A 57,130-nucleotide genomic window follows, 5' to 3' on the forward strand; every position below is an offset into this window, starting at 1 on the left:
CGCTGAAGTCCGTGGTCGGCGTCCACAACAGTTGTCCGCGCAGGCCCTGGCTGTCGGCGTCACCCAGGCGAGAGCCGTCTTCCAGGTTTTCCACTTGCCCGTCCTCCGAGCGGTCGAAGACATTCAGCCGCCCCGCCAGGACATCGTCGCGCAGCGCCCCGGAAATCGTCCCGCGATACTCCCTCAGGCCGTGGTCCCCGTAGCTGGCCTCAAGGTTGGTCTCGGGCTGGAACGTTGGTGCGCGGGTGATGATGTTCAGCGCGCCCGCCGTGGTGTTCTTGCCGAACAAGGTGCCCTGGGGCCCGCGCAGCACTTCGATGCGCTCGATGTCCATCAACTCGGTGAAGGCCATGCCCTGGCGCGCCTGGTACACGCCATCGACGTAGGTGCCGACACTGCCTTCCAGGCCATCGTTGTAGGCGGTCGCGCCGAACCCGCGCAGGCCAAAACCGGCATAGCGGGCGTCATGCCCGGACACCACCAGTCCGGGCACACGCTGCTGGATGTCTTGCAGCGTGTGCAGGTTGGCCTCGTCCAGTTGCTCACCGTAGAGAACGTTGATCGGGATCGGTACGTGTTGCGGGTCTTCCTCGCGACGTCGGGCGGTCACGGTGGTTTCGTCAAGGACGACGGTGTCGAGCGACGACGCAGGCGCTTGCACGGCATTGACTGACGTCCAAGGCAGTATCAATAAACCGCCGAGCAAGAGCAGCCGGTAACCTCGATCGAGCACCCTAGCGCTCCCGGGCCATCGTGCGCTGCACCGTATCCAGGCCCACCAGGGTCTTGACCCACGCCAATAATTCGCGGCTGTCGGCGGGCTTGAGCAGGACCGCATCGAAGACCAGGTCTTGCGGATAGGCCTGCGGCCGGCGTGCCGGCATTGCCGAATAGAGCATCACCGGCAGAGGGCGCCAGCGCTCGCGGACCTGGCGCAGCAGTTCCCAGCCGTCCATGCCGGGCATCATCTGATCGCTGATCAACAGGTCGACCGGCTGCTCAGCCAGGCAGGTCAAGGCTTGCTCACCGTCCGCCGCGATGCTCACGTCGAAGCCATAGCCGGCCAGCAGGTCATAGAGCCATTCGCTGTTCTGCTCGACATCGTCCACCAGCAAAACATGCTTACCCTGGCCGTCAAACGGTGCGGCGTGATTATCGACGATACCGATTTCGAGGTCGTGCTCGTGGGCGCACTTGAGTTGCAAGCGAAAGCTGAAGCAACTGCCGCCCTGCTCGGTGGCCTGTGGTTCCAGGCGGCTGCCCATGCGCTCCAGCAGTTGCGTGACGATCGACAAGCCGAGCCCGCTGCCTTCGTAGCGTTGCGCATTGCGCCCGCGCTGGAACGGTCGCAGCAGTTGCTCGAACTCTTGGGGATCGATGCCAATGCCGGTGTCGATCACGCTGAAACACAGCTCGACGGTGTCAGGGCCGGCGCCCGGGCGACCGCTCACTTCAAAACGAATCTGGCCGTTACGGGTGAATTTCGCTGCGTTCGCCAAGAGGTTCATGAGGATCTGTCGAAGGCGTTTGAAATCGGCCTCGACCAGCGCCGGCAAGTCGTCGGCCACATCGGATTCAAAGGCATTGCCCTGCCTCGCGGCGAGGAAGCCCGCCTCTTCTGCAATCTCCTTGAGAAACCCGTACAGGTAGCCCGGTGCCAGGCTCAGCTGCATTTGCTCCAGCTCGCCGCGGGAGAACTCAAGCATCTCGTCGATCAACTCCAGTTGCTGGCGGGCATTGCGTTCGATGGTGGCCGGGTACTCGCGGTTTGGCCCGCCGTGCAGCAGGCGCGCATAGTCGATGATGCGCACCAGCGGCGAGCGCAGGTCGTGGCTGATGCGGGCCATCAAGGCACTGCGGGCCGCCAGGGATTCGCGCAACTGCGCCGTGCGCAGGGCCACGGTGCTTTCCAGGCGTTCGTGCTCGGCCTGGCGTTGTTGGTCGAGGCTGGACAGCGCGTGCTTTTCCCGCTGGCGGCTGCGGTTGACTTCCATGATCAGCGTACACACCAACAAGGCCACGCCCGGCAGGGTCGACGACAAGCTGTGCTTGCTTTGCGGCGACTGCCAGGGCAACTGCTCCTGCGGAAAGAAATAGCGCATCAGCAACTGCCCCAGCAGCAACCCCGGCACCAGCCACGCCATCCAGTCGTAGCGCAGCCGTTTGCGCCAGGCCATGCACAACGTGGCGAGCAGCACCGCATAAAAACTCAAGAGCGACAGCTGGATGAACTGCGCGCCCTGGACCGGATCGACCTTCAACCACCAGGCTCGACCAAAGGCGCACCCCAACAGCGGCACCCAATAGCTGCAGCCAATGACTTTTGGCAGCCGGGAAACCTGCAACAGCACGCGCATGTAGGCGAGAAACAGGATGAACGAGATCACGCTGGCGCAGGCCAGCAGCTCGCGGGTCCAGCCGAGTGCCGTGGGCCAGTAGATCAAGTAGCCGTTCACCAGGCAGGTCAGCAGGATATAACTGAGGACCGCGCCAGCATTCACTGTCAGCAATCGGGAGCGCAGGATCGCGCCGACAATCAGCCCGAACGGGACGACCAGCAGGACAATGCCGAGGGTCAGTCCATCGCTCAGGTACGTCTGCTGCTGACTGCGCAGCAATGCCGGCTCGGACCACAGCTGCGGCTCCAGCAACATCTGGAAGTTGCTGCTGACGCGGACGAACAACGTTGCGCCCTGTCCGGCCGCCAGCGAAACCGGAAACGCCGGCTGCCGCGCCGCCGGCTGGGGCCATTCGGCCAACGGATGGGCGGCACCGGCGTGGGCCTCCCGCCAGCGTCCGTCGGCGTATTGAAAGACACGAATGTTTTCCAGGCGCGGCGCGCCGATCACCAGCAGGCGCGAACAGGCCGCATCGCTGGAGTTGGTGAGTTGCAGTTTCAACCAGAAGGCCGAGCGGCTGTAGCTTTGCGCTGGCCACTGCGGGGTCGCGGCATCAAATTGCGCTTCGGGCAGTCGAGCGACGTCTTCCACACTCAACCTCGCCTGGGTGTCCTCGACGATTTGCATCGCCGGCCTCAGGTCCAGGTGATCAGCCTGACAAAGGTCCACGGGCGCCGCGCGCAACAGGCCGGCGGCCAGCAGCGTCGTCGCCAGCAACAGAACCTGCAGAAGCCGCATCAGGCGGGCCCGGCCGACTCGGTATCAGCGATGCCCAGGGTCTGCTGGCGAAACTGGCTGGGCGTCATGCCGATTCGCTGCCGGAAGGCCGTGGTGAAATTGCAGGCATTGCGAAAACCGATCAACTCGGCGACGTCCTGCACGCTCATGGCGCTTTCGGACAGCAACTCCTGGCCGCGACGCAGCCGTGCATCCCGGATGTAGGCGAACACGGTCAGGCCCAGATGCTCGCGAAATATCCGGGACAGGCGTTTCTCATGGGTGCCGACTTTTTGCGCCAGCGCGACAAGAGAAGGCATGTCGTCGAGGTGGTGTTCGATCAATCGCATCGCCGCACGCAGCACGATCCCGTCGCCTTCCGGCTCCGGTGTCGCCGGGCTGTCCTGGCTGGGCGGCGGCGCGCGCCAGGTCAATTGCAGGTGGATCCTGATACGCGCCAGCACTTCCTCGGGGGCGCAGGACTTGGGGATGTAATCGACCCCGCCCACGGTCAACCCTTCCAGACGCTCGAAAGTGCTGTTGGCCGAAGACAAAAAAAGAATCGGTGTCTGCCGGGTCGACGGCGCCTCGCGCAGCAGCCGGCAGAGGCTGAAACCGTCCATGTGCGGCATGTGCACATCCAGCACGATCAGGTCCGGACGCACTGCCAGCGCCCGTTGATAACCCTGTTGGGCATCACTGGCCAGAGAAATGCGCCAGGGTTGCGCTTTGAGCAGAACGACCGTTGCCCGGATGTCCTCGGGCTCATCGTCGATAAGCAGGATATGCGGCAGCGACACGGATGACACAGCCGCGTCCCCAGCCGCCCGCCTTTCGTATCGCCCGTCGTCCATACGCTACGTTCTCTTATCGTGCTTTTGCCATGCCCTGCCGAAGAAGCAAAGGTATCGCAAAGGCAATCGATGGATCGGTAAAAATCGTTATACCGATAGCGGCAGGTCAGGTGAAGACTTGAAGGCGTCGCGCAGACATGGCGGGACGCGTCGAAGATTTCTTGTCGGAACACAGGCCCGCAGGATAGCATCGAGCCATCACTCGACAGGACGCCTGAACCGTGCACGGATCGCCACAAGACTCCATAACCCCAACCGCTCCGGCGGTCAAATCGTGAGCGCCCTGGACTCCAGCACCATTGGGCAGTTGAGCACGTTTCTGATCATCTCGCTGTCCTTGCTTGCCGTCCTTGGGATCGCAAAAGCGTTGAGCAAAGCCAATCGGAAAACAAATCCCGACTCTCAGGTTTTCCTCTACGGCACCCTTGCGGTTTCATTGCTGATCATCGTCTCGGCAACGCTGATCTGGGATAAGAGTAATCTTCCCGCATGGCTTCAAGGTATTGGCAGTATCTACGCCATCATCGTGGCAATACTCGTCTCCCGGCATGAAAGTAGAAATTCCGAAGCGCGAAGCCGCCAGGAAAGAGCCGACGACCATAAACGCGAAGCCCAGCGGCTGAGCGAAGAGAAAGTAGAGGCCACCCGAGCCATCTACCAGATGGTGCTTAGGGCGTTCATGTGTTTTAGCTACGTGCGTGAAAACGCTTATGACAAAAGCCTGACGGGCAAGGATATCGGCCCCCGCAATGGGAAGCCGGAGCTCAAGATCATTGCCGGAAAAAAATGGACTTCGCTAGGGTTCAAGGCATCTGACATCCGGGTCCAACTCCGACAGCTTGAAGCGTTTACGCAGCAATTGGAAAAGATATCGCCCTTCGATCACAGGGACGCTGTCCTGGCCTTGCTGACGTCCGAATTCTGCGCCTCGGTCAAGGTATTCTTTGCCGATTTGGCGACAGGCTGGAATATCAAAAGCACGCTTGCGCCCCCCGATGCTGACGCCGATAGAACGATCAAGTATCCACCTTGCGAAAGAAACGCCACCTACACCGAAACCGAGAAACTCATCGGTCTCAGCGAATTCCTCGCCCATGGCATATTCCATCTGTATTTGGACGAGCCGGAATGCAATCGTATCGAGGAGGTTTTTCTCCAGTGGGCGAAACGGGCAGACGAGATCTTTGCCAGCGGTGAATCCACGGCAGTCTGATGCAGGGCCAATGGGCTAGAGGCTCAACATCCCGCGAAACCCTCTCGCCGCGTAATACGACTGAACCCCGTTGTGATAGATGAACACCCGCCCATAACGGCAGTCCCCGAATATCGCCCCACCCAGCGCACGTACCTCGGGGGGCGTCGCCAGCCAACTGGACGTTTTCAAATCAAACGCCTCCAGCGCCTGGAGTTCGCGGTACTGCTCTTCGGTCAATAGCGCCACACCCATCTCTGCGGCCATGTCCAATGCGCTGCCCTGCGGCTTGTTTTCCTTGCGAGCATCCAGAGCAGCACGGTCATAGCAAAGGCTTCGGCGGCCGGCGGGGGTTTCCCTGGCGCAATCGCAGAACGTGACGCGCCCGGTTTTCCTGTCGTGGCCGATCACGTCGGGTTCGCCTCCAGTGGCCTCCATGGCCTGGAGGGTTTTCAGGGCGGTGGGGTTGCCTTCGAGCCGGGGCTGGACGTCGGACCACTGGAGGTCCGGGTGGCGATGGGGGTTCTGTTCAAAGCGGGACTTCAGGGATTCGATGAGGGTTTGCTGTTCTTGTTTTTTCATGGTGGATAAGCCCTGGAACAAGGTGCCGGTGAACACCTGAGCATTGTGAAATCTTGAGTGACCTGCCACGGCATTGGTGTATTGCTTGGTGTAACTGCTGAGCTGATTCATTGGAATCCCTCCCGATGCATCCGGCGCGAGTATTTCAATCTAGTCAGGGGAATTCGAGACGTCCAGCGAAGGGGGATTCGCCGTTGGGCGGAGGTGAATGCCGTGTCGGCGTCTTTTCCTCGTGATAATGCGGCCTCCCTGCTGGCGAACTCATCAACGTTGGATTCGCCAGTATCGTCTCAGTCAGCAGACAGTCTTCCCCCTCTGCGGACCAGCAAGCCAACGCCGAGTTCCGGTTGCCATGCAGGTCCATGACCAGCGGCCAGTTCTCGAAGCCGTCGGCATCGCTGGGTGGAATATCGGGATAGTGTTTGGGTGGCAGGACCAGGGCATCTCCGGGGCGGATCCACAGGTCGGCAAGGTAGATTTCCCTCGCTGCCGGGCGCCAGCGGGCGACGCTGATGACCAGTGGCAGGCGTCCGTAGCGGGAGAAAAAGGCGTGGGGGAAGTTGTGGTATTCGAGATCGGTGGGGTTGTAGGTCAGCAGTTCACGCATGCGCGCCGGCCCCAGGTAAGGCGATTGGTGTCCTGCCCATTTGCCGTAGGTGTATTGTCCGAGGATCAGCTGGTCGTACTCGAAGCGCAGGCACTCGCCATTGGCAAGCAAGGTCATACCGAAGGCCTGGGCCGTTTCCTTGGTTGCCCAAAAGGGCTCGTAGCGCACCTCCCTGGCGTGGAAGTCGAATTGTCTGATTCGGTAGGAACCGTTGCCCGTCGGTACTTCACGATCCCACCACGTAATGCCGGAATATTGCGCACCCAGCAGCAGTTCGGGATTTTCGGGCGTCAGCGAGATCAGCTTACCGCGCACATGGGCACTTGGCTGGGCCAGCCCATGGTCGTTGAACAAGTAGGGAAATGTTCTCGGGTCGAGCGCGGTTTGCGCGCCTTCGCCAAGGAAGGGAACGCTGTTGAAGACTTGCATCGTCAGGGACCACTCACGCAGGAAAACACGGGAGACCCGGCCGGATCGGCCGGGTCCGTTGGGCTCAACTATACGGACGATGCTCCTCGCGCAACCAGTCCATGCCGTGAGGTTGGCGCCAGGGGCGGACGGCGGCGCGTTTTTCAACCTGGGTCAGGCACATGTTGTTGTCCTTGTAGTGGACCAACAGCAGATGGAATACGTCATCGCCGCGCCGGTCCCAGATCACGTCGTCTTCCTGGCGACCCGGCTTGATGGGGTGGAGCCGGCAATCGGTCTGGTCATGCATGCCTTGCAGACAGGTTCCGGTTTCGTAGTTGATCAGCAACACCGGGTGGTTGATGTCCGAGTAGGGCTTTTCCAGCTCGGGCATGTACCAGTATTGGCCGAGGTTGTGTTTATCCGGAATTTGCATGGCGATGCGGGTCTTGTCCTGCGGGTCGGTCGCCAGCGCCGGTTTGTCGCCGGTGTTGTTGCGCACTAGGTAGAGCACCGTGCACGGGTCTTCCTCGGTCTTTCCCGTTTGTACCACTTTGGCCCGGCCGAACGAGTCGTGGCACAGGCGCGCCTTGACCGTCACCGTCGGGTTCAGGTTTTTGCCCGCCTGACCGAAGCCGGCGATGAGCCCGTCGACGCCCGGCGTTTCCAGGTTGTTTCCCGCCAGCACGTAAGTAAGACCGGCCAACGGATTCGGCTCCATGTGCTTGCTCAGCGCCTCCCAACGCTTGAGTGCCTGGTCGCTGGCACCGTTGAGCAGCAAGGCCTCACGCATGAGGCGGGTGGGGTAGTAGCGCTTATCGCGTGGCCAGCGCTCGGTGACCATCAGCAACTTGTGCCCACTTTTCTGTTTCAGCATCAGGCCCAGTGCATCCCAGAATTTCGCGAAATCCTCGGTGGACGCATCGGCCGCCGGTGGCGTGTGGTACGTTTCGCTGGTCGCTTTGCTCTTGTTGTCGACGAACACCATTCGCAAGGCGGGAACGGTGGTCGCGGCGAGGGATGTCGTGAGCCGCTCGGAGCGGCCGAGAACGACCACCGACTCCTGCCAGTTCGCATCGATCTGCACCTTGTAGCTGGTGTACCACTGATAGGCGTGCTCAAGCGCCGTGCGGATATCGCCTTCCTTGACGAAGCGATAGACCGGCGACAATTTCAACTCCACGATCTTGGGATCGTCGGCCAGCGATTCACGCCATTTGGTGAAATCGGCATTGCAGTTGCTGGGATCGACCGCGTTGAACCGGATGGAACAGGTCCCCCCCTGGGTGGTCAGGTTGGCGTTGCGATGGGCCAGGTTCTTCTTGACCGTTTCCGATACTGAGGTCGAAGCGCTACCGCTGACGAAGGCGCCGTATTCGGCCTTGAGCATCGCATCGAGGGTATTGGTCTGGCTCAGATAAGACTTGAGCGCGGTCATCGCATAGTTCAACGAGCCACCCACCGTGACTTCACTGACGATATCGACGCCGAAATCGACGAAGAAATCGAAGAATGGCTGCGGATGGTTCTCGTCGAAGGATTTGGGAAGTTGCGTGATGCGTTCCTTGAAAGCGTCGGTCGCGTTGGCCGGGTTGACCTCTAACGTCAGCTTCCATAACCGTGCCGTATGGCTGTAGAGAGCAGCCTCACGCTCCTCGAAGGTCTTGATGTCACTGCCGAAAGTGGCTTTGAAGCCGGCGGAAAAAGCACCGTACTTACCGGCGACCTCGACACTCGACTGGGTATGTTTTTCGTAGTCTTCGCGAGAAGAAAACGTTTCGATGGCGAAGTCATCCTGACTGACCACCGTACTCATGGTGACGTTCTTGCCCACGTTGTAGGACGTGTTCCTGTACGGCACGGCCCGCTTACCCGACTCGGTATCACCGACTTTCTGACACTCCTTGCTGTCGCCGGCCCAATCGAGCCGGTTCAGCCCGCGCCCCAGCAACTGCGAACCGCCGATATCCCGTACATCGCCAGCGCCCATGAGTCCTTCGTTCATCACCGTTCTCCCATCGTTCAGGTTGTATCAATTGGTGCCAATTGATGGACCCAGTATCGGGAGACGGCCAATGCGCAGACAGTCCAGAGCGGTGTCAGTCCGGTATCAGTTTGGTATCAGGCACATTGCCATCTTTGCGTTAACGTCACGGCAACAGTGGAGTACACTCGGCCGGCTGCCGCTGGCCTTTTCCGGTCGATCACCATGGACTCCAGACACCGCGTGCCCCCTGCCCTGCCCAAGCACGATGCTTCGGTGTCCGACGGCCGTGTCCTGCTCGATGCAACACTGCTCAAAGGGCTACGCAAACAGCATGGCCTGAGTCAGGAAACCCTGGCCGAAGCCTGCCTGAACCGACACCTGTGCGTATCGATTGCTTCCATCAAGCGCGCGGAAACCGGAAAACCCGTGCTTTATCGCACAGCCCGTCATCTGGCCACGGCATTCGATGTCGATGTCAGCGCGCTGCTGGGCACCGCCGTCTCGACGGCCTTGGTGGAAATCGAACAGTCGGTGGCCGAACTGCACGAAAAAGCCCGGGTACAACAAGCGCTGAAACAGGCCGATGAAGCGATCATCCGCTTTGTGCTGGAATTGTCCTTTGCCGTCGATGAGCTGTCAGACGCCTGGGCGGATGATATCGGGCGCCTGGTGCGGCAGTTCGGTGGCGTTCTGCTCGACACGCCACAGGATGTCGTCGTTGCCCGGTTCGGCTCGCCCCAGGCGTATCGCAGTGACAGCGAACGTGGCTTGTTATGCGCGCTGACGCTGAGCCGGGAACAGTTCGTCAAACCGGGGCACGCGTTGTTGTTGCGACTCGTGCGCCTGAGCGCCGAAACGACCACGCCGGATGACGCCGTCGTGCTCGCGCAACAGCCGTTGTCGGATCGCCATGGCCGTGCGCCGGTGTATGTCGCCCAGAACTTGCTGGCGCAACTGACGTATCGCTTTGAGTTTTCCTCCGCCGACGAGGAGTTTCCCGCGTATCGAAAATGCCGGCGGCTGCGCAGCCTCGATGAAAATGCGCCTCGGCCGTTAGTGGGCCGGGCCATTGAACTGTTGCAGTTCAAGGGAGTGATCGAGGCTACCCAGGAATGCCAGGACGGCCATGTCGTTTACCTGCGTGGCATGGCGGGCATCGGCAAGACACGGCTGGTCGGCGAGTTCTTCGAAATGGCGCGGCAGAGTGGCTTTGCCTGTCATCGCGCCGATGTGCTGGATTTCGGCATGGACAACAGCCTCTGGCCGTTGGGTCAGTTGTTGGGCAGCCTGCTGGGGCTGGACGGCTCGACGCCGTTCAATGCCTCGCTGTTGGAGACGGCGCTGTCCCGCCTGAAAGTGGCGCCCGAACATTGGCTGTTTCTTCAGGTGCTGACGCGCCCATCGTCTGCCGAGCCGCCCGCCTTGTATGCTGCAATGAGCAACCCGGCTCGCATCCAGGGGCTGCTCCAGGCGTTGGCGCAAGTGTTACAGCGAATCGCGGTGCAACAACCGCTGTTGATTTGCCTCGAAGACCTGCATTGGGGCGACGTTGCACTGTTTGCGATGCTGGGCAAACTCCTCGACGCCACGGACGAAGCACCTATCGTCTGGCTGCTGACGTCCCGCCCCGAAGACGACTCGCTGCAAAGTGCGATCCGTGCGCACGCGAGCACGCCCATGAGCCTGCTGGACATCGCGCCGATCCGCGCCCGGGAGGCCACAGCCCTGGCAGATCAGTTCACTGATGTCGACCCACCTTACCGGGCCGATTGCGTGATACGCGCCCAAGGCAATCCGCTGTACCTGATACAACTGCTGTCGAGCCCGACAGGTGTCTTTCCCGACAGCCTGCGACATCTGGTCCAGGCCCGCTTCGACAAACTGGCCCCTCACCAGCGTCGCGCCCTGCACTATGCGGCGGTCCTGGGTAATCGCTTCGAACTGGCACTTTGGCGCGAGGCTCTTGGAGAGCCTGATTACCTGCCGACCGCAGATATGCGCCACGGGCTGCTGCGTGAGGTCGAGCCAGGGAGCTACGTGTTTGTCCACGACCTGGTGATGCATTGTCTCTACGATGCCATCCCCGTCGTGCTGCGCGAGCAACTGCATCGTGCGGTGGCGCGGCTCTACCGCGAGCGCGACCGGGTGGTTCACGCCCAGCATCTGCTACGGGCCAGCGATCCGGCGGCGTTCGATGCGCTGCTGGCGGCCATGAGCGACAAACGCCTCGCCTGCCAGTACGACAGCGTCCTCGCACTGGCGCAGCAATGCGCGGTGTTCGTCGAACGCGCGCGTAGCAGCTTCCCCTTGGCGTTGCTCTGCGGCCAGGCGTATTCGGGCCTGGGGCAGACCGTGGAAGCGCGGGAACATTTCCAACGGGCGCTGGCGTTGGCGGAACAGCCGCAGGATCGGATCGAGTCCGCGCTGGGGCTTGCGGCGGCACTCAATACGCTCGATTGCCTGGAAGAGGAGGAGCGCCTGATCGAAGCGATGCTGCCCATCGCCGAGGCCATGCAGGCGCACACGGCGCTCGCCCGCCTGCATCAACTGCGCGGCAACATCTATTTCCCACGGGGCGACTACGCCGAGTGTCGTCGGCTGCATGAACAAGCGTTGTCCTTCGCACGGATCGGTCGCCATCTGGAAACCGAAGCCAGAGCCCTGAGCGGGATTGGTGATTCGTACTACGCCCAGGGACGCATGCAGACCGCCTACGAAGTTTTCGATCAGTGCGTGCGTCTCAGTGAGCGGCATGGCCTGGCGGACGTGGAAGCCGGCAATCGCAGCGCACGGGGATCGGCGTACATCTACCTCGGCCAGCCGGAACACGCCTTGCGCGATGCCATGGACGCCATCGAATGCAGCCGCAGGATTGGCCACCATCGGGCGGAAGTGTTCTCACGCCTGACCGCCGCCTGGGTATTGGTGGCGAGCGCACAGCCGACGGCGGCGGAGCAGGAACTGTCCTGTGCCCTGGAGCTGGCTCGCAACCTGGGCGCCAGCCGTTTCGAAGCGCTCTTATTGGAGGGACTGGCGCGAGTCGCGTTACACCAGGGTGAGCGCGAACGTGCACAGGCCTCGATCCTGGAGGCGGCGAACCTGGTGGAACGTTTCGACTTGCAGCGCTATATCGGACCATGGATCTACGGCAGCGTGGCGATGATGGTGGACGATACACGGCTCAGGGAACAGGCCCTGTCGAAGGGAGAAGCCCAACTTACCCTGGCCTGCCTCGCCCACAATAGCCTGCGCTTTCGCGTGGCGGCTGCTGAAACCTGCCTGTTGCAGGGAGATATCGAACGGGCAAATTGGCATGGACAGCAGATGGCGATGCGGCACGAAGCCGAGACGTGTGCCTGGGTCAGTCATCACGTGCGATTGATCAATGAGACCGGCCGGTGGCTGCTGGGCGATCAGACGAACGTGTCGTCGCTGGAAGGGATTCAGCGCGAAGCACACCAGCAGGGTTTTGCCTCGACGATGCCGAGGTTGTGGCAGCATCTGGGCTTTCGATAATCCCCATGGCCTATGCTGGCTTATCTTTCCTCGACAAGCACGCCATCATGATCCACTGCAAACGAGCCTACGACGCACCCGCCCAGGATGACGGCAAACGCATCCTGGTCGACCGCCTGTGGCCGCGCAATTGCCGCAGGGACGAGCTGTCCATCGACGAGTGGCTACCTGATGTCGCGCCTTCCCATGCGCTGCGCAAAGCCTTCAAGACAGGCGACCTTTCTTTCGCGCAATTCAGGACGGCTTATCGCCAGGAACTGACCGCGCAACCGCAACATTGGTGGAAGCTGGTGGACTTCGCCCGCAACGGCAACCTGACGCTGGTGTACGCCGCCAGGTCCACGGTTGAAAACAACGCCGTGGTGCTGGCCGAATGGCTGGAGGATGAGCTGGAAAAACGGGGCGACATGAGTTCGCCCGCTTGTTACTTATCCGACTTCCCGGAGCGCTAGCCTCTGGAACTGAACTAGCCTGCTCCCACGGGAACCGCGGTGGACGGAGTAATAGCCTTTCAGTAGCATTCGGCGACTTTCCATTCATCAAGGATGACCCATGTCCGCCCCGCTTCGTTGCCCCCCCGCACTGTTCGCCTTGACCGCATTGTTTGTATTACTGGGTGGTTGCAGCGTCAACGGTTCTTATCCCGACGCCATCGAGCCGGACGCCGCCAAGTTGCGCTTCGTCGCCAACACCAGTAACGCCACATTGGACTACTTCGATGGGGCCCATTGCGACGGGCAGACCACGGGCATTCTCAATAACATGCTGCTCAGTGACACCGCGCGGCGGGTGGGGATGAGCGTACCAGCGCCCAAGAATGCCAAGGGGTACCTGGAAGTCAAGCTCAAGCCCGGCGAGCAGGTTTACCTGCGCACCAACATGAACTCCGGCTATGCCGTGTGCGGCAAGGGGTTCAACTTCCAGCCCGAAGCCAACGCCGAATACGAGGTGACGTTCAGATCCGACAACAAGTACTGCATCACCCGATTGCAGCGCTTGCAGCGGATCGACGGCAAGGATGTGCGCACCCCGATGCCCATCCTGAAAAACGACTTTCCCGCCTGCGCAGGCCGCAGCCCGCTCTTTCCCAAGACCTATGCCGATACGCCACATCGCCTGGAGTTGATGAATAGGGTCATCGAAAAAAGCCTGGTCGTAACGGTAAAAACCGACCCGTCCAAGGACAAGATCGAACGCTATACGCCAGAAAAGCTGGACTCCCTGATCGCAGAACGCAAGGCCAAGCTCGGCTTCGAGATGCCGCCGGACTACTGGACGCTCTACCGGGAAAACCTGAAGGCGTTCGGTGATGAAATGGCGCAGAAAAAGCCGCAGACCATGGAGCGCTACAAAGCTGAATACCAGACGCGCCTGCGGCAGTTGAAGGACGAGCAACTGGAACAATGGTCGCAGCCCAAAACGGCCGATTCCAAGCCGGAGAAAGCCGAGACTGACCTGGACGTGGCGATGATGCTGGAGTACTTCCAGATCGGGAACGGGGTGACATTCGAAACGGTCAGCCACCATCTGGAGAGGATGGCGCAGATGGATGAGCGTTACGGGGTGTGCGCACGATTTGCCGATTGCTGGAAGCGCAACTGATCGGACCGCGCGCCCTGTCCGGGGGGCTGGGCCGGTTGGTTCAGATCCCCAGTACGGGGACTATATCCTGCGTCCCCGCTTCCAGATAATGCCCGCGACCACCGCTATGATCGTCACCCCGACATTCCCGAACAGCCATATCGCAAAGTTTCTGCTCTGGTCCGCCTCGCTCTCGTAAAACGGCCCAAAGTAGTGACCGGCAGCCATGAAAATCAAGTTGAAAGTACCGACAGCCAAGACGATGAGGAGGAGGACGAACAGTACTCCCTTCATAATGCTCATATGACTTTCCAGAACCAGATGTCCCTGGACTCGTGGTAGTCCGAGAACGTGCCCTCAATCGAAAATCCCAGTTGTATACGCGGATAGCTCAGCCAATCTGTAAGGCGACGACCATTCCAGAGATCGATATGATCACCGCTGCGGTTATCAGTGGTTTCGTTGGCCCGACGCCAGAAATCCTTGAAGAAAATAATGCCTTGCTGCCCGCTCAGCGTGTCTTCGAAGTCCTCACTTTTGATTTTCTTTACCGCCTGCAAGCCCGGAATCTTGGCACGGCTCAAAGCGTTGGCGAGCTCTTCGGCTGCCAATATGTGTCCGTCACTTTTAGGGTGTTGCCAGCAATGGCGAACGCCGCTCAATTGGCTCATGTCCGCACCCGCGCGGCGTAAAGCCACGCCTAGATTGATCGCACACTGGTCGCTGAAGTTCTTCGCGCCGTTGGTTTTGCAAGGGGCGTTATCACCGAAAATCTGCGGATGACTTTTCCATAATCTATCGAATGTGAACATTCTGTCCCTTCCTTAGGCTTCGATCTTGAACGCCCAGCTTAGCAGAAGCTCAAGGCCCCCCGCCCAGCCTCCCATCGCGGCAGTCATCCGTTTTTCTCCTAGACTTGATGTTGTCTCGTTTTTGGACGAGCTCGTAGATCAATAAAAATGCAAAGGGAACCTCGCAATGTTCAAACCTCTCTGGAAAGCAGTCTTCTGCGTCCTGGCTTTAACCGCTTGGGGCACGGCCCTGGCGGCCGAGCCGATCGTGATCAAGTTTTCCCACGTCGTGGCCGAGCAGACGCCGAAGGGCCAGGGCGCGTTGATGTTCAAGAAGCTGGTGGAGGAGCGCCTGGCGGGCAAGGTGAAGGTCGAGGTGTACCCCAACTCCACGTTGTATAACGACGACAAGGAGATGGAAGCCCTGCTGTTGGGGGAAGTGCAAATGATTGCGCGCTCGCTCGCCAAATTCGAGCAGTACACCAAGACCGTGCAATTGTTCGATCTTCCTTTCCTGTTCGAAGACATTGCCGCGCTGGACCGGTTTCAACTGAGCCCCGAGGGCCAGAAGCTGCTCAAGTCCATGGAGAGCAAGAACATCACCGGCCTGGCTTATTGGCACAACGGCATGAAGCAACTGTCGGCCAACAAGCCCCTGCGCAAGCCTGAAGATGCCCGTGGCCTGGTGTTTCGGATACAAACGTCCGAAGTGCTCGCCGAACAATTCAAGGCCGTGGACGCAAAGGCCCAACCGATGATCTTTTCGGTGGTGTATCAGGCCCTGCGCGCGGGCGTGGTCAACGGTACGGAAAACCCCTATTCGAACTTCTACAACCAGAAACTGCATGAAGTACAGAAGTACGTCACCGAAACCAACCACGGCGCACTCGATTACATGTGGATCACCACCTCCGACTTCTGGAACGGCCTGCCGCCGGATATCCGCACCGAACTGGACAAGATCGTGGCAGAAGTCACCACCTACACGAACGGTGAAGCCGAACGCCTGAACCAACAGGACAAACAGTACGTGCTCAACGCCAAGACCACCGAGATCATTACCCTCACCCCTGAAGAGCGCAACGCCTGGCGCGAGAAGATGAAACCGGTATGGGCCAGGTTCGAAAAGGAGATCGGACCGGATCTACTTAAAGCGGCACAAGCGGCCAACCAGGCCCAGTGACATTTATGGAGACATACCCTGTGGGCTAAGCCTGTGGGAGCAAGGCTTGCCCGCGATGAAGCCGACTCGGTCTTGGCGGCCACCCAAACAATCGCGAGCGAGCATTGCTCTCACAGTAAAACTCGCCCCCTTCCCTGCACCAAACCCCATTGCGTTATGATCCCCGCCTCCACCTGAGCCCGAGCTTTACCCACGCATGCCGTCCTCCACTGATACCACCCTTGCCCTTCCTCCCGTTCTGGTCGGCCCACTGCTGCGGCGGCTGGAGCCCAGGCGGTTGGTGATGTGGCTGGTGGGAACACGCTCGCTGGCGTTGACGCTACGGCTGGATGGCATGAGCGATCTAACGTTGGATGCCTCGCGTTGCACGGTGGTACCGGTGGGTCAGCAGGCCTTCGTGCATCTGATCGATGTACGCCTCGACGGCCCGCTGCCCGAGGACGTGGTGATCGACTATGACCTGCTGGTGGAAGGCGCGCCCATCGCCGAATGGGCACCGCACCTGTTGTACGGCGAAGCACAACGCCCGAACTTCGTGTTGCATTCGCGCATCGGGCAGTTGGTCCACGGCTCATGCCGCAAGCCTCACCATCGGGCCAACGACGGCTTGCTCTGTGTCGACCGACTGCTGGCCGAGGCCCCGGCGCAACGACCGGCCTTGTTGATGATGAGCGGCGACCAGGTCTATGCCGATGACGTCGCCGGACCGATGTTGCGGGCGATTCATGCGCTGATCGAACGGTTGGGGCTGTTCGAGGAACGCCTGGACGGTGCCGTGGTGGAGGACAGTGCACGGCTCTACCGCCACCCCGCCAGCTACTACCACCGCGCCGATTTGCTGCCGGCGCTGGAAAGCAACGAAACCCTGCGCGAACGGTTTTTCGGAGGAGCCCGCAAACCGATCTTCACCAGCAGCAGCGCCGACAATCATCTGGTGACCTTCGCCGAAGTCATGGCGATGTACCTGTTGGTCTGGTCCCCGGTGCCATGGACACTGATCGACCCACAACCGCCCGAACTGACCGCCGAACGCCGCCAGCGCTACGAGCAGGAACGCCAGCGCATCGACGATTTCAAGGCTGGGCTGGGGGGCGTGGCCCGGGTGTTCGCACATTTGTCGTGCCTGATGATTTTCGACGACCACGACATCACCGATGACTGGAACCTGTCCGCGCAGTGGGAGGAAACGGCCTACGGTCATCCATTCTCCAAGCGCATCATCGGCAATGCCTTGATCGCCTACATGCTCTGCCAGGGCTGGGGCAATAACCCGGACGCGTTCGAGGCGGTGATCCAGCAAACCGTGGCCTTGAGCGACACGGCGCGGGACCGCTATCTCGACAGCGAGCCCCAGGACAAACTGATCGACGGACTGCTGGGCTTCCAACAATGGCATTACGTGCTGCCCAGTACCCCCGCCCTGGTGGTGCTCGACACCCGCACCCGCCGCTGGCGCAGCGAGCGTAACCTCAGGCATCCCTCTGGCCTGCTGGACTGGGAAGCCCTGAGCGAGCTGCAACAGGACTTGCTGGATCATCCATCGGCGATCATCGTTTCGCCGGCGCCGATTTTCGGGGTGAAGCTGATCGAAACCGTGCAGCGGGTCTTCAGTTGGTGCGGCTACCCATTGTTGGTGGATGCTGAAAACTGGATGGCGCATCGCGGCGCGGCCCAGGTGATCCTGAACATTTTCCGACACTCCCGTACACCGGGGAGTTACGTGGTGCTGTCAGGGGATGTGCATTATTCCTTCGTCTATGAGGTGTTCATCCGACACCGCAAGGGCGGCCCGCGCATCTGGCAGATCACCAGCAGCGGCATCAAGAATGAATTCCCGCCGACCCTGCTGGAGTGGTTCGACCGCCTGAACCGCTGGCTCTACGCGCCCCGCTCACCCTTGAACTGGTTCACCCAGCGCCGACGCATGCGCATCATTCCCCACACCCCGGAACATGCCGAGGCCGGGGAGCGATTGTGGAACTCGGCGGGCATCGGCCAGGTGTTCTTCAATGAACAGGGGCAGCCGGCTCAGATCTACCAGCACAATGCCGACGGCAAACCGCCTACGCGCATGTTGCCGCCGAAATCGCCGTCAGCCTGAGCTGTTGATGCCTTGAAAAAGAATGGCTAAATAAATCATCCAAGACAGTTGCTCCCACAGAGCATTGAGCTCTGGCAGCCACCCTATACGGGATCACGGGGGCTATTGCTCCGCCAGCTCGACCACGCCGCGGATCCGCCGCAGCATGTTAATCAGGTGCAGGCGCATCGATGCCCGGGCTGCCTCGGCATCGCACCGGGTCAGCGCCGCGTGGATCTGCTCGCGCTCGCGAATCACCAGCGCGCGGTTTTCATTCGTCACGGCAGGCGCGGCCTGTTGCACGACGGCGATCAGCGTGTTGCCCACATGGGTCATGGCATCGATAAAGAAGCTGTTGCCCGTGCACTGGGCGATCAGCAGATGAAATTCGAAATCCTTCCGAGCGCTTTCGCTATCCGCGGCATCAAGTTCATTCGCCGCATCGAGCGCTTCGCGCATCATCAGCAGTTGTTGCGGCGTTGCCCGTTGCGCAGCGATGCCCGCCGCTTCCACCTCCAGGCTCAGGCGCAGTTCAATCACCGCCAATGCGTCATGGGTCCCACCCTTGACGTGCTTGCCACCCTGGAAATCACCCGGCCGGGCGGTGTCCACCACGAAGGTGCCGATACCATGGCGAGTCTCCACCAAACCTTCGGCCTGGAGTCGCGACATGGCTTCGCGAACCACCGTCCGACTGACCCCGCGCTCCTTGATGATGACCTGCTCGGTGGGTAACTTGCTGCCCGCGGGCAGTTCGCCAGCCAGTATCTGTTGCGTCAGGTCGACCACCAGTTGCTGGGTCATGCTCAAGCGGCGATCGGTTGTGACACGGTCCATTGCACCTATCCATTAAAGCCAGACGATCGCGGCATTATAGCCGCGACCTAGCGGCAAAACGCACTATAATGCCCGCTGATCACCTTAGAGCAAGCCGATGACGGACCAAGCGCTATCTCCACTGAACAAGCCGCGCCGCCTCGCCGAAACCCTGGTCGACCGCTTCGCCCAGCGCATGCGCGACGGCATTCTCAAGTGCGGTGAAAAACTCCCCACCGAAGTGCACATCATGGAAGCCGAAGGCGTCAGTCGCTCGGTGGTGCGCGAGGCGCTGTCGCGCTTGCAGGCGGCGGGGCTGGTGGAGACGCGCCATGGCGTCGGCACCTTTGTCCTCGACATGCCGGCGCCGGAGGGTTTTACTCTCGGACCGGCGACGATTGCCACGTTGTCGGATGTACTCAACCTGCTGGAATTTCGCCTGAGCCTGGAAGTCCAGGCCGCCGGCATGGCCGCCGAGCGCGCAACGCCTGAAGCCCTGGCCGAGCTGTCTCAGGCATTGGAGGCGTTGCTGCAAGGGCCGGAGAAGTCCGGCACCACCATCAACGCCGATTTCCAGTTCCATCTGAAAATCGCCAAGGCCGCCGGCAACTATTACCTGATCGACATCATGAAGCATTTGGGTACCAAGCTGATCCCGCGTACCCGCATGAACTCCGCCTACTCCGGACAAAGTGATCGCAGCGCTTACCTGCAAGGCATCAATGCCGAACACCAACAGATCTTCGATGCAATCGCCAGCGGTAATGTCGACGCAGCTCGTGCCGCGATGTTCCTGCACCTGAGCAACAGCCGCATGCGCTTGCGCGAAACCCAACAACGCCAGGCGTTCTATAACGAATAAGTTGCCTTTTCACCTGCCCCTGTGGGAGCGAGCCTGCTCGCGATGACGGCGTCACATTCAACATCATCGCCCCAGACAGACCGCCATCGCGAGCAGGCTCGCTCCCACACAGTTTCAGAAGAAGTTGTATTGGATGCCGACGCGCAAACGCAGTTGCCGATCATTGTCCACGGAGTTGACTTTGATATCGCCCACTTCAAAAAACGGCGCCCAGCGTTTGTCCCACTTGTACTTGACCACGACATTCTGCTCATAGTCATCGGTGCCGCCGTCATAGCGAATGTAGTCGGCATCAAAGTAGGTCAGTTGATACTCATAAGCCCACGGCCCTTGATCGGCATAGTTGACGTAGACGTCGTAGCGATTGATTTTCTGATCGTCCTTGCCGTTCCGGGGCACGTCATGGTCGACCTGGTCGCGGTCCAGCTTGGAGGAGTCGTAACGATAGCGACCGGCGATGCTCAGTTCCTTGGTAATGCGATAACCCAGGCGCATGCCCAACTTGTAAGTGGTGGATTCCTCGTCGCTTTCCATGGCAAACGAAGGCGTCAACGTCCAGCGATCATTGAGTTTGTGCTGATAGTTGACGGTGAACTCATGACCGGCGCCAACGGTATTATCGAAAGCGACATCTTCACGATCACCGGCGGTCTTGTATTTGAGTTCGCCCTCCAGACCTACGCCATTGTCCAATCGCATGCCGAACTTGGCACGGTCGGCGTGCATGCGGGTTTGCTCCGCATATTGGTGGCGGACGTTGATATAGCCGGTGTCGGCCTGGGCAACGAACGAAGCGAACAACGAAGCGAGGGAAACGGATAGAAGTGTCTTTTTCATGTTTTTTATTCTTGTTAGTTGCAGGGGTTAGTTGGGTGAAACGTCAAATCGCAGGCGAGCGCGGGCGCGGCATTGAAACCAGGGGCTCAACGTCTTCTGCGGGTTAAAACAAATACAACCGGGTTAACGCGTGACTCAGACCGCTATGGGAACGCGCTGTATGTCGCGGCTGGCCTGCACCAGCAAACGGGTATACGCGTGCGTTGCGCCGTCGCTCGCCAGCAAGTGGCTGTCGAGCGTCTCCACTACCTTGCCCTGCTGCATCACCGCCAGCCGGTCACACAAGTGCGCGACCACTGCCAGGTCGTGGGTGACCATCAAGTAAGTCAGCCCTTCCTGACGACGCAGATCGGCCAGCAGGTTAAGGATTTCCGCCTGCACCGAGACGTCCAGCGCCGAGGTCGGCTCATCCAGCAACAGCACCCGCGGCCGCAAGATCAGCGCACGGGCGATAGCCACACGCTGGCGCTGGCCACCGGACAACTGGTGCGGATAACGGAAGCGGAAGCTATCGTTCAGACCAACCTTGCGCAGGATCTCGCTGACCTTCTGCGAACGCCCGCTGATCCCATGAATGCGCAGCGGTTCTTGCAGCGCGGCATCGACGGTGTAGCGTGGATGCAACGAGGCGTACGGGTCCTGGAACACCATCTGCACCGTGCGGTAGTGGTTCAGCGGCAGGTTGCGAGTCACGGCCTGGCCGGCGATCCGCAACTTGCCGGTCCAATGCTGGTACTGCCCGGCGAGGCAGCGCAGCACCGTGGTCTTGCCCGAACCGGACTCTCCCACCAGACCGAAAGCCTCGCCCTCGGCCACGCTCAAGTCGACATCGTGCAATATCGTGTTCAGTGCCGCGCCGGTGCCAAAACCGAGGTTAAGGCCGGTGATTTCAATCATGCTCATGACAGGCTCTCCTCAGGCATTCAACCAAAGCGGGTCACGTTGCAGCACCGGCAGGGTGGCACGTGGATGGTCCAGGCTGGGCAGTGCGGCCAACAGGCCACGGGTATAGGGATGAGAGGCTTGGTCCAGGTCAGCGGCGGCAATCGACTCGACCACGCGACCGGCATACATCACCAGCACACGGTCGCAGAAGTGCCGCACCAGGTTCAGGTCGTGGCTGATGAAGATCAGCCCCAGGTCTCGCTCGCTGACCAACTCTTCCAACACGTTGAGCACCTGCCGGCGCACCGATACGTCCAGCGCCGAAGTGGGTTCGTCGGCGATGATCACCTGGGGATCGGTGATCACCATCATCGCGATCATGATCCGTTGGCCCATGCCGCCGGAGACCTCGTGCGGGTACAAGTCATAGACCCGCTGCGGGTCACGGATGTGGACCCTGCCGAGCATGTCCAGGGCCCGTTCGCGGGCTTCTCGATGCGGCACCTTGTGATGAGCAAGGTACGCCTCGGCAATCTGTTCGCCGACCCGCACCACCGGGTTCAGCGAGTATTTGGGGTCCTGCATGATCATCGACATGCGTGCGCCACGGATCGCCTGGATCTGCTTCTCACTGGCCGCCAGCAAGTCGATGTCGGCAAAGCGCAGGGTCCTGGCGGTGATGCGCGCCGTGGGTGGATGCAGGCGTAACAGGCTGCGACCGACGGTGGATTTTCCAGAGCCGGACTCGCCGACGATGGCGAGTTTTTCCCGGCCCAGGGTGAACGATACGTCACGGACCGCCAGGGTCGTTCTGCCAGCGTTGCGGAACTCGACGCAAAGGTCTTGTACTGCCAGTTTTATTTCGGTCATGGGCTGTTCCTCAGGATTGGCTGCGCGGATCGAGGACGTCACGCAAGCCGTCGCCCAGCAGGTTGAAGGCCAGACTGACCAGCATGATCGCCATACCTGGCGCAGCTACCAGCCACCAGCTTTCGAGCATGTAGCGCCGCCCGGTGGAAATCATCGCGCCCCACTCCGGCAACGGTGCCTGGGCGCCGAGGCCGAGAAAGCCCAGGGCGGCAGCGGTGAGGATGATGCTCGCCATGTTCATGGTCAGGCGGATGATCACCGACGAGAGGCACATCGGAATGATGTGGCGCAGGATGATGCGGGTACTCGACGCGCCCTGGAGCTGAACCGCTACGACGAAGTCGGCGTTGCGCAGCGGCAATGTCTCGGCGCGTGCCAGACGGGCAATCGGCGGCCAGGCCGTCAGTGCGATGGCGATCACCGCATGCTCCAGGCCTGGACCGAGGGCCGCGATGAACGCCAGCGCCAGGACCAGACTGGGGAACGAGATGAAGATGTCGGTGATGCGCATGAACAAGTTGTCGACCCAGCCGCCGAAGTAGCCGGATACCGTCCCGACCAGCAGGCCGATGGGGCCGACGATCACCGTCACCAACAACACGATGTACAGGGTGATGCGCGAGCCGTACACCAGCCGGGCGAAGACATCCCGACCGTACTCGTCCGTGCCGAACCAGTGCACGCTGCCGGGTGCCTGCAAGGCACCGGCAAGGTTCTGCAGCAGCGGGTCGTGACCGGCAACCCACGGGGCAATGGCGGCCACCAGGATCAAGGTCGAAACCACGATCAGGCCGACGAAGGTCATCGGGTTGCGCAGCAAGAATCGCAGCAGGCGCAGGGTGCTGGCGGTCAGTGCCGCGGCGCTTGAGGCGGGCAGCGCGGCACTGCCGGCCGCGCTGGAAGCAAGGGGCAGGTTCATTGGCGAGTCCTCGGGTCGAAGATCTTGTACAGCGCATCGCTGATCAGGTTCAGCGTCACGAAGATGAGGCCGATCAACAGCACGCAGGCCATCACCGCGTTCATGTCACCGAGCAGCAGGCTGCTGGTCAGGTATTGGCCGAAACCCGGCCAGGCAAATACGGTTTCGATCAGGACCGCCCCTTCCAGCAGGCCACCGTAGGCCAGCGCGACGATGGTCAGCAGTTGCACGCGGATGTTGCCGAAGGCGTGTCCCCAGACAATCCGCCGTTGGGACAGCCCCTTGACCCGGGCGGTGATGATGTATTCCTGAGACAACTGCTCGAGCATGAAACTGCGAGTCATGCGGCTGATGTAGGCCACCGAGTTGAAGCTCAGGATCACCGCCGGCAGCAGGATGTGCCGCAACGCGCTGCGAAAGGCTTCCCACTCGCCGGACCAGGCGGTGTCGATCAACAGCAGACCGGTGTGCCGGGGGATCAGCCCGTCATAGGCCAGGCCGATCCGCCCAACGCCACCGGCCCAACCCAGCCAGGCGTAGAACACCAGGAAGGCCATCATGCCGATCCAGAAAATCGGCGTGGAATAACCAAACAGTGTGATCAGGCGCGCGACGTGATCACCGGCACGGCCCTTATGAGTCGCGGCGTAGACACCCAATGGCAAGCCCGCCAGCACGCCGAACAGAATCGCGAGGGTCGCCAGTTCCAAAGTGGCCGGGAACACCCGGGCGATGTCGGTGATGACCGGATTGCCGGTCAACAAGGCCATGCCGAAATCACCCTGGAGCAGGTCGCCCAGGTAGATCGCGAACTGGTTCCACAACGGTTTGTCCAGGCCCAGTTCTTTGTGCACCTGGGCGTAGGCTGAGGCATCGGCGTCGGGGCCGACGATGGCCAGAACCGGGTCCAGGGGCATCACCCTGCCGATGAAAAAGGTCAGTAGCAGCAACCCCAGCAGCGTGACCGCCACCGAGCCGCCGCGCCGGGTCGCTGACGCGGCCCGGGTGGTCCAGATTGAAAAGAATGCAGTCGACATATTCATTCCTGCCTTGGCCGCATGGCCGTCGATTTCAGCGCTGCTTGTAGACGTCCCGAAGACGCGTGGTGGCGGCGGTGTGGCCGATGTAGTTGCGCACGTCCGCATGGGTCACCACTTCATCCACCATCTGCGAGACCGGCATGATGGCCCCAGCCTGTTGGTCGTAGCGGTTCTGGATCTGCCCGTAGAGTTCACGCTGGCGCTCGGGATCGCGCTCGCGTTCGGCCTGCTCGATCAACTGATTGAGCTGCGGGTCGAAGAATGAAGTGCGCCAGCCCTGGAAGTTGCTCAGCTTGGCCTCGGTGCGGTTGTCCGGGTTGTACACCAGGGCGCGCAGACTGGAATGGGGATGGCGCTCCGCCCCGCCACCGCCGCGGCCGACGAGGATGTCGAACTGACGGTCGCGCATCGCCCCGTAGATCTGGTTGCCGGTGCCGGTGATGATCGTCGCCTGGATACCGGCCTGGGCCAGTGTCGCTTGCAGGCTGGTGGCGATGTTGATGAAGGGCGGATCGGTGAGCGAGCGAATGCTGATCTTGAAGCCGTCCCCATGACCGGCCGCCGCCAGCAGGCGCTTGGCCTCGGCCACGTCCAGGCGATAGCCCGGATCCGGCAGGCGTGCCGCCAGCCCCAGCTGCAACGGCCGTTGATTGAGCACGCCGTAATGCGGCATCACCACTTCATTGATGCCCTGGTAATCGATCAACAGGCGGATGGCCTGGCGCACGCGGATGTCCTGGAACAGCGGCTGCTGCATGCTCATCGCCACATAGTACAGGGTGCCCCGGGCGATGCTCTGGATGCGCACCTCGTCGACCTTGCCCAGGGCCTTGATGTCGGTGGCCGCCATGCCACGGGCCACGTCCAGGTCACCGCGCTCGACCATCAGGCGCAACGCCTGGGACTCAGTCATGTTGCGCATGATCACTCGGCGCAATTTCGCCGCGCCGCGCCAGTAGTCGTCATTACGACTCATCAGGATCACGTCGTTGGCGCGCCAGATGTCGAGCTTGAACGCGCCGGAGCCGGCCGCGTGCGTCGCCAGCCATGCCGCGCCTTGGTCATCGGCGACCTGATGTTGCAAAGCGACCGAGCGATCGATGATGAAGGCGCTGGGAGAGGTCGCCAAGGTGTTGAGCACCAGCATCGGGTCAGTGACGCGTGGTAGCTCCATGACAAAGGTGTGCGGCCCCTCGGCGCGCATCAGTTTGACGACGTTGTCAGCGGTGAAGCCGTAGGCTTTCCAGGTGGACGCCAGGGCGCGGTTGAGGGTGACCACGCGCTGCAATGACCAGGCGACGTCCTGGGCGGTGAGCGGCGCACCGGAGTGGAAACGCACGTCATCGCGCAACTGGAAAGTCAGCCGCAGGCGGTCGGGGCTGATCTCCCAGGTTTTCGCCAGGGCCGGAATCAGCATATCCGGCTGCGCCGCGTCCTGCTCCAGGAGCATGTCATAGACGTTGGCGTTGACTTCGGCGACCTCCAGCCCCGTCGCGGCGGCCGGGTCCAGGGACAGCAAATTGATCATGCTCATGCCCACCACCAATTGGTCGGGGGGCGTTTCGCCTTGAGCCAGGCTGACGGGCACCTGCATTGCGCACAGGGCCACGGTGACACACAGCAGCCGGGTCAGGCGCTTGGGCCAGAGATTCATGGTTCAGTCCTTTCTTATATTTATAAAGACTTGTCGTTCGGGCCGTTATCGGCCCCGGACGGGGCACACGATCAATGTCGGGACACGGTGTTCGCCTCGATGTACGCGAAGTTGATGTCCTCGCCCAAGCCGGGGCGATCCGAGAGGTGCACAAAGCCGTCGGCGTCCATGGGGTCGACGAGGCTGTTGAGGTGCGCCGGCACTTCGTCGTAGTCGAGGAACGGGTGCAGCAGGCCACGCTCGTACCAGCGGCAGTTGCTGATCGCGCCGACCACCGCCAGGTTCGCCGCGCCATTGCCGTGTACTTCGCAGTCCATGCCGAATGACTCGGCCAGGTGCGCCACCTTCAGGCACGGCCCGATGCCACCGACCCCGGCCACGCCGGCACGCAGGATGTCACAGGATTTCTGCGTCACCCAACTGGCGCGACTGTGGAATTTTCCGGCGATGCTTTCCGGGCCCAGTACCGGGATGTCCAGGTTGGCGGCCAGCCAGGCATAGGACTCCGCCGAGTCTTCCATCATCGGTTCTTCGAACCAGGCGAAATTAAGTTCCTGAAGGGCCTTGCCAATGGTCAGCGCGTCCATGCGGCTGTACCAGTGGTAACCGTCGAGCATCAGCGCGATATCCGGCCCCACCGCCTCGCGCACTGCGGCGCAGGCCTGGATGTCCATTTGCGGGTTCGGCGCGAAGGATATCGGCGGCATCCAGGTGTGCAGCTTGATGGCCTTGTAGCCGCGCTGGACCAGTTTCTCGGCGAACTGACCGTATTCATCCGGTGTGGACAACCCGCCCGGCAAATCGTCGCCGCACATGGTCGAACCGTAGGCCGGAACCTTGTCACGGTAGCCGCCGATCAGCTTGTGCACCGGCAACTTGAGCTTGCGCCCGGCCAGATCCCACAGGGCTTGCTCCACCAACGCCAGCGCCCGATCGGTGAACTGCCCGGCACTGCCACGCTGCCAGTGCGCCAGGTCCTGCCAGATGCTCTCCCGATCCATCGGATCGCGGCCGACCAGTACCTTGCGCACGAAGGATTCGATGATGTGCGGACGAATCAATTCAGGCGGGCCGAAGGCATACCCCTCGCTGCCATCGTCACAACCGATGCGCAGCAAGGCCATCTTAATCATGACTTCCTCGCCGGGGTGGGCATGACCGGCGCTGTCCTGGGCACGGCGCGAAGGGGTGGAAAAGATGTCGACGTGAACGCCTGTGATTCTCATAGGGAGGGAGCACCGTGTCTTGTTATTTATTTGTATGTCGTCATACAACGTGACGGATTATTCTGACGTTGATGGCGCTGTGTCAACCGTAAATTCTCTATTTATGGCGAATAACCAAGAGAACGCTCACATAGCGATGTGACGACTCACGAAAAGTCGTCATACTACCAAGCGTCACAGAGGAGAGATTTGAGATAGGAAATATGTGATCGGAGGTGGCCATATGTCCGCAGCCACCGGGGGGGGAAATCTGTGAGCAAGGCCTGCCCGCAATGACCTCGGTACATCCGACATCACCTGTTCAGGCACACCGCTATCGCGAGCAGGCTCGCTCCCACAAGGGATTGAGGGTGGCTACGTCTCTCGCAGCCACCCCACAGCACGGCTTAATCCAGCACTTGCTCCGCCACCTGATCGATGGCGCCTTTGGTGATGTCGACGATCAGGTCGGCGTCTTCACGGGTGAGGATCAGCGGCGGGGCGAAGCCCAGGCTGTCGCCGTGAGGCATGGCGCGGGCGATCATGCCCTGCTGCAGGCAGGCAGCCGAGACCTTGGGGCCGACTTTCAACGCAGGATCGAAAGCCGTGCGCTGTTCGCGGTCCGCCATGAACTCCACCGCCGCCAGCATACCGTCCCCGCGCACTTCACCCACCAGCGGATGGCCTTCGGCATGAAAAACGGGGGCCATGTTTCCATGGCCCCCGTTTCATTTGCCGTCAGCAATCATGGGTATTGCTGGTAAGTCTGCCCCTGCTGTTGTGGAGCCTGGTATTGCTGGCCTGGAATCGCCTTGAGGTTGACCTCGACACGACGGTTCTGCGCACGGCCGTTGACGTCGGCATTGCTGGCAACCGGGTTGTCCGGGCCGGCGCCACGCGCACTCAGGTTCGCGCTGCTCACGCCTTGGGAGGTGAGATAGGTCGCCACGCTTTGCGCACGACGCTGGGACAGGTCCATGTTGTGCTGGCGGCTACCGGTACTGTCGGTGTAGCCCACGATTTCGATCTGGTTCTGGTTGAACTCCTTGAGGGAGTTGGCCAGGTTGTTCAGCGGCTGATAGAAGCTGGGCGCGATGTTGGCCGAGTCGGTGGCGAAGGTGATGTTACCCGGCATGATCAGTTTGATCTGGTCACCCTGGCGCTGCACTTCCACGCCAGTGTTGGCCATGCTGGCTCGCAGTTTCTTTTCCTGCTGGTCGGCGTAGTACCCGTAACCGGCAGCGGAAGCGCCCACGACCGCGGCGCCGATCAATGCACCTTTGCCACGGTTATTGTGATCGATGGCCGCACCGGCCAACGCACCCGCCAGGGCCCCCAGGCCGCCATACTTGGCAGTTCTGCTCATCCCTGAAGAATCGGTGGAAGCCTGGCCCTGGTTATCATAAGGGTTAGGCGACGCGCAGCCGGACAACAGGGCCACAGTGGTAGCGACAACAATCAAGCGACGCGAGGTGAACATGGGGACAAGCTCCTGGTTTTTCGGTCTGATGTGCCAGGGCACGGGCAATCGACTCTGGCCGGCGTTGGAACGCAGCGAACGTTAAAAATTCCGTCCCGCTGCGCTTCAATCAGGCCGATTTTATCATTGAAGGCAGCGGCTCACCCCTCTGACGATCATCTCGATTTCCCGGCCATCGATCGTCAGCGGTGGCAACAAACGAATGGTCTTGCCCCGGGTGACGTTGATCAGCAGGCCGTGGTCCTGGGCTGCGCGCAACGCCAGGTCGCGGACCGGTTGCTTGAGTTCGATGCCGATCATCAGGCCCTGGCCGCGAATCGCCAGCACGTTCGGGTTATCCGCCAGCTCCGCCCGCAGCCGGCTCAGTAACCGTTCGCCCTGGCACTTGGCGTTATCCACGAGGCCTTGCTCTTCGATGATGTCCAGTACCGTGCAGCCAACCCGACAGGCCAGCGGATTACCGCCGAACGTACTGCCATGGCTGCCGGGCGTAAACAACTCAGCCGCCTTGCCCCGGGCCAGGCAGGCACCGATGGGCACGCCATTGCCCAGGCCTTTGGCGAGGGTCATGACATCCGGCACGATGCCCTCGTGCTGGAACGCGAACCACTGCCCGGTGCGGCCGATGCCGGTCTGGATTTCATCGAGCATCAGCAACCAGGCACGCCGGCTGCACAACTGCCGCAAGGCCTTGAGGTAGCCCGGCGGTGCGAGTTGCACGCCGCTTTCGCCCTGGATCGGCTCCACCAATATCGCAACGATGCGTTCGCCGTGGGCTTGCTGGACTGTTTCCAAAGCCTGGAAATCACCGAACGGTACCTTGATGAAATCTCCCGGCAACCGGTTAAAACCCAGCCGCACCGCCGGACCGTCGCTGGCGGACAAGGTGCCCAGGGTGCGCCCGTGAAACGCGTTCTCCATGACCACCACCAGTGGCTGCTCGATGCCTTTGTGCCAGCCATACAGACGCGCCAGCTTCAACGCGGTTTCGTTGGCCTCGGCGCCCGAGTTGTTGAAAAACACCCGCTCAAGCCCGGAGAGCTGCGTGAGTTTATGCGCCAGCCGTTGCTGCCAGTCGATGCTGTACAGGTTGGACGTGTGCAGTAACAGGCCGGCCTGTTCGCTGATGGCAGCGACCAGTCTGGGATGGGAATGGCCCACGTTGGTCACCGCCACGCCGGCCACCGCGTCGAGGTATTCACGACCGTCCTGATCCCAAAGGCGCGTTCCCAACCCGTGGGTGAAATTCAGTGCCAGGGGTTGATAAGTGGTCATCAGGCAGGCGGCAGTCATGACGTCAGGCTCCATCGGGTGGTTTTTTCCAGTATCGTTAGCCACCTGCATTGGATAAACAGCGCTTTACTTCAATCATTTAAAAGCTGGGCTTGATAATGGATCTGTTCCAGGCAATGGGCGTTTACGTCAAAGTGGTGGAAACCGGTAGCCTGACGGCAGCAGCCCAGGCGTGCGAAATGTCCACCACCATGGTAGGCAATCACCTTCGCGCATTGGAGCAACGCCTGGGCGTGCGGCTGCTCAATCGTACGACCCGTCGTCAGCGCCTGACGGAATTCGGCTCGACCTACTATCAGCGTTGTCTCGAAGTACTGGGGCTGGTGGCCGACTCCGAACGCCTGGCGGAGCAGACCCAAGGCGAACCCACTGGCACCTTGCGCATCACCGCACCGCTGACCTTCGGCACCGAGCGGCTCGCGCCGGCATTGGCCGAATTCAGTCAACGTTATCCACAAGTCAAGCTCGACGTGGTATTGACCAACCAACGCCTGGACCTGCTCGACCATGGCTTCGACGTCGCCATCCGCCTCGGCCTGCCCGACCCGAAACTGATCGCCCGGCCATTGGTGGACTACACCTTGACCATCTGCGCCTCCAGGGCTTACCTCGCCCGGCGAGGCACACCGGAACAACCGGCCGACCTGCAACATCACGATTGCCTGTCATTCGCCTATTCCGCCGGAGACGAATGGCGATTCGCCCAGGACCATTGGCCCATCAACGGCCCCGAGGGTGAAATCAAGATACCGGTGAACGGGCCGATGCTGATCAACAGTTCCTCGGGCCTGCACCGCGCCGCCCTGGCCGGCATGGGCGTGGTGATGCTGCCTGATGCATTGGTGGAACAGGACCTCAAGGAGGGGAATCTGGTGGCGCTGTTACAGGACTACCAACTGCCCCACCGGCCGATGAACCTGATCTATGCCCAGGATCGCTACCGGTTGCCTAAGCTGCGCAGTTTCGTGGAGTTTGCGTTGGAGAAATGGACGAAATCTTAAAAGTAGCCTTCAAAGGCTACTATTGAAGAAGTAGCCTTTAAAGGCTACTTTACGGCTTCCAATAACAGGATTAGCGCAATGAAGTTAGAGGCGGTCTTGACCGGTGACCTGATCCACTCGCAAAGCGCAGGGGATACGCTCGCCTACATCTCTGGCTTGAAAGCCGTGCTCAAGCAACTGGAAAAACGCTACAAAGCCAAAGCGGAAACCTTTCGCGGTGACGGCTTCCAGCTTTCGCTGAGTCGGCCCGAGCAGGCGCTTCAATGTGCCATTGCTTTACGGGCAGCCCTGGTGGCAGCCAGTCCCGAAGGAGAGCGCTGGGATGCACGGATCGCCGTAGGCATCGGTTCCGCACAGCAATCGCAGACCTACCGCGAAGCCTTCGTCTTGTCCGGCCAAGGACTCGATAACATGAAGAAAAACACGCTGGCGATATTCAGCAACTATCAGGAATTCCAGGAACGCACAGAGCTGCTGACAGAGTTCGCAGCCGCCATACTTGAGCAATGGACTGCAGTCGAAGCTCAAACCTATGCCATTCACCTGATCGAAGCCACCGACCAACAGAGCATTGCCAACGCGCTGGGTAAATCCCGCATCACCGTCAACAAAGCGTTGCAACGCGCCCAAGCACGTTTGCTGGATAAATACCTGGCGCATATCAGCCGGCTGATCGGAGAACTGTCCGATGGTTGATACATCAACCTTGCTCGTCATCCTGTTGTTGGCACACGTGGTACTGGGCTTCTGGATACCCAGCTACAGCAGCTTCGAACCGCCCCACCGCTTTAGCCAAAAGGTCATCATCAGCCTGTTGATTGCAGGTATCTATTTCGTCGCGTTTACATTGTTGATGATCCTGTTGCGTGATGATGACGCCTTTGCCTGGAAGGCCGGGCTGTTCATGGCGATTGCCAGATTCCTGCCCCTTATCCTGACTCCGAACTCATCCAAATCATCGACCCTGGCTTTGCTGTCCAGAGAAGCCGTTCTGATAATTAGCCTGGTTGCGGTCTGGCTGGTTTCCGAAAACAACGCTGCGCAGTTCCAGGTTTACCTGGCCAAACTGTTCACCACGCCAATACTTGCTGTCGGGCTTGCCTATGTAGCGATGCTGCGTCCCGCTTCTGCCTTGATAAGCACAATACTCAGCCCGTGGATCAAGGAGATCGACAAAAGCGGCTCCCTGGCAAACGCCGGAACATTGATCGGTTACCTGGAACGGCTTCTGATTCTGACGTTTGTATTGCTCGAACAATGGGAAGCGGTCGGTTTCCTCCTGACGGCGAAAAGCATTCTGCGCTTCAATGAAATCCAGAACGCCAAGGTTCGTTCCCTAAGTGAGTATGTGTTACTGGGCACACTGCTGAGCTTTAGCTTGAGCATCGGAATGGGACTGCTCGTAACGCACATCCTGAAATCACATTGAACATGTGTAGCCTTACGAGGCTACTTTGGACAATGTAGCCTCTCAAGGCTACAGCACAAATGTTTGCAGCTTTGAGGCAAGCGCAGCAGTCATAGATTAACGCTTGCAACCCGAGGCTCCGCCCTTGCCGACCGTTCTCCCCTCTCGCTCACGCCTTTACCTGGGCTGCGCTGGCTGGTCACTGCCCCGAGAGCAATGGCCAACCTTCCCCTGCGAAGGGACGCACCTGCAGCGCTACAGCGCCCGCTTCCCGGCCGTGGAGATCAACAGTTCGTTCTACCGTCCGCACCGCCCCGCCACCTATGCAAAGTGGGCCGACAGCGTTCCTCCGGGTTTTCGCTTTTCGGTCAAGGTGCCCAAGCAGATCACTCACGAACGGAGGTTGCGCGATTGCGAGGGGCTGGTGGATGAATTTCTCGGGCAGTGTTCGCAGTTGGGTGAAAAGCTGGGCTGCCTGTTGATTCAGTTACCGCCGTCGCTGGCCTTCGAGGCTGCGGTGGGGGAGTCGTTTTTCAAAGCCTTGCGCGATCGTTATCAAGGCCATGCCGTGCTTGAGCCGCGACATCCGAGCTGGCTTGCGGAGCACGTCACAGCTCTGCTGCAAGACGAGCGCATCGGTCGCGTCGCCGCCGACCCATCGCCCTTACCCGGCGGCGCTCAACCTGCGGGATGGCGCGGGGTTCGTTATTACCGGCTGCACGGCTCACCGCGAATTTATCATTCGTCCTATGAAGACATCTGGCTGGAACAGCTCGCCAGGCAATTGAACAGCGAGCCCGATACGCCGACCTGGTGCATTTTCGACAACACGGCCAGCGGTGCCGCGATACCCGATGCGCTGCGATTGGAGACGCTGATGGGCAGCTGAATATTGCCCCCGACAATAAAAGACGGCCTGTCGCCGGTTCAACCGTGACAATGCCGCCCGCCTCCAATAGATTAGGCGACCGAAAAAAAGCGCCATGCCTTTCTCGCCTCATCCCGCTAACAGAAGTAGTGAAATTTCAATGTCCGATTCCAACACCGCTGAATCCGTAGTCACCCTGTCGTCCAAAGCGGAATACGAAAACTCCATCAATCTTTCACAGCATCTGCCCCAGGCCAAAAGCATCAGTGAGATGGTGCTCGATGCCTTCCAGTCAAACCGCGAAAGCGATCAGATCCGCGAACTGCGCAGCGCCATCCGCCAGGCTCACGATGCGTTCGACGATGACAAAGCCTACGAACTGATGGGCCAGCTCAAGCAACTCAAGGATGCCGAAGCCGCCGATTTCGCGGCCCTGGAAGACCTGAGCAGCCGCTTCCCCATCAGCCGCATCCTGTCGAGCTACAAAGACGATCCGGCGTTCCAGGAACTGGTTTATGGCCTGGCTCTGAAAGTACTGAACCAGACACACCAGGCCATCAGCAACCCGAGCGGCAGCAAGAGCAAAGCCTCGCGCGCCAAGAAAGAAACGGAAGTATTTGTCATCAGCAAGGATGGCATCAGCGTCACCCTGCCCCTGCGCACGCCGCGTTCCAAGCCGAACGTCGACCGCGAAGCCTTCGAGTTCCTGGGCTTCAATTTCGTGGGCGAAGGCGACGACGCCGAGCTGGAAAGCGAAACCTTCCTGGATAACGAAGGCACCGAACACCAGGCCACCCGCAAAAGCATCGTCACCGCCCTGCAACAGCAGAAAGCGTTCGACGGCTACAGCATCGCCCAGCAGTAAAGCGCCGCCCCGCTCCCACATTGGATCTTCATCAGACACATAATTTCCTGTGCCATGCCGATCTCCTGTGGGAGCGAGCCTGCTCGCGATGGCGTCGGCACATCCAACATCCATGCAAGCTGAACCACCGCTATGGCGAGCAGGCTCGCTCCCACAACAGCCCAGAAAACGTCCAAGAAAAAGCCCCGCGCTTCTCACGAAGGCGGGGCTTTTTCTTGAGAGAGAATGCTCAAACAGCCCCAAGCCGCTCGACCATGTCTGGAAACTTTTCGACCAGTTTGATCAACAGAGCCGCCTGGGCATTGGGTTTGGACTTCTCCTGTTCCCAATTTCTAAGCGTACCCGGACTGGTTCTGATGCTCTTGGCAAAAACCGCCTGAGACATGTGGAGCTTGTCGCGCAGAGCAACAATTTCCTGCGCCGACACCTCGGGAGCGGGCTTGTCTTCAATCGATATCTGACGAAGGGTGATCTTGCCCTCCCGATGAGCAGCCATCTCGTCGACGCCTTGCATCAGCTCGGCAAACAGATCGCGCTTTTTCATAAGGTACCTCGTACTTTCAACTCTGCGTCTATGGCCCGCTTGAGCGTTTTTTCCTGATCCGAGGTCAGGTTTTCCAACTCGTCCTTGTCATAAATCGCAAACCTCCAGAATTGGCCATCATTCATAAGCCAATAGTAGATAACCCGCAACCCTCCTCGCTTCCCCTTGCCACGACGCCCGTCCGCCCAGCGCAACTTACGGCCCCCCCCCCCGGTACGAGACATGAGATCCCCTGCGCCCGGGTGTTGCAGCAGATGAGTTTGAAGCAAGCGATATTCATCGTCCGTCAGGTAACGGCTTACGGTGGCAGTAAATGACGAGGTTTCAAAAAATTGAGTGCGCATGGCAAAACTATAGGCAAATTGCTTATAGTTCAACACCCACCCATCTATTGCTGCAGATGACAAACGATACTGCTCAAAGCTGCGCGCCATGAAAAAAGCCCCGCACTTCTCTCGAAGGCGGGGCTTTTTATGTAGCGTCTGGACTTAAGGCGCGTAAGTCAGCAACAGCTCACTTGGCACCTTGAAGTCCAGGGACATCATGACGCTCAGGGCCGTGATGGTGAAGATCGAGAACACGAACAGCTTGCGTGCCCAGACCGTGTCATCCACCGCCTTGTAGCCAGTCCAGGCCATGTACAGCCAGTACATGCCCATGGCGGCGGCGACGGCGAGGTAACTCATGCCGGCGTAGCCGCTGAAGGTCAGCATCAAGGTCGCCACAAGGAAGGCCAGGATGTAGAGCAGGATGTGCTTCTTCGCCACCCGGATGCCGCGCTTGACCGGCAGGACCGGAATCGAGGCGGCCAGGTAATCGTTGAAGCGGAAGATCGCGATGGCATAGGAATGCGGCATCTGCCACAGGCTGAACATCACCAGCAGCGTCAGCGCGGCCATGTCGAAGCTGTTGCTGACCGCCACGTAGCCGATCACCGGTGGCATCGCCCCCGACAGGCTGCCCACCAGCGTGCCGTGAACCGACTTGCGCTTGAGGTACAGGCTGTAGAGGCCGACGTAGATGACAAACCCGATGACCGCGAACAACGCCGCCAATGGGTTGGCTACTCGATACAACAGCGCCACACCAGCCACGCCCAGCACCGTGGCGAACGCCAGGGCCAATTGCACCGGGATCAGCCCCTGGACCAGCGCACGGTTTTTGGTGCGCTCCATCTTGATGTCGATGTCGCGGTCGATGCAGTTGTTGAACACGCAACCGGACGCGACCACCAGGGACGTGCCGATCATCGCCGCCAGGAAGATGGCCAGATCGACATGCCCTTTCGAGGCCAGGAAAAACCCGCCTGCCACAGAAAGCACGTTACCGAAAATGATCCCCGGCTTGGTGATTTGGATAAAGTGCTTTAAGGACATCCGGACTTTCCTCAGTGCGCCATCATGTTGGTGTGGATGCTGAACATGATCCACAACGACAGGCCGACCAGCAGGACGATCACCAGCGCAGCGAAGACAAACGCAATCACGTTGTTACGCTGTGCGGCGGAGCGATCCAGGTGCAGGAAGTACACCAGGTGCACCAGAACCTGGACCACGGCGAAGATCAGAATGATCCACAGGGTCAGGCTCTTGGGCAGCGACGGGTACATCACCAGGCCGAACGGAATGACGGTCAGGATCACCGACAGGATGAAACCGATGGCGTAGGACTTGACGCTGCCGTGGCCGGCGTCGTGGCCATCATGGGAATGAGCGTTAGCCATTTACAGGGTCCCCATCAGATAAACAACGGTGAATACGCAGATCCACACCACGTCCAGGAAGTGCCAGAACAGGCTCAGGCAGCTCAGACGGGTCTTGTTGGTGGCGGTCAGGCCATTTTTATGGACCTGGTACATCATGATCGCCATCCAGATCAGGCCGCTGGTCACGTGCAGACCGTGGGTACCGACCAGGGTGAAGAACCCGGACAGGAAACCGCTGCGGTTAGGACCGAAGCCCTCGGAGATCAACACGTGGAACTCGTTGATCTCCATGCCGATGAAGCCGGCACCGAACAGGAAGGTCATGGCCAGCCAGCCCAGTACCTGGGTTTTCTTGCCCTTGTACAGCGCCAGCATGGCGAAGCCGTAGGTGATCGAGCTGAACAGCAGCAGAGCGGTTTCGCCCAGTACGTACGGCAGTTCGAAGATGTCGTGGCCCGACGGGCCACCGGCGACGTTGTTTACCAGCACCGCATAGGCCGCGAAGATCGACGCGAACAGAATGCAGTCGGTCATCAGGTAGAGCCAGAAACCGAATACGGTCATCTCGCCCGAGTCGTGGTGATGGTCATCATGCCCATGGTCATGACCATGGGCGTGTCCAACATTGGTCACTAAGTTCGACATGGTTTAAGCCTGTTCCAACGAGGTTTCAACACGGGTGGCGGTGGCCGGGATTTTCCCTGCCGCGACCAGACGTTTGTGCTGCTCGGCTTCGATGCGCTCGATGACATCCACCGGCACCATGTAGCCCTGATCGTCACGGGCGGCATGGATGGCGAAATACACCACGGTGCCGACCAGGCTGGCGATGGCCAACCACCAGATGTGCCAGATCATCGCGAAGCCGAACACGGTCAACAGGCCGCCCATGACTACACCGGTGGCGGTGTTGTTCGGCATGTGGATCGGCGAGTACTTGGCCGCAGGCTGGTACGCAGTACCGTTTTCCTTGGCTTCGGTGAACGGGTCGATGACGTCCGCTTTCGGCAGCACGGCAAAGTTGTAGAACGGCGGTGGCGAAGAGGTCGACCACTCCAGGGTATGGGCATTCCACGGGTCGCCGTGTTCGCACATGTTCTCTGGTTTGTTGCGATCACGCACACTGACGTACAGCTGGATCAACTGGCAGGCGATACCGACCGCGATCAACACCGCACCGAACATGGCGACGTACAGGTACGGCACCCACTCAGGGTTGGTGGTGGTATTCAGGCGACGGGTCATGCCCATGAAGCCCAGTGCATAGAGCGGCATGAACGCGACGAAGAAGCCGGTGATCCAGAACCAGAACGCGCCCTTGCCCCAGCCTTCGTGCAACTTGAAGCCGAACGCTTTCGGGAAGTAGAAGGCGAAGCCGGCGATGTAGCCGAACACCGCGCCGCCGATGATCACGTTATGGAAGTGCGCGATCACGAACAGGCTGTTGTGCAGGACGAAGTCAGCACCCGGAATGGCCAGCAGTACGCCGGTCATGCCGCCGATGGCGAAGGTCACCATGAAGCCCAGGGTCCACAGCACGTGGCTGGTGAACCGCAGACGGCCCTGATAAATGGTGAACAGCCAGTTGAACAGTTTCACCCCGGTCGGGATCGAGATCAGCATGGTCGCCAGGCCGAAGAAGGCGTTGACGCTGGCACCCGAACCCATGGTGAAGAAGTGGTGCAGCCAGACCATGAAGCCCAGCACCGAGATCGCGCCGGAGGCGTAGATCATGGAGTGGTGGCCGAACAGTTTCTTGCCCGAGAACGTCGAGATGACTTCGGAGAAGATACCAAACGCCGGCAGGATCAGGATGTACACCTCGGGGTGACCCCAGGCCCAGAACAGGTTGACGTACATCATCGGATTTCCACCCAGTTCATTGGTGAAAATGTGGAAATCCATGTAGCGGTCAAGCGTCAGCAGTGCCAGGGTAGCCGTCAGGATCGGGAAGGAAGCGACGATCAGGACGTTGGCCCAGGTGCAGGTCCAGGTGAAGATCGGCATGTCCATCAGTTTCATGCCAGGGGTACGCATTTTCAGCACGGTGGCCAGGAAGTTGACCCCGGTCAGCGTTGTCCCCAATCCGGATAGCTGTAGCGCCCAGATGTAGTAGTCCACCCCGACGCCCGGACTGTATTGCAGCCCCGACAACGGCGGATAGGCGACCCAACCGGTCTTGGCGAACTCGCCGACACCCAGGGAAACGTTGATCAGCACCACGCCGGAAACCAGCAGCCAGAAGCTCAGGGAGTTCAGGAACGGGAAAGCAACGTCACGGGCGCCGATCTGCAGCGGCACTGCCAGGTTCATCAGGCCGGTGAAGAATGGCATCGCCATGAAGATGATCATGATCACACCGTGGGCGGTGAAGATCTGGTCATAGTGTTCAGGCGGCAGGTAGCCAGGCGAACCCTCGGTGGCCATGGCCAACTGGGTACGCATCATGATGGCGTCGGCAAAGCCGCGCAGCAGCATGACCATGGCGACGATGATGTACATCACGCCGATTTTCTTGTGGTCGACGGACGTCAGCCACTCGGTCCACAGGTAGGTCCACTTCTTGAAATAAGTGATCCCGGCGAACAGCGCCAGACCACCGAGCGCGATGATGGCGAGGGTCACCATGACAATCGGCTCGTGGAACGGGATCGCTTCCCAACTTAATTTACCAAACATCGTTTACTCCTCTGCCCCGGCAGCTGAATGCGAGCTCATGTCCATCCCTTCCATGTTGTGCGCCACTTCCTTCTCGTGCTTCTCGTGGTGCATCGGCTTGCCTGGATTCATCCCTTCATATTTGTCGATGATGGTCTGGAACAGGTTCGGCGTAACCGACGAGTAGAGTTCGACTGGGTTGTTCTGGCTCGGTTTGGAAAGGGCTTCGTATTCAGCTTTTTCAAGCTGCTTGGGTGCCTTCTTCACTTCGTTGACCCAGGCGTCGAATTCTTCCTGAGTCGTGGCGACTGCCTTGAACTTCATGCCGGTGAAACCCGCGCCGCTGTAGTTGGCGGAGATACCTTCAAGTTCGGTGTTCTGGTTGGCGATCAGGTGCAACTTGGTCTGCATGCCCGCCATTGCGTAGATCTGGCCACCCAGGCCCGGGATGAAGAACGAGTTCATCACAGTGTCGGAGGTGACTTTGAAGTTGATCGGCGTGTGGGCCGGGAACACGATCTTGTTGACGGTGGCGATGCCTTGTTCCGGGTAGATGAACAGCCACTTCCAGTCCATCGACACTACCTCGATGGTGACCGGCTTGACGTCGGAGTCCAACGGACGATACGGGTCCAGGGCGTGGGTCGACTTGTAGGTGACATAACCCAGGGCAATGATGATCAGCACCGGGATGGTCCATACGGCCACTTCGATCTTGGTCGAGTGCGACCACTTCGGCGTGTACGTAGCCTGGGTGTTGGAGGCGCGATACTTCCAGGCGAACAGGAAGGTCATGACGATAACCGGCACGACGACCAACAACATCAGCAGCGTGGCGGTGATGATCAGGTTTCGTTCATCCAGGCCAACCTGGCCCTTGGGATCGAGCAAGGTCATGTTGCAGCCTCCCAGCAGCAACGTGCCGAGCAGCGGCAACAAGCCTAGTAATCGGGGGTACCTGTTTTTACTCATCTCACGACCTCTAAAGCAGCTTGCGCAATGCAGTTGGGTTTTGATCGCCAACACTTCACCCTGCCAAGGGTTGGCATTTTCTTGGATTTGAATAAGGGCTGTCCGTCGAGCGTCAGACGCTGTTCGACACATCCTGGACCAGCAGTGAGTTCTTATTCGAATTCGTCGGTAAAAGGCCTTGTTACAGCCCAATTCCATTTGGTGCGGGTAGTTGGAAGGCACCGACACCTGGGATCGCATGGGGCGCGAACGCCCTTCGACCATCTCTCGCGCTCAAGCCTGAGCCGGGTCGGATATTCGGTGCGGGCGATTGTAGTGAGCTGGAGCGCTGTAGACCATGTCTCATCCCGAAATAATTTTTATCCGAACCGGCAATAATCTCTTGCGCATATTGCAACGCGACCGCATGTTATCGAAATTCATTCTCAACAAGAACCCTAAAAAACGTAGGTCTACTTCGCCCGATTTAGACAGCCTGGTTGGGTTTACACAGTTAGACATACCTGCAAAGTGCCCATTTTCCGGGGCATTCGCCGGTCAGCGCTTCGCTGTTAAAAGTGCCTGCTGTCGAGGCTGAGTGCGCGGTGAGACTGAACGCTTCGGCTGCTCTTTTTGTTACAGAGCGAGTTGTATATTCACGTCCCGGAAGGGTCGGATGACGCAAGATATGTGACAACATGTCGCAGACTGTCGCAGGTCAATCTTGTCCCGGATCAAGGTCGATCCCGCCCACGCCTGAAACGCAAAACGCCCCGGCTCTCCAGAAGAAAACCGGGGCGTCTCGATCAGGCGTTTCAGCGAAGCTGCTTGCGATTGCGTGATACCAGCAAAGGCACCAGCACCACGATCAGCACGAACGCCACCAGCGCCCATTGCGCCAGGGACAGACCCAGGATCGGCGGGTACGGGGTGGAGCAGAAACCATCGACCTGGAACCCCAGCGGGAAGACTTTTGCCAATGGCAGGTCGTCGACAATCGGCTGCAGCACATCGACGCCGCAGCTCACCGCGGGAAAGAACTGCGTATACACGTGATGCCCCGCTACGCCCGCACCGGCCAAGGCACAGAGCACCACGAGGCCTTCGAAGATTGTCAGGCTGCGACGGGTGCGCATGGCCGCGCCGATAAAGGCGAAGATCGCGATCAGCAACAACGCATAGCGCTGCAGGATGCACAGGGGGCACGGCGCTTCACCGAGGGCTACCTGCATGTACAACGCGCCACCGATCAGCGCCAGGCAGATCACTCCCAACAGCACCAGGTAGCGCCGCTCACGGCCCAACCGGATCATTTCCTCACTCATTGCGTTTCCCTTTTGTAGGCATGGATCGACGCACAGCTCAGAGACACTCGGCGCGCTGTCGGATGGCCGAAGTCTACACGCTGACCATGACAGTGAACGAGCGACAGGCGTCAACTTTGGGAGGGAATAAACAGCAAGAGCGTTAAGTGCGGATTAATTGCGGGAGGCTATTCGGCCTTATGGCGACTGTACGGTTGCTATCGCGAGCAGGCTCGCTCCCACATTTGGTCCGCTGTGAACACAGACTTGGCGTTCACTCGGAACCTATGTGGGAGCGAGCCTGCTCGCGATAGCGGCGACCCGGTTCCCCGGGTCAGCGGCCTGCTTTCATTCCAGCGCAGCCGCCGGCCCGAAGAACTCGTAGCGGCTCTGCTCATCCGGCACGCCCAGGTTCTTGAGGTGGCGCTTTACCGCCGCCATGAAGCCCTTCGGCCCGAGGAAGTAGGCATCCACATCACGCTGCTCCGGCAGCCATTTGGCCAGTTGCTCCTGGCTCAATAACCCCACCTTGTCGGCGGGGCTGGAACCGTCGTCTTCGTCGTAGCAATAGAAGCGCTTGAGCTGCGGGTGTCGCTTGGCCAGGTCGTCGATCCAGTCACGGAAGGCATGCACCCGGCCGTTGCGTGCGCAGTGAATGAAATGCACCGGTCGCTCGGTTTGCAGTGCCGCCTGCAACATCGCCAGGGTCGGGGTGATGCCGACGCCGCCGCTGATCAGCACCAGGGGCCTGTCGCTGTCAGTCAGGTAGAAATCTCCGGACGGCGGGAACAGCAGGATGCTGTCGCCGATGTGGAAATCGTCATGCAAGTGGTTCGACACCCGCCCACCTGCTTCGCGCTTGACGCTGATCCGGTACTGACCGTTGTCCGCCAGGGCCGACAGGGAATAGTTGCGCCGTACTTCTTCACCGTCCAGCAGCAGTTTCATGCCAATGTATTGGCCGGGCTCGGCTACCAGGATCGGTCCCTTATCCGCCGGTTCGAAGTAGAACGAGGTGATCTCCGAGCTTTCCTGCACCTTGGCGGTCAGGATGAACCCGCGTTCGCCACGCCAGCCGCCCGGCGCCGCGGCCTTCTGGTCATACATACCGGCTTCGGCACCGATGAGGATGTCGGCCAGTTGGTTATAGGCCGCTCCCCAGGCGGAAATCACTTCGGGGGTGGCGATTTCTTCACCCAGCACCTCGGCAATGGCCCGCAACAGACAGGCGCCAACGATCGGGTAATGCTCTGGCAGGATCTGCAAGGCCACGTGCTTATTGACGATTTTCGCCACCAGGTCGCCCAACTGGTCAAGCTGGTCGATGTGCCGCGCATACATCAATACACCGTTGGCCAAGGCACGGGGTTGGTCGCCGCTGGCCTGGTGAGCCTGGTTGAACAAAGGGCGTACCTGGGGATACTCGGACAACATCATGCGATAGAAGTGAGTGATGAGCGCTTCTCCACCGCTTTCCAGCAATGGCACGGTGGAGCGGATGATGGCGCGGTCTTCTCGGCTAAGCATAAGGTGACTCCATGCAAGGACTGACAACAGATGCCTCTGGTTATCAGTTTTCATGCCAGATATTTTTTCTTTATATTTCAGTATGTTAAGAATTATGTAGTCATAAAGACGCAAGGAGCTTTATAGTCTTGATGACTACATGGAGTCATTATGACCGCAACCTCTCTGCTGACCGCCCTGCTCCCTCTGGTGGCAGACCTTTCCCGCGAACTCCCCGAAGGCGAGCGCTATCGCCGCCTGCTCGGTGCCCTGCGGGCCCTGCTGCCTTGTGACGCCGCCGCGTTGCTGCGCCTGGATGGGGATTGCCTGGTGCCCTTGGCGGTGGACGGCCTGAGCACCGATACCCTGGGTCGGCGATTCCGGGTGAGCGAACATCCGCGCTTCGAAGCGCTGCTGGCCAACCCGAACCCCACCCGTTTCGCCACCGACAGCGACCTGCCCGATCCGTACGACGGGCTGGTCGAAGGCCTCGACGAGCATCTGGAAGTGCACGATTGCATGGGCTGTCCGCTGTTCGTCGACGAGCGCCCCTGGGGCCTGCTGACCCTGGACGCCCTCGACCCGGAGCGCTTCGAGCCGATCGACCTGGGGGCCCTGCAAGCTTTTGCCAGCCTCGCCGCCGCCACAGTCAGTGCGGCCGAGCGCATCGAACGCCTGGCCCTGAAAGCCGAGGACGAACACCGCCGCGCCGAGGTTTATCGCCAGGCCAGCGGCCAGCAACAGCGGGACATGGTTGGCCAGAGCAAGGCCCATAAACGCCTGATGGAAGAGATCAACCTGGTGGCCGGCAGCGACCTGACGGTGTTGATCACCGGCGAGACCGGCGTTGGCAAGGAGCTGGTCGCCCAGGCCATCCATGCCGCCTCCCAACGTGCCGAACAGCCACTGATCAGCCTCAACTGCGCCGCCCTGCCGGACACGTTGGTGGAAAGCGAACTCTTCGGCCATGTGCGCGGCGCGTTCACCGGGGCCACCAGCGACCGGCGCGGCAAATTCGAGCTGGCCAATGGCGGCACCTTGTTCCTCGATGAAGTGGGCGAACTGTCCCTCACCGTCCAGGCCAAATTGCTCAGGGTGCTGCAAAGCGGCCAGTTGCAGCGCTTGGGTTCGGACAAGGAGCACCGGGTGGACGTGCGCCTGATCGCCGCCACCAACCGTGACCTTGCCGAAGAAGTGCGTAACGGTCGGTATCGGGCCGACTTCTACCACCGCCTCAGCGTCTACCCCTTGCAGGTGCCGGCCTTGCGGGATCGCGGGCGGGACGTGCTGCTGCTCAGCGGCTTTTTCCTGGAACAGAACCGCTCGCGCATGGGCCTGGGCAGCCTGCGCCTGAGCAGCGATGCCCAGGCCGCGCTGCTGGCCTACGACTGGCCGGGCAACGTGCGCGAACTGGAACACCTGATCGGCCGCAGCGCCTTGAAAGCCTTGGGCCGATGCCCGGCACGACCAAAGATCCTCAGCCTCGGTGCCCAGGATCTGGACTTGCCCCAAGTCACTGCTCAGAATCCTATCCCGTCCGACGCCCCTGCTCAGGACGGGGGACCTCTGGCAGGCGACCTGCGCGAAGCCGTGGATGATTTCCAGCGCAAAATGATCGGCGCCAGCCTGGAGCGCCATCAACACAACTGGGCCAGTGCCGCCCGGGAATTGGGCCTGGACCGGGCGAACCTGGGTCGGATGGCCCGGCGGTTGGGGCTCAGGTAGCCCCTCTGCAACCGCCACAGGTCGTGTATTCACAGGCCGCGGGCCGGAATTCGGATGTCGACAGCTTTTATCCTAAAGCCTGCCCCGGACAAGTCGATAACCCAATATCACCAGCTGTTCTGGCGAACTTCATGTTCGCCCCACCTTTTTACACAGAAGGTTTTTATGTCTTCCAACAAAGCCCGCGCAGATTCACTTTCGCTTCTGCTGTTTACTTTGCGCAGCGGCAAGCTGATGGCAATCAACCTGCTCAAGGTCAGTGAAATCATCCCGTGTCCGCCACTGACCAAACTGCCGGAGTCGCACCCCCACGTAAAAGGCATCGCGACCTTGCGTGGCACTTCGCTGTCGGTGATTGACCTGAGCCGTGCCATCGGCGAGCGGCCATTGGAAGATCCGGATGGCGGGTGCCTGATCGTCACCGATGTCAGCCGGTCCAAGCAGGGTCTGCACGTACAGGCAGTCAGCAAGATCGTGCATTGCCTGACCACCGACATCAAACCGCCGCCTTACGGCTCCGGTGGTAATCGTGCGTTCATTACCGGCGTGACCTCGGTGGACGGCACGCTGGTACAGGTACTGGACATCGAAAAAGTCATCCACGGCATTGCCCCGGCGCAGATCGAAACCGCGCCTACCGAGCTGAGCATGGAAGACGCCGAAGTGTTGGGCAACGCACGGATCCTGGTGGTCGACGACAGTCAGGTAGCGCTGCAACAATCGGTGCACACCCTGCGTAACCTGGGGCTGCAATGCCACACCGCCCGCAGCGCAAAGGAAGCCATCGAGTGCCTGCTGGATTTGCAAGGCACCGCAGGGCAGATCAACCTGATCGTTTCCGATATCGAAATGTCGGAAATGGACGGCTACGCCCTCACCCGCACCCTGCGTGAAACCCCGGACTTCGCTCATCTCTACGTGCTGCTGCACACCTCCCTGGACAGCGCCATGAACGCCGAGAAGGCCCGGTTGGCCGGGGCCAACGGCGTGCTGACCAAGTTCTCTTCACCGGAACTGACCAAGTGCCTGATCACCGCGGCCAAGGCGGTTGCCGAACAGGGTCACTGATTCGTAATCGCTGATCGCGGGCAAGCCTTTCCCACACGACGTGTGGGAGCGAGCCTGCTCGCGATAGCGCCCTCCCGCCTGGCGCACAACTTGCTTCGGCCCGACCCGTCACGGCGTTTTTCTGTCGCCCCTTTCCTTCCCGATCGGTCGCTCAATGAACACACGGTTTTCCTGCGTAGGCTGCGGCAAATGCTGCAGCGATCACCATGTTCCCCTCACCCTCGACGAGGCCAGAATGTGGGCTCACGATGGAGGCCAGGTTATCGTCCTGGTAGAAGCATTCCTGTCCAATGGTCTCGGCCTGCCGGCGGCACAGCACGAACATGCGCAACGTCGCTCGGTGGTGGTCCGCAGCGGCACCACCGAAGCGTTCGTAGCGATCACCTTCGCCGCCTACAATGCCGGCCGTTGCCGCAATCTTGACGAAGAAAACCTGTGCCGGATCTATGAACGCCGGCCGTTGGTCTGTCGCATCTATCCGATGGAAATCAACCCGCACATCCCGCTCAATATCGCCGTGAAGGAATGCCCCCCGGAATCGTGGGAGACCGGACCGCAGTTGATCGTGGGAGGCGAGCTGGTGGACCGGGAACTGGCCGGGCTGATCGAACGTTCGCGTCAGGCCGATCGCGAGGACATCCGCATCAAGGAGCGCATCTGCGCAGCGCTGGGCATCCACACCGCCGCGTTGAAGGGCGATGGGTTTACCGCGTACCTGCCAGACATGACTGCCTTCGCCACGACGATCGATCGGGTGCGTTTGCAGCCGCTGGAGCAGCAAGCCGGTGAATGGCAACTCCACCTGTCCGGTGAGGACCTGGCCGGCCAGGTCGCGGCCTGTGGGGCGCAGGTCGTGACGGGCACGCCGCTGGACTATACGTTTATTTCGCTGCGGGCAGCGTAGGACTAAGAAGAAACAACATACATCCCTTGTGGGTGCGAGCCTGCTCCCGATAGCAGTGGATCAGTCAGCAACCATGCAAGCTGAAATTCCGCTATCGCGAGCAGGTTCGCTCCCACAGGTTATGCATTGTGACTTGGTCCGCTCGGTCTTTCCTCTCGCCTAATCCTCGCCAAGAATGTTAGCGTGCTTGGTATTCTCTGCCAGACGAGCCTTGCATGATGAAAAAAACCGTACTTGCCTTCAGCCGTATCACGCCCCAGACCGTCGAGCGCCTGCAACAGGATTTCGACGTGATCGTGCCCAACCCGGCGAACGGCGACATCAACGCTCAGTTCAACGAGGCCTTGCCCCACGCCCATGGCCTGATCGGTGTAGGGCGCAAGCTCGGACGCGAACAGCTGCAAAGCGCCGCGAACCTGCAAGTGGTGTCCAGCGTGTCGGTGGGCTATGACAACTACGACCTGGCCTACTTCAATGAACGCGGCATCATGCTCACCAACACCCCCGACGTGCTCACCGAAAGCACTGCCGACCTGGCTTTTGCCTTGCTGATGAGCAGCGCCCGGCGCGTCGCCGAGCTGGATGCCTGGACCAAGGCCGGCCAATGGCAGGCCACGGTCGGTCCGCAACTGTTCGGCAGTGACGTGCATGGCAAGACGCTGGGTATCGTCGGCATGGGCAACATCGGCGCGGCCATTGCCCGACGGGGCCGCCTGGGCTTCAACATGCCGATCCTGTACAGCGGCAACAGCCGCAAGACCGAGCTGGAAAACCAGCTGGGCGCGCAATTTCGCAGCCTGGAGCAGTTGCTGGCCGAAGCGGACTTCGTGTGCCTCGTGGTGCCCTTGAGCGAGAAGACCCGCCATCTGATTGGTCAACGCGAACTGTCGCTGATGAAGCCAGGCGCCATCCTTGTCAACATTTCCCGCGGTCCGGTGGTGGACGAGCCGGCATTGATCGAGGCCCTGCAGAACAACCGCATCCGGGGCGCGGGACTGGATGTCTACGAGAAAGAACCCTTGGCCGAGTCGCCGCTGTTCCAGTTGAAAAACGCCGTCACCCTGCCCCACATCGGTTCGGCCACCCACGAGACGCGTGAAGCCATGGCCAATCTGGCTGTGGATAACCTGCGCAGTGCGCTGATGGGCGAACGGCCACAGAACCTGGTCAACCCTCAAGTCTGGAAATGACGCTTGTGGCAGGCCCGATCTGACGGGCCTGCCATCGCTGTCGATTCAGCGTGCGCCCCAGGCAACCTTCGCGGCCACTGGCCGGGGTTTGCGGAACACCAGCACGTTGCCCAGCATCACCAGCACCAGCCCGACCAGCGCCGGAGCTGTCCACTGGTAACCTTCAGCAAACGCCGAGACGTTCAAGGCCACTACCGGAAACAGCACCGTGCAATACGCCGCCCGCTCCGGTCCCATGCGCCCCACCAGCGTCAGGTACGCGGTGAAACCGATCACCGAGCCGGGAATCACCAGGTACATCAGTGAGCCGATATAGCGGGTGTTCCACTCCATGTCGAAAGGGATGCCGTTGAACAGGCACCACACAGCCAGCATCGTCGCGCCATAAGCCATGCCCCAGGCATTGGTCGTCAACGGCTTGAGCCCGGCTTTCTGTTGCAGGCTCGACAGCATGTTGCCCGCCGAGAAACACAAGGTACCCAACAGCGCCAACGCCAACCCCAGCAGGGTCTGCGGGCTCGCTTGATGACCGGCCAGTTCCGGCCAGAACAGCAGGCCCAACCCCGACAATCCCAAGGCGCCGCCCAGCAGTACATTTCGTGCGATCCGCTGGCCGAAGAAGATCCGGGCGTTGAGGGCGTTCCACAGAGTGGCGGTCGAAAACACCACGGCCACCAGGCCACTGGGAATCCATTGGCTGGCGGTGAGGAAACACATGAAGTTGATGCAGAACAGACACAGGCCCTGGGCCAGGCAAATCAGATGGCCGCGCCGATTCATCGCTTGCAGGCGCCGGCTGAGCAAAAGCATTGCAAACAGAATCAGCGCCGCGAGAGCGAAGCGATAGACGATCGACACGGGAATCGCAACGACGCCCAACTGCAATTTCAACGCGATCCAGGTGGTGCCCCAGATCAGTACGGTAAGCAAGTACAGCGAGAGATTCATGACGGCGGCTCCTGACAGTGGCCAACAGTGTCACGCCATGGGTCGACGGCCAGTTGCGTAAACTTGCGGTTTTCTCAGTGGGCGGGCTGGCATGGAGCGGCCTACGGAGTAGGATGCAGGCTGGAGAGAACGATCATGTCCACACTGCAAACCCTGCAAGTCTTTCAAGCCCTCAACAGCTCGCCCAATGCTCGCCTGGAGTACAGCGCCGAGCTGGGGGATGGCATGGCGGCCGCGTTGTGGAGCAATCATCACGACGCCCGGGACTACGAGGCGCCGACTCACCATACGCTGTCGTGCTACATCGCTGGCGGCACCGGTACCTTTCGCCGCGAGCGCCCCGAGACGACGGGGGCGCCGGACAAGCTCTGCGTACTGCCGGCCGGCCATGAATCGGCCTGGGTCATCAACGGCGACATCCGCCTCGCCCACCTGTATTTCAGCCCTGAGCAATTTGCCTTGGGTTGTATCACGTTGCTCGACCGCGAACCCCGGCAAGTCCAATTGCACGAAGCGACCTTTCTCGACGACCCGCAACAAGCGCAGCGGTTTCGCCAGTTGATCGGCCTGGACTGGAACGAACCTGCCGAACGCCTGCTTTGCACCAGCCTGGCCCATGATCTGCTCGGTCATTTGCTGCTGAGCCAGGTCAGCCCGCGCCAGGGGCTGCGCCTCAAGGGCGGGCTGGCCGCTCACCAGCGACGGTTGCTGGTGGACTACATCGACAGCCATCTGGCCGATGCCATCAGCCTTGGGCAACTGGCGGCGTTGTGTGCCTTGTCCGAGTATCACTTTGCCCGAATGTTTCGCGAGAGCTTCGGACTGCCCCCTCATCAATACCTGCTTGCGCGGCGTCTTGCCCGGGCGCGACACCTGCTACGCACCACCTCACACCCCTTGGCGGATGTCGCACTGGCTTGTGGATTCGCCAGCGCCAGTCATTTTACCCACCGTTTCCGCCAGGCCCTGGCCGCCACGCCTGGAGAGTATCGGCAGGCCTTTTTGCGCCAGACGCTCAAGTAACCGGTTCAACGAAAGAACCCGATACTCATCCCGATTGCCGTTGCCCCCGTCGCGCCCCTACAATGCGAACAATTCTTGTTCTCTAACGTAGTTGATCGCCGTCGGAGTGTCCCCGTTGCCGCCCGCCACCACCGTCGAAGTGCTTTATACCGCCCATCACAACTGGCTCAACGGCTGGCTGCGACGCAGGCTCGGCTGCCCCGACAGCGCCGCCGACCTGGCACAGGACACGTTCATTCGGGTACTGACCGCTCGCGATCCACAACCGATCCTCGAACCACGGGCCTTTCTCACCACCATCGCCAAACGCGTGCTGTTCAACCATTACCGCCGCCAGGACCTGGAGCGCGCCTACCTCGAAGCCCTGGCTCAATTGCCCGAGCAGGCGGCGCCGTCGGAGGAGGATCGGGCGATCATTCTGCAAACCCTGTTGGAACTCGATCAGTTGCTCGACGGCCTGCCGCGTGCGGTCAAACGCGCCTTTTTGCTGGCCCAGGTCGATGGGCTGACCTACAACGAAATCGCCCGCGAACTGGGCATCTCCCTGGCAACGGTCAAACGACACCTGAACAAGGCAGCGATGCGCTGCTATTTTGCGCTGTGAACCCATGAATATGCCTCCCAATGTGAGCACGCGCGTCGCCGAGCAGGCGGTCCATTGGCTGCTGGAAATGCAACAGGGGACACTCACCCCACGTCAGCAACAGGCCTGGGAACAGTGGCTCGATGCCCACAGCGAACATCGCCGCGCCTGGGAGCACATCCAACGCGTCAACCAACGACTGCGCAGCGTGTCGTCCCCCTTGGCCCACGCGGCCCTCAATGCACCGAAGCGCAGTACCCGGCGCCAGGCGCTCAAACTGCTCTCGATCCTGGGCGCCGGTTCGGCCTTGACCTGGGGTCTGCACGAGCGTCAAGTGCTGCCCCCACTGCTGGCTGACTATCGCAGCCCGGTGGGCGAGCGTCGTCGCCTGACCCTGGACGATGGCAGCCAGTTACAGCTCAATACCGGCAGCGCCGTGGACGTTCGCTTTGACGCCCAACGCCGCGTGATCCGCCTTCTCGAAGGGGAACTGCAACTGGCCAGTGCTCGGGATCCTCGTCCGCTGCAGATGATGACCGCCTACGGCCTGCTGGAAACGCATGGCGCGCGATTCAACGTCCGTGAATTTGCCGACCACACCCAGGTGGCGGTGTTCGACGGGCAAATGCAAGTCCGCGACCGGCAGGGGGCGTCACTCTTGCTGACGGCCTCGCGACAACTGGGCCTGGGCGTCAACGGCCCCGGCCCGGTCACGGCACTGGACGCCAACAGTGGCGCCTGGACCGAGGGCATGCTGGTGGCGTCACACATGCGCCTGGCGGATTTCCTCGACGAACTCAGCCGCTACCGGCGCGGCCAGTTGCACTGTGACGAAGCGGTCGCCAACCTGCTGATTTCCGGAAGCTACCCACTGGACAACAGCGAACGCATCCTCGACCTGCTGGAAGTCAGCCTGCCGGTGACTGTGCGGCGGTTTACCCGCTACTGGGTCAGCGTCGAAGCTCGCAGTTGAACATGACGAGTGCAGGCATCGCCTTCGAACGAACCCGGATGCGCCCGGTTTCAAAAAAATAATGTTCCGGTGAGCCGTTTCCGACACCTCGGGTGACAGAGAAGTAAAGCCACTTTGACGCAACCTTCTCAGGACCCTCCTTCATGCAGCAACTTCCTAGCCGCCTCTCCCCGATCACTCGCACCCTGCGCCAACTGCTGTTGGGAGCGAGCCTGGGCCTCGTTGCGTTACCGCCAGTGCAGGCAGCCGAGACCAGGGCCTACCACATCGCGCCATCCTCGCTGGAAGAGGCCCTCAATCAGTTCGGTCGAGAAGCGGGGGTCTTGATTTCCTTCGGCTCGCAAGTGACCAGCGGGTTGAAAAGCCGCGGCCTGGAAGGCAGCTACAACCCCGAGCAGGCCCTGGATGCGCTGCTTGAAGGCACAGGACTGCAAGCCCGTCCCGAAGGCGACAACGCCTTCAGCCTGCAACCGGTCAGCGACGCCGCGCTGGACCTGGGAACCACCACCGTGGTGGGCGACTGGCTAGGCGATGCCGCGCAGGTCAATGTGTTCGAGCATCCCGGTGCCCGTGACGTCATCCGTCGCGAAGCGTTCGAACGACAGGGCGCGACCCAGGCCCGGGACGTACTCAACCGTATTCCCGGGGTCAACGCACCCGAGAACAACGGCACCGGCAGCCACGATATGGCGCTGAACTTCGGCATCCGGGGCCTCAATCCACGCCTGGCCTCACGTTCCACGGTGTTGATGGACGGCATCCCGGTACCCTTCGCTCCATACGGGCAGCCGCAACTGTCGTTCGCCCCGGTCAGCATGGGAAACATGGACGCCGTGGATGTCGTGCGCGGCGGCGGTGCGGTGCGCTATGGCCCGCAGAACGTCGGCGGCGTGGTCAACTTCGTGACCCGGGCAATTCCCGATGCGCCGACGGTCAAGGGTGGCTTCCAGACCGAGACGAGCCCGTCCTCCAGCCACGACGGCTTCAAGACGTCTTCCAACCTGCTGGCCGGCGGCACCGCCGACAACGGCCTGGGTGGGGCGCTGCTGTATTCCGGAACGCGTGGTGGCGACTGGCGCGAACACAGCGACACGCAAATCGACGACCTGATCCTCAAAGGCAATTACCAGTTGGACGATGCCAACAGCTTCAATGCCATGGCGCAGTACTACGAGGGTGAAGCCGATATGCCCGGCGGCCTGAATGTCGCCGACTACAATGCCGACCCGTACCAGTCCACTCGGCCGAACGACCGGTTCTGGGGACGTCGCACCCTGGTCAACGTCGGCTACCGCTACCAGCAAGACCGCCGGGAGTTCACCGCCAGCACATTCTTCACCAAGACCTTGCGCAGCGGTTACCTGGACCAAGGCTCGTTCCTCTCGCTGTCGCCTCGCGAATATTGGGTGCGCGGCCTGGAAACCCGATTCGCCCAGGGCTTCGACCTCGGCCCGACCCGCCACGAAGTCGGGGTCGGCTACCGTTACATCAACGAAGACGGTCACGAGTTGCGCTATCGCACCCCCATCGCCAGCAATGAGTTGCCGACGACCAACAGCCGAAACGACCGAGACACCCGTGGCGGCACGCAAGCCAATGCGTTTTTCATTGATGACCGGATCGACATCGGCAAGTGGACCATCACGCCGGGTATTCGCTACGAGATGATCGAATCGCAGCAAACCAACAACCTGACGAATGTGAAGTACAAAGGCGACTACAACACCGCCCTCCCGGCGCTGAACGTGCTGTATCACCTGACTGACGATTGGAACTTGTATGCCAACACCGAAGGTTCCTTCGGCAGCGTGCAGTACAGCCAGATGCCCAACCGCGTCAGCAGCGGCGAAGTGAAACCGGAGAAAGCCCGCACGTGGGAGCTCGGCACCCGCTATGACAATGGCAACCTGAAGGCGGAGATTGGCGCGTTCCTGATCAACTTCGATAACCAGTATGAAAGCAACCAGACCAACGACTCGGTGATCGCCCGCGGCGAAACGCGTCACCAAGGCCTCGAAACCAGCATCAACTATGCCCTCGATGGCCTGAGCCCGGCGCTGACCGGTTTCGATGTCTACGCCACCTACGCCTTCGTCGACGCCACGATCCGCGAAGACGGGCCGAACAAGGGCAACCGCGTGCCGTTTTCCTCGAAACACAAAGGCACCCTGGGGATCGGTTACACCGAAGGCCCCTGGAAGCTCAACCTGGACAGTACCTACCAGAGTGCGCAGTTCGCCGACAACGCCAACACCCGCACCGAAAGCGCCGACGGCAGCACCGGCAATATTCCTGGCTACATGCTCTTCAGCAGCCGTGCCGCCTACGATTTCGGCCCGCAGCTGTCGGACCTGAATGTCGCCGTGGGGGTGAAGAATATTTTCAATACCCAGTACTTCACCCGCTCCTTCGACGACAACAACCGGGGCAAGTACGTAGGGGAACCGCGCACGTTGTATGTGCAGACCTCCGTAGCGTTCTGATCGACCGCAAGCAGCGTCCTGCCATGTCAGCGCTGAAACGGAACGGGCCTGCATCTGCAGGCCCGTGTCGTAGGTCAGTGAATTTGAATCAGGCTCAGCCGTTAAGGGCAGCCCGCTCGTTTTCCAGGAATTCTTCCTCCAGCATCGCATCGGCCAGTGCCACGGACTCGGTCTTGACTGCCGCGGTGCGCTTGCCGCGCAGCTTGCCGAACAGATGTTCCAGGGCGTTTTCAAGCTTGGTTGCCGCGCCTTCGATGGCCGCTTCCAGCGAACCGGCCTTGTGCGTCACGGAGACCGGCTGATGGCCCTTTGGCCGAGCTTCGATCTGGCAACGCATATCATGGGGTCCGGGCTTGTCGCCGTTTTCATCTCCCAAGTGAACCTCGACCCGAGTCAGGTCGTCTTCATAACGTTCGAGCGTGCTTTCAATGGTTGTACGTACCCACTCCTCCAGTCGGATGCTGCTTTGAATATGGTTATCGCTGTTGACTTGGATTTGCATAGTTCATCCCTTATCTCGGCTAGCTCGCCAGGGGCCTGTCGACGTTGGCGTAACGGCCCCTTGAGTACAGAGTCGGGCTGGTGGAGGAACAATTCAAGCCCTTGAGAAAGATAAATATTCATTTGCAAATAAAGGCGGACAACGCGCGAAAGCGCTGCTAATGTCGGGAATTGCCTTGCCCCGCCGTCCCCCGTAGCCCCCCTCTTTTCTGCACCGTCAACGATCATTGCGCCCCGAAACGGGCAGTCATCGCAGCCGCTCCCGGAGCGCTGCGTATCGATGCGCCTGGAACCATTATTCGAAGATTTTTCCGGCATGTCCCTTGCTACCTGTCAGGCAGACGCAGGCGCAAGCGATAACTATCAAATGGCCACCCGCCTGCCGTCTTGAAGCAGAGGATGAACACGAACATGGAATGGCCGATGGTCCGGTATTGCGAACTAATCCCGATCAGGACCGGTCAACAACTGCACGTTCAATCAGGCGGTGACGCATCATGGACAACCCTTTTCAGATCATTACCGACGCTTTTGCGCCGCACTATCAGGTCAACCTGAGCATCCAGGGCCTCGACGGCAGCATTATGCTGACCTTGTCCAAGGCCGGACGGATCGTCGCCCGGCGTATGATAAGTGCCCAGCAACGCAACGATCCGGAACGCCTCAAGCGGCTGGTGCAAAGCATCCAGTTCGGCATCGCCATCGAGCAGGGCCACAGCGCCGTGGCCATCCTCGAAGCCATGACCGGCGGTGACAACGTCAGGCTGCCACCCCGGCAGGCACAAACCCAGGGCGCCCCCGCCGCCAGCCTCTAGGTTTGGTGTACGGAGCGTCTGCGCAACGTTTCGTGCACGTCTTAAATCTCCCCTTTCTCTACTTCGGCATGCTCACTGGAACCCGCACCGACCTTACGGTGCGGGTGTTCGATCTTCACCGAAGGGAATTGCGAAGAGGCGTAGCGCACGACCAGGATCGAGAACGCCAGCAGCAGGATGCCACCACACAGGTAGATGATCCCGAGATCCGGCGGGCTGTGATGGGAAACGTTGGAAATCAACAAACGGGTCAGCGCGGTGATGGCCACGTAGATCAGAAACCGTACCGGCATGTGATTGGTCTTGAAGTAGATCCCGACCATCGCTCCCAATTCCAGGTAGATGAACAACAGGAGGATGTCATCGATCTTGATGTGCCCCTCCTCGATCATCTGCAAGAATTCCATCACCGCCGCCCATGCGGTTACCGCCCCGATGGCGAATAACGCCAGGTAATGAAACGTCTCGACGAACAGATTGCCCAGGGACTCGGCCACTTGATGCACGTTTTGCCGCAAATTCTCGGCCCAGTTGATTTTCACGGTGTGGTTTCCTTAGGTCGTTTCGACCGGATGATGCGGGTTGGACGTGACGGTTTTTCTGCATGCAGAAAAAAGGCCAGCGGCTATGGGTGAGATGGTGATGGGCCATGTTCCGACACTTTTCGCAGGGGCTCGTGCCGGCCTCATCGCAAGCAGGCTCGCTCCCACTCGGCTCCGCACCGTCAAGACAAATACCGAAACCGGTCTACATTAAAAAGCCACTACCCAAAGGGAAATGATTTCGCGTATTCTTTTGCCTGTATATAAATACAGTAATCAGAAAACAACCAATGTGAAGGCATGTGAGGTGGTGAATGGCCGTCGAAGTGGTATACCGCAGCAGCCGAGATCTGGAGCGCTTGTTCATGGATAAAGCCGAAGCTGACCGTCATGACAAAATGCTGGAACTCGCCGAACTGCTGGCCGAAGTGTTGCAAAAAGCCGTTCCATCGCTGAACGAGCAGCAGGTAGAGGAAGTCGGCATCTACATGGCGAAAAATCGCGATGTGTTCGCCAAGGCATTCAAGAGCCAACCGGATGCATTGTCCGAATTGCTCAATCCTTCCGCCGAATAAAAAAGATCGCGGCCTTCCAGCAGCGCACGCTGCCGGAAGGCCGCGATCTTTTCCTATCGGTTCATTTGTACAGCAGACGCTCCGCCAGTTCGTCCGCTACCCGCGCCGGTGAGCGCTTCTCTGCCTGGGCATGGGCGAAGACTTCGGTCAGCCGGGCGCCTATTTTCGACAGGTGGGCCGTAATCGTCGGCAGCTCTTCGCCGCGATGCTTCAGGGCCACGTAGATCAGGCCACCGGAATTGATCACATAGTCCGGCGCATAGAGAATCCCACGCCTCTCCAGTTGATCGGCCACTTGCAGACTGCTCAACTGGTTGTGGGCCGAGCCGGCCACGGCCGAGCAGCGCAGTTGCGCCACGCTGTGGCTGTTGAGCACGCCGCCGAGGCCACAGGGCGCAAGAATATCGCAGGGTGTGCTGAGCAATGCGTCGTTGGCGATGGGATGGGCGCCCAGTTGCTCCATCGCCAGCTGCACCTTGCCCGGGTCGATGTCGCTGACCAGCAATTCGGCGCCCGCCGCGTGCAGTTGTTCGGCCAAGGCATAACCCACGTTGCCCAGGCCCTGGATGGCCACGCGCAGGCTTTCCAGATTATCGCTGCCCAGGCGCGCCATGGCCGTGGCGCGGATGCCGGCGAACACCCCCATCGCCGCATGAGGCGCAGGGTCTCCGGATGCTGTGGTGCTGGTGACATGGCGGGTCTGCTGGGCAATGCAATCCATGTCGGCCACCGATGTGCCGCTGTCGATGGCCGTGATGTAGCGACCGTCGAGTTGCTCGATGCAGCGGCCGAAGGCTTCGAACAGCGCGGCCCGGTTCTGGACATGGGCCGGGCGCATGATCACTGCGACGCCGCCGCCCACCGGAAGGCCGGCCAGGGCTGCCTTGTAGCTCATACCCTGGGCTAGGCGCACCGCGTCGACCACGGCACTTTCGTCATCAGGGTAGGACAGATAACGACACCCTCCCAGGGCCGGCCCAGGACGGCTGCAATGAATGGCAATGACCGCCTTCAACCCGGTCGTCGGGTCTACGCTTAAGTGCAGCGATTCAAGGCGGGAGCTTTGCATGAGAGCAAACATCGAAAGGCTCCCGAATCACTTTTGTTTGTTCCGCCAGTATAGGCGTGTAGTCGAAAAATGCTGGAGCACGCCGGAATAAGCCGTATCAAGCGTCAGTCTTTTCGGAAATAACCAGAACAAGGACAGTCCGGGACTGGACGAAACCCCATGG

At 60.4% G+C, this 57,130-nt stretch carries 53 protein-coding genes and 1 pseudogene (1 of these 54 only partly in view); 22 read left to right on the forward strand and 32 right to left on the reverse strand.

From position 1 onward, the window contains the following. The 3 genes in view from EGM97_RS01135 to EGM97_RS01145 are tightly spaced (at most 1 nt apart) and all read right to left on the reverse strand, a layout consistent with a single transcriptional unit that may run on beyond the window. A protein-coding gene (locus EGM97_RS01135; RefSeq protein WP_238961480.1) for a TonB-dependent receptor crosses the window boundary here: on the reverse strand, positions 1–733 show its 5' portion. The gene continues 1,628 nt to the left of window position 1, outside the view; 733 of the gene's 2,361 nt are visible here — the first part of the coding sequence; the start codon lies at positions 731–733; its stop codon lies off the left edge, out of view. 1 nt (position 734) lies between these two features. Beyond that, complete coding sequence (locus EGM97_RS01140; protein ID WP_238961481.1) at positions 735–3,137, reverse strand: hybrid sensor histidine kinase/response regulator; 2,403 nt, start codon at positions 3,135–3,137, stop codon at positions 735–737. After that, positions 3,137–3,970: a response regulator transcription factor gene (locus tag EGM97_RS01145; protein ID WP_238961482.1), complete on the reverse strand. Its 834-nt coding sequence runs from the start codon at positions 3,968–3,970 to the stop codon at positions 3,137–3,139. Before EGM97_RS01145 ends, EGM97_RS01140 begins: the two co-directional genes overlap by 1 nt. A gap of 274 nt (positions 3,971–4,244) precedes the next feature. Here EGM97_RS01145 and EGM97_RS01150 point away from each other — a divergent pair, with 274 nt between their 5' ends. Continuing rightward, positions 4,245–5,183 (forward strand): hypothetical protein, encoded by a 939-nt coding sequence (locus tag EGM97_RS01150; RefSeq protein ID WP_238961483.1) that lies wholly within the window; start codon positions 4,245–4,247, stop codon positions 5,181–5,183. A 15-nt stretch (positions 5,184–5,198) separates the two neighbouring features. On the opposite strand, the gene EGM97_RS01155 is transcribed toward EGM97_RS01150, so the two are convergent. The 3 genes from EGM97_RS01155 to EGM97_RS01165 form a co-directional block, all read right to left on the reverse strand. After that, positions 5,199–5,855 carry a DUF4256 domain-containing protein gene (locus tag EGM97_RS01155; protein ID WP_343075396.1) on the reverse strand — a complete coding sequence of 219 codons (657 nt, stop codon included), beginning with the start codon at positions 5,853–5,855 and terminating at the stop codon, positions 5,199–5,201. Positions 5,856–5,898: 43 nt separating this feature from the next. Further along, on the reverse strand, positions 5,899–6,780 hold the full coding sequence (locus EGM97_RS01160; RefSeq protein WP_238961484.1) for a hypothetical protein: 882 nt from the start codon (positions 6,778–6,780) through the stop codon (positions 5,899–5,901). A gap of 64 nt (positions 6,781–6,844) precedes the next feature. Further along, a complete protein-coding gene (locus tag EGM97_RS01165) occupies positions 6,845–8,764 on the reverse strand; it encodes an MAC/perforin domain-containing protein (RefSeq protein WP_238961485.1) in 1,920 nt (639 codons plus the stop codon). A 204-nt stretch (positions 8,765–8,968) separates the two neighbouring features. Between EGM97_RS01165 and EGM97_RS01170 the strand changes: the two genes are divergently transcribed. The 3 genes from EGM97_RS01170 (at position 8,969) to EGM97_RS01180 (ending at position 13,864) form a co-directional block, all read left to right on the forward strand. After that, on the forward strand, positions 8,969–12,262 hold the full coding sequence (locus EGM97_RS01170; RefSeq protein ID WP_238961486.1) for an ATP-binding protein: 3,294 nt from the start codon (positions 8,969–8,971) through the stop codon (positions 12,260–12,262). 47 nt (positions 12,263–12,309) lie between these two features. Continuing rightward, on the forward strand, positions 12,310–12,714 hold the full coding sequence (locus tag EGM97_RS01175; protein ID WP_238961487.1) for a DUF488 domain-containing protein: 405 nt from the start codon (positions 12,310–12,312) through the stop codon (positions 12,712–12,714). A gap of 100 nt (positions 12,715–12,814) precedes the next feature. Next, positions 12,815–13,864 carry a hypothetical protein gene (locus EGM97_RS01180; RefSeq protein ID WP_238961488.1) on the forward strand — a complete coding sequence of 350 codons (1,050 nt, stop codon included), beginning with the start codon at positions 12,815–12,817 and terminating at the stop codon, positions 13,862–13,864. A 60-nt stretch (positions 13,865–13,924) separates the two neighbouring features. Here the strand turns inward: EGM97_RS01180 and EGM97_RS01185 are convergent, their stop codons facing one another. Further along, a complete protein-coding gene (locus tag EGM97_RS01185; RefSeq protein WP_238961489.1) occupies positions 13,925–14,146 on the reverse strand; it encodes a hypothetical protein in 222 nt (73 codons plus the stop codon). Continuing rightward, a complete protein-coding gene (locus EGM97_RS01190; RefSeq protein ID WP_238961490.1) occupies positions 14,143–14,655 on the reverse strand; it encodes a type VI secretion system amidase effector protein Tae4 in 513 nt (170 codons plus the stop codon). The genes EGM97_RS01185 and EGM97_RS01190 overlap by 4 nt, the downstream gene beginning before the upstream one ends. 166 nt (positions 14,656–14,821) lie before the next feature. Here EGM97_RS01190 and EGM97_RS01195 point away from each other — a divergent pair, with 166 nt between their 5' ends. Together EGM97_RS01195 and EGM97_RS01200 are read left to right on the forward strand one after the other, a co-directional pair. Beyond that, positions 14,822–15,817, forward strand: a complete 996-nt coding sequence (locus tag EGM97_RS01195) for a TRAP transporter substrate-binding protein (protein WP_238961491.1) — start codon at positions 14,822–14,824, stop codon at positions 15,815–15,817. Between the two features lie 196 nt (positions 15,818–16,013). Next, a complete protein-coding gene (locus EGM97_RS01200; protein WP_238961492.1) occupies positions 16,014–17,918 on the forward strand; it encodes an alkaline phosphatase D family protein in 1,905 nt (634 codons plus the stop codon). Positions 17,919–18,020: 102 nt separating this feature from the next. On the opposite strand, the gene EGM97_RS01205 is transcribed toward EGM97_RS01200, so the two are convergent. Continuing rightward, complete coding sequence (locus tag EGM97_RS01205) at positions 18,021–18,734, reverse strand: FadR/GntR family transcriptional regulator (protein WP_238961493.1); 714 nt, start codon at positions 18,732–18,734, stop codon at positions 18,021–18,023. Positions 18,735–18,831: 97 nt separating this feature from the next. Here EGM97_RS01205 and EGM97_RS01210 point away from each other — a divergent pair, with 97 nt between their 5' ends. After that, entirely contained in the window at positions 18,832–19,575 is a 744-nt protein-coding gene (locus EGM97_RS01210) for a FadR/GntR family transcriptional regulator (protein WP_238961494.1), read from the forward strand. A 114-nt stretch (positions 19,576–19,689) separates the two neighbouring features. Here EGM97_RS01210 and EGM97_RS01215 read toward each other — a convergent pair whose 3' ends face one another. From EGM97_RS01215 to EGM97_RS01260, 10 genes and pseudogenes are all read right to left on the reverse strand, one after another. Then, complete coding sequence (locus tag EGM97_RS01215; protein ID WP_238961495.1) at positions 19,690–20,412, reverse strand: oligogalacturonate-specific porin KdgM family protein; 723 nt, start codon at positions 20,410–20,412, stop codon at positions 19,690–19,692. A gap of 135 nt (positions 20,413–20,547) precedes the next feature. Then, the gene (locus tag EGM97_RS01220; RefSeq protein WP_232776056.1) at positions 20,548–21,315 is read right to left on the reverse strand and encodes an ABC transporter ATP-binding protein; all 768 of its coding nucleotides are present in this window, start codon (positions 21,313–21,315) and stop codon (positions 20,548–20,550) included. Positions 21,316–21,327: 12 nt separating this feature from the next. After that, the gene (locus EGM97_RS01225; RefSeq protein WP_238961496.1) at positions 21,328–22,167 is read right to left on the reverse strand and encodes an ABC transporter ATP-binding protein; all 840 of its coding nucleotides are present in this window, start codon (positions 22,165–22,167) and stop codon (positions 21,328–21,330) included. 10 nt (positions 22,168–22,177) lie between these two features. After that, positions 22,178–23,086, reverse strand: a complete 909-nt coding sequence (locus EGM97_RS01230; RefSeq protein ID WP_238961497.1) for an ABC transporter permease — start codon at positions 23,084–23,086, stop codon at positions 22,178–22,180. Next, the gene (locus tag EGM97_RS01235; protein ID WP_238961498.1) at positions 23,083–24,123 is read right to left on the reverse strand and encodes an ABC transporter permease; all 1,041 of its coding nucleotides are present in this window, start codon (positions 24,121–24,123) and stop codon (positions 23,083–23,085) included. Before EGM97_RS01235 ends, EGM97_RS01230 begins: the two co-directional genes overlap by 4 nt. Before the next feature lie 34 nt (positions 24,124–24,157). Then, positions 24,158–25,780, reverse strand: a complete 1,623-nt coding sequence (locus EGM97_RS01240) for an ABC transporter substrate-binding protein (RefSeq protein ID WP_238961499.1) — start codon at positions 25,778–25,780, stop codon at positions 24,158–24,160. Between the two features lie 71 nt (positions 25,781–25,851). Then, positions 25,852–27,006, reverse strand: coding sequence for a mandelate racemase family protein (locus tag EGM97_RS01245; protein WP_232776051.1), 1,155 nt, complete (start codon positions 27,004–27,006; stop codon positions 25,852–25,854). Between the two features lie 386 nt (positions 27,007–27,392). Continuing rightward, positions 27,393–27,677 (reverse strand): annotated as a pseudogene (locus EGM97_RS01250) (aspartate aminotransferase family protein); the annotation flags it as partial. Positions 27,678–27,730: 53 nt separating this feature from the next. Next, positions 27,731–28,465, reverse strand: coding sequence for a YiaD family glycine zipper/OmpA-like lipoprotein (locus tag EGM97_RS01255; RefSeq protein ID WP_238961500.1), 735 nt, complete (start codon positions 28,463–28,465; stop codon positions 27,731–27,733). Positions 28,466–28,588: 123 nt separating this feature from the next. Then, positions 28,589–29,758: an aspartate aminotransferase family protein gene (locus tag EGM97_RS01260; protein WP_238961501.1), complete on the reverse strand. Its 1,170-nt coding sequence runs from the start codon at positions 29,756–29,758 to the stop codon at positions 28,589–28,591. A 98-nt stretch (positions 29,759–29,856) separates the two neighbouring features. Here EGM97_RS01260 and EGM97_RS01265 point away from each other — a divergent pair, with 98 nt between their 5' ends. The 5 genes from EGM97_RS01265 to EGM97_RS01285 all read left to right on the forward strand — a co-directional run bounded on the left by EGM97_RS01265 (position 29,857) and on the right by EGM97_RS01285 (position 33,900). After that, a complete protein-coding gene (locus EGM97_RS01265) occupies positions 29,857–30,759 on the forward strand; it encodes a LysR family transcriptional regulator (protein WP_238961502.1) in 903 nt (300 codons plus the stop codon). A 78-nt stretch (positions 30,760–30,837) separates the two neighbouring features. Continuing rightward, on the forward strand, positions 30,838–31,455 hold the full coding sequence (locus EGM97_RS01270; protein WP_238961503.1) for a hypothetical protein: 618 nt from the start codon (positions 30,838–30,840) through the stop codon (positions 31,453–31,455). Further along, positions 31,448–32,188, forward strand: coding sequence for a hypothetical protein (locus tag EGM97_RS01275; protein ID WP_238961504.1), 741 nt, complete (start codon positions 31,448–31,450; stop codon positions 32,186–32,188). Before EGM97_RS01270 ends, EGM97_RS01275 begins: the two co-directional genes overlap by 8 nt. 124 nt (positions 32,189–32,312) lie before the next feature. Then, positions 32,313–33,056 carry a DUF72 domain-containing protein gene (locus tag EGM97_RS01280; RefSeq protein WP_238961505.1) on the forward strand — a complete coding sequence of 248 codons (744 nt, stop codon included), beginning with the start codon at positions 32,313–32,315 and terminating at the stop codon, positions 33,054–33,056. A gap of 139 nt (positions 33,057–33,195) precedes the next feature. Beyond that, positions 33,196–33,900, forward strand: a complete 705-nt coding sequence (locus EGM97_RS01285) for a hypothetical protein (protein WP_238961506.1) — start codon at positions 33,196–33,198, stop codon at positions 33,898–33,900. 229 nt (positions 33,901–34,129) lie between these two features. On the opposite strand, the gene EGM97_RS01290 is transcribed toward EGM97_RS01285, so the two are convergent. From EGM97_RS01290 to hmpA, 9 genes are all read right to left on the reverse strand, one after another. Next, positions 34,130–34,444, reverse strand: a complete 315-nt coding sequence (locus tag EGM97_RS01290) for a helix-turn-helix domain-containing protein (protein WP_144922999.1) — start codon at positions 34,442–34,444, stop codon at positions 34,130–34,132. Continuing rightward, positions 34,441–34,788: a toxin gene (locus EGM97_RS01295; RefSeq protein WP_238961632.1), complete on the reverse strand. Its 348-nt coding sequence runs from the start codon at positions 34,786–34,788 to the stop codon at positions 34,441–34,443. Before EGM97_RS01295 ends, EGM97_RS01290 begins: the two co-directional genes overlap by 4 nt. Before the next feature lie 144 nt (positions 34,789–34,932). Beyond that, positions 34,933–35,820, reverse strand: a complete 888-nt coding sequence (cyoE, locus tag EGM97_RS01300; RefSeq protein ID WP_025211928.1) for a heme o synthase — start codon at positions 35,818–35,820, stop codon at positions 34,933–34,935. 11 nt (positions 35,821–35,831) lie between these two features. Continuing rightward, complete coding sequence (gene cyoD / locus EGM97_RS01305) at positions 35,832–36,167, reverse strand: cytochrome o ubiquinol oxidase subunit IV (RefSeq protein WP_039591596.1); 336 nt, start codon at positions 36,165–36,167, stop codon at positions 35,832–35,834. Beyond that, a complete protein-coding gene (locus EGM97_RS01310) occupies positions 36,168–36,794 on the reverse strand; it encodes a cytochrome o ubiquinol oxidase subunit III (protein WP_238961507.1) in 627 nt (208 codons plus the stop codon). 3 nt (positions 36,795–36,797) lie between these two features. Beyond that, a complete protein-coding gene (cyoB, locus tag EGM97_RS01315) occupies positions 36,798–38,828 on the reverse strand; it encodes a cytochrome o ubiquinol oxidase subunit I (protein WP_238961508.1) in 2,031 nt (676 codons plus the stop codon). 3 nt (positions 38,829–38,831) lie between these two features. Beyond that, positions 38,832–39,779 (reverse strand): ubiquinol oxidase subunit II, encoded by a 948-nt coding sequence (cyoA, locus tag EGM97_RS01320; RefSeq protein ID WP_238961509.1) that lies wholly within the window; start codon positions 39,777–39,779, stop codon positions 38,832–38,834. Between the two features lie 794 nt (positions 39,780–40,573). Then, positions 40,574–41,083 carry a disulfide bond formation protein B gene (locus EGM97_RS01325; protein WP_238961510.1) on the reverse strand — a complete coding sequence of 170 codons (510 nt, stop codon included), beginning with the start codon at positions 41,081–41,083 and terminating at the stop codon, positions 40,574–40,576. A gap of 327 nt (positions 41,084–41,410) precedes the next feature. Then, positions 41,411–42,589: an NO-inducible flavohemoprotein gene (gene hmpA / locus EGM97_RS01330; RefSeq protein ID WP_238961511.1), complete on the reverse strand. Its 1,179-nt coding sequence runs from the start codon at positions 42,587–42,589 to the stop codon at positions 41,411–41,413. 150 nt (positions 42,590–42,739) lie between these two features. Between hmpA and norR the strand changes: the two genes are divergently transcribed. The 4 genes from norR to EGM97_RS01350 all read left to right on the forward strand — a co-directional run bounded on the left by norR (position 42,740) and on the right by EGM97_RS01350 (position 47,455). Further along, positions 42,740–44,293, forward strand: coding sequence for a nitric oxide reductase transcriptional regulator NorR (gene norR, locus EGM97_RS01335; RefSeq protein WP_238961512.1), 1,554 nt, complete (start codon positions 42,740–42,742; stop codon positions 44,291–44,293). A gap of 165 nt (positions 44,294–44,458) precedes the next feature. Beyond that, positions 44,459–45,361, forward strand: a complete 903-nt coding sequence (locus EGM97_RS01340; RefSeq protein ID WP_053152413.1) for a chemotaxis protein CheV — start codon at positions 44,459–44,461, stop codon at positions 45,359–45,361. Positions 45,362–45,515: 154 nt separating this feature from the next. Further along, the gene (locus EGM97_RS01345; RefSeq protein ID WP_238961513.1) at positions 45,516–46,265 is read left to right on the forward strand and encodes a YkgJ family cysteine cluster protein; all 750 of its coding nucleotides are present in this window, start codon (positions 45,516–45,518) and stop codon (positions 46,263–46,265) included. A gap of 218 nt (positions 46,266–46,483) precedes the next feature. Further along, complete coding sequence (locus EGM97_RS01350; protein ID WP_238961633.1) at positions 46,484–47,455, forward strand: 2-hydroxyacid dehydrogenase; 972 nt, start codon at positions 46,484–46,486, stop codon at positions 47,453–47,455. 45 nt (positions 47,456–47,500) lie between these two features. Here the strand turns inward: EGM97_RS01350 and EGM97_RS01355 are convergent, their stop codons facing one another. After that, a complete protein-coding gene (locus EGM97_RS01355; RefSeq protein WP_238961514.1) occupies positions 47,501–48,403 on the reverse strand; it encodes a DMT family transporter in 903 nt (300 codons plus the stop codon). 135 nt (positions 48,404–48,538) lie between these two features. Between EGM97_RS01355 and EGM97_RS01360 the strand changes: the two genes are divergently transcribed. The 4 genes from EGM97_RS01360 to fecA all read left to right on the forward strand — a co-directional run bounded on the left by EGM97_RS01360 (position 48,539) and on the right by fecA (position 53,465). Next, on the forward strand, positions 48,539–49,426 hold the full coding sequence (locus EGM97_RS01360; protein ID WP_238961515.1) for an AraC family transcriptional regulator: 888 nt from the start codon (positions 48,539–48,541) through the stop codon (positions 49,424–49,426). A 115-nt stretch (positions 49,427–49,541) separates the two neighbouring features. Beyond that, positions 49,542–50,030, forward strand: a complete 489-nt coding sequence (locus tag EGM97_RS01365; protein ID WP_238961516.1) for a sigma-70 family RNA polymerase sigma factor — start codon at positions 49,542–49,544, stop codon at positions 50,028–50,030. Between the two features lie 4 nt (positions 50,031–50,034). After that, positions 50,035–50,982 (forward strand): FecR domain-containing protein, encoded by a 948-nt coding sequence (locus tag EGM97_RS01370; RefSeq protein ID WP_238961517.1) that lies wholly within the window; start codon positions 50,035–50,037, stop codon positions 50,980–50,982. A 143-nt stretch (positions 50,983–51,125) separates the two neighbouring features. Further along, positions 51,126–53,465, forward strand: coding sequence for a TonB-dependent Fe(3+) dicitrate receptor FecA (gene fecA / locus EGM97_RS01375; protein WP_238961518.1), 2,340 nt, complete (start codon positions 51,126–51,128; stop codon positions 53,463–53,465). Between the two features lie 94 nt (positions 53,466–53,559). On the opposite strand, the gene EGM97_RS01380 is transcribed toward fecA, so the two are convergent. Further along, positions 53,560–53,967, reverse strand: a complete 408-nt coding sequence (locus EGM97_RS01380; protein ID WP_053152399.1) for an HPF/RaiA family ribosome-associated protein — start codon at positions 53,965–53,967, stop codon at positions 53,560–53,562. 496 nt (positions 53,968–54,463) lie between these two features. Here EGM97_RS01380 and EGM97_RS01385 point away from each other — a divergent pair, with 496 nt between their 5' ends. Beyond that, on the forward strand, positions 54,464–54,781 hold the full coding sequence (locus EGM97_RS01385; RefSeq protein WP_238961519.1) for a DUF3509 domain-containing protein: 318 nt from the start codon (positions 54,464–54,466) through the stop codon (positions 54,779–54,781). A 41-nt stretch (positions 54,782–54,822) separates the two neighbouring features. On the opposite strand, the gene EGM97_RS01390 is transcribed toward EGM97_RS01385, so the two are convergent. After that, positions 54,823–55,323 (reverse strand): phosphate-starvation-inducible protein PsiE, encoded by a 501-nt coding sequence (locus EGM97_RS01390; protein ID WP_238961520.1) that lies wholly within the window; start codon positions 55,321–55,323, stop codon positions 54,823–54,825. Positions 55,324–55,637: 314 nt separating this feature from the next. Between EGM97_RS01390 and EGM97_RS01395 the strand changes: the two genes are divergently transcribed. After that, the gene (locus tag EGM97_RS01395) at positions 55,638–55,898 is read left to right on the forward strand and encodes a YebG family protein (protein WP_238961521.1); all 261 of its coding nucleotides are present in this window, start codon (positions 55,638–55,640) and stop codon (positions 55,896–55,898) included. Between the two features lie 61 nt (positions 55,899–55,959). Here the strand turns inward: EGM97_RS01395 and EGM97_RS01400 are convergent, their stop codons facing one another. Next, positions 55,960–56,979, reverse strand: coding sequence for a Glu/Leu/Phe/Val dehydrogenase family protein (locus tag EGM97_RS01400; protein ID WP_238961522.1), 1,020 nt, complete (start codon positions 56,977–56,979; stop codon positions 55,960–55,962). Positions 56,980–57,130: the final 151 nt, after the last annotated feature.

The organism is Pseudomonas sp. AF32, assembly GCF_022342325.2.
Lineage (GTDB): Bacteria > Pseudomonadota > Gammaproteobacteria > Pseudomonadales > Pseudomonadaceae > Aquipseudomonas > Aquipseudomonas uvaldensis.

Bases quoted from the DNA above. Each gene is read 5' to 3' on its own strand.
- EGM97_RS01140 (WP_238961481.1), bottom strand. From the start codon at position 3,137: ATGCGGCTTCTGCAGGTTCTGTTGCTGGCGACGACGCTGCTGGCCGCC.
- EGM97_RS01145 (WP_238961482.1), bottom strand. From the start codon at position 3,970: ATGGACGACGGGCGATACGAAAGGCGGGCGGCTGGGGACGCGGCTGTG.
- EGM97_RS01155 (WP_343075396.1), bottom strand. From the start codon at position 5,855: ATGAATCAGCTCAGCAGTTACACCAAGCAATACACCAATGCCGTGGCA.
- EGM97_RS01160 (WP_238961484.1), bottom strand. From the start codon at position 6,780: ATGCAAGTCTTCAACAGCGTTCCCTTCCTTGGCGAAGGCGCGCAAACC.
- EGM97_RS01165 (WP_238961485.1), bottom strand. From the start codon at position 8,764: ATGAACGAAGGACTCATGGGCGCTGGCGATGTACGGGATATCGGCGGT.
- EGM97_RS01170 (WP_238961486.1), top strand. From the start codon at position 8,969: ATGGACTCCAGACACCGCGTGCCCCCTGCCCTGCCCAAGCACGATGCT.
- EGM97_RS01175 (WP_238961487.1), top strand. From the start codon at position 12,310: ATGATCCACTGCAAACGAGCCTACGACGCACCCGCCCAGGATGACGGC.
- EGM97_RS01180 (WP_238961488.1), top strand. From the start codon at position 12,815: ATGTCCGCCCCGCTTCGTTGCCCCCCCGCACTGTTCGCCTTGACCGCA.
- EGM97_RS01185 (WP_238961489.1), bottom strand. From the start codon at position 14,146: ATGAGCATTATGAAGGGAGTACTGTTCGTCCTCCTCCTCATCGTCTTG.
- EGM97_RS01190 (WP_238961490.1), bottom strand. From the start codon at position 14,655: ATGTTCACATTCGATAGATTATGGAAAAGTCATCCGCAGATTTTCGGT.
- EGM97_RS01195 (WP_238961491.1), top strand. From the start codon at position 14,822: ATGTTCAAACCTCTCTGGAAAGCAGTCTTCTGCGTCCTGGCTTTAACC.
- EGM97_RS01200 (WP_238961492.1), top strand. From the start codon at position 16,014: ATGCCGTCCTCCACTGATACCACCCTTGCCCTTCCTCCCGTTCTGGTC.
- EGM97_RS01205 (WP_238961493.1), bottom strand. From the start codon at position 18,734: ATGGACCGTGTCACAACCGATCGCCGCTTGAGCATGACCCAGCAACTG.
- EGM97_RS01210 (WP_238961494.1), top strand. From the start codon at position 18,832: ATGACGGACCAAGCGCTATCTCCACTGAACAAGCCGCGCCGCCTCGCC.
- EGM97_RS01215 (WP_238961495.1), bottom strand. From the start codon at position 20,412: ATGAAAAAGACACTTCTATCCGTTTCCCTCGCTTCGTTGTTCGCTTCG.
- EGM97_RS01220 (WP_232776056.1), bottom strand. From the start codon at position 21,315: ATGAGCATGATTGAAATCACCGGCCTTAACCTCGGTTTTGGCACCGGC.
- EGM97_RS01225 (WP_238961496.1), bottom strand. From the start codon at position 22,167: ATGACCGAAATAAAACTGGCAGTACAAGACCTTTGCGTCGAGTTCCGC.
- EGM97_RS01230 (WP_238961497.1), bottom strand. From the start codon at position 23,086: ATGAACCTGCCCCTTGCTTCCAGCGCGGCCGGCAGTGCCGCGCTGCCC.
- EGM97_RS01235 (WP_238961498.1), bottom strand. From the start codon at position 24,123: ATGTCGACTGCATTCTTTTCAATCTGGACCACCCGGGCCGCGTCAGCG.
- EGM97_RS01240 (WP_238961499.1), bottom strand. From the start codon at position 25,780: ATGAATCTCTGGCCCAAGCGCCTGACCCGGCTGCTGTGTGTCACCGTG.
- EGM97_RS01245 (WP_232776051.1), bottom strand. From the start codon at position 27,006: ATGAGAATCACAGGCGTTCACGTCGACATCTTTTCCACCCCTTCGCGC.
- EGM97_RS01255 (WP_238961500.1), bottom strand. From the start codon at position 28,465: ATGTTCACCTCGCGTCGCTTGATTGTTGTCGCTACCACTGTGGCCCTG.
- EGM97_RS01260 (WP_238961501.1), bottom strand. From the start codon at position 29,758: ATGACTGCCGCCTGCCTGATGACCACTTATCAACCCCTGGCACTGAAT.
- EGM97_RS01265 (WP_238961502.1), top strand. From the start codon at position 29,857: ATGGATCTGTTCCAGGCAATGGGCGTTTACGTCAAAGTGGTGGAAACC.
- EGM97_RS01270 (WP_238961503.1), top strand. From the start codon at position 30,838: ATGAAGTTAGAGGCGGTCTTGACCGGTGACCTGATCCACTCGCAAAGC.
- EGM97_RS01275 (WP_238961504.1), top strand. From the start codon at position 31,448: ATGGTTGATACATCAACCTTGCTCGTCATCCTGTTGTTGGCACACGTG.
- EGM97_RS01285 (WP_238961506.1), top strand. From the start codon at position 33,196: ATGTCCGATTCCAACACCGCTGAATCCGTAGTCACCCTGTCGTCCAAA.
- EGM97_RS01290 (WP_144922999.1), bottom strand. From the start codon at position 34,444: ATGAAAAAGCGCGATCTGTTTGCCGAGCTGATGCAAGGCGTCGACGAG.
- EGM97_RS01295 (WP_238961632.1), bottom strand. From the start codon at position 34,788: ATGCGCACTCAATTTTTTGAAACCTCGTCATTTACTGCCACCGTAAGC.
- cyoE (WP_025211928.1), bottom strand. From the start codon at position 35,820: ATGTCCTTAAAGCACTTTATCCAAATCACCAAGCCGGGGATCATTTTC.
- cyoD (WP_039591596.1), bottom strand. From the start codon at position 36,167: ATGGCTAACGCTCATTCCCATGATGGCCACGACGCCGGCCACGGCAGC.
- EGM97_RS01310 (WP_238961507.1), bottom strand. From the start codon at position 36,794: ATGTCGAACTTAGTGACCAATGTTGGACACGCCCATGGTCATGACCAT.
- cyoB (WP_238961508.1), bottom strand. From the start codon at position 38,828: ATGTTTGGTAAATTAAGTTGGGAAGCGATCCCGTTCCACGAGCCGATT.
- cyoA (WP_238961509.1), bottom strand. From the start codon at position 39,779: ATGAGTAAAAACAGGTACCCCCGATTACTAGGCTTGTTGCCGCTGCTC.
- EGM97_RS01325 (WP_238961510.1), bottom strand. From the start codon at position 41,083: ATGAGTGAGGAAATGATCCGGTTGGGCCGTGAGCGGCGCTACCTGGTG.
- hmpA (WP_238961511.1), bottom strand. From the start codon at position 42,589: ATGCTTAGCCGAGAAGACCGCGCCATCATCCGCTCCACCGTGCCATTG.
- norR (WP_238961512.1), top strand. From the start codon at position 42,740: ATGACCGCAACCTCTCTGCTGACCGCCCTGCTCCCTCTGGTGGCAGAC.
- EGM97_RS01340 (WP_053152413.1), top strand. From the start codon at position 44,459: ATGTCTTCCAACAAAGCCCGCGCAGATTCACTTTCGCTTCTGCTGTTT.
- EGM97_RS01345 (WP_238961513.1), top strand. From the start codon at position 45,516: ATGAACACACGGTTTTCCTGCGTAGGCTGCGGCAAATGCTGCAGCGAT.
- EGM97_RS01350 (WP_238961633.1), top strand. From the start codon at position 46,484: ATGAAAAAAACCGTACTTGCCTTCAGCCGTATCACGCCCCAGACCGTC.
- EGM97_RS01355 (WP_238961514.1), bottom strand. From the start codon at position 48,403: ATGAATCTCTCGCTGTACTTGCTTACCGTACTGATCTGGGGCACCACC.
- EGM97_RS01360 (WP_238961515.1), top strand. From the start codon at position 48,539: ATGTCCACACTGCAAACCCTGCAAGTCTTTCAAGCCCTCAACAGCTCG.
- EGM97_RS01370 (WP_238961517.1), top strand. From the start codon at position 50,035: ATGAATATGCCTCCCAATGTGAGCACGCGCGTCGCCGAGCAGGCGGTC.
- fecA (WP_238961518.1), top strand. From the start codon at position 51,126: ATGCAGCAACTTCCTAGCCGCCTCTCCCCGATCACTCGCACCCTGCGC.
- EGM97_RS01380 (WP_053152399.1), bottom strand. From the start codon at position 53,967: ATGCAAATCCAAGTCAACAGCGATAACCATATTCAAAGCAGCATCCGA.
- EGM97_RS01385 (WP_238961519.1), top strand. From the start codon at position 54,464: ATGGACAACCCTTTTCAGATCATTACCGACGCTTTTGCGCCGCACTAT.
- EGM97_RS01395 (WP_238961521.1), top strand. From the start codon at position 55,638: ATGGCCGTCGAAGTGGTATACCGCAGCAGCCGAGATCTGGAGCGCTTG.
- EGM97_RS01400 (WP_238961522.1), bottom strand. From the start codon at position 56,979: ATGTTTGCTCTCATGCAAAGCTCCCGCCTTGAATCGCTGCACTTAAGC.